This window comes from Pseudomonas palleroniana (genome assembly GCF_003031675.1).
Classification (GTDB): Bacteria; Pseudomonadota; Gammaproteobacteria; order Pseudomonadales; family Pseudomonadaceae; genus Aquipseudomonas; species Aquipseudomonas palleroniana.
Map to the genome: position 1 here is coordinate 1 of NZ_PYWX01000024.1, position 54,663 is coordinate 54,663.

At 58.3% G+C, this 54,663-nt stretch carries 62 protein-coding genes and 1 tRNA gene (1 of these 63 only partly in view); 23 read left to right on the plus strand and 40 right to left on the minus strand.

Annotated elements, in window-relative coordinates; genetic code table 11:
• Positions 1-254: 254 nt before the first annotated feature.
• Both C9383_RS07120 and C9383_RS07125 read right to left on the minus strand, forming a co-directional pair.
• Complete coding sequence (locus tag C9383_RS07120) at positions 255-944, minus strand: HAD-IA family hydrolase (protein ID WP_090369251.1); 690 nt, start codon at positions 942-944, stop codon at positions 255-257.
• Positions 945-1,094: 150 nt separating this feature from the next.
• The gene (locus C9383_RS07125; protein ID WP_090369250.1) at positions 1,095-2,063 is read right to left on the minus strand and encodes an NAD-dependent epimerase/dehydratase family protein; all 969 of its coding nucleotides are present in this window, start codon (positions 2,061-2,063) and stop codon (positions 1,095-1,097) included.
• A gap of 93 nt (positions 2,064-2,156) precedes the next feature.
• Here C9383_RS07125 and C9383_RS07130 point away from each other — a divergent pair, with 93 nt between their 5' ends.
• The 8 genes from C9383_RS07130 (at position 2,157) to C9383_RS07170 (ending at position 8,896) form a co-directional block, all read left to right on the plus strand.
• Positions 2,157-3,041, plus strand: coding sequence for a LysR family transcriptional regulator (locus C9383_RS07130; RefSeq protein ID WP_090369247.1), 885 nt, complete (start codon positions 2,157-2,159; stop codon positions 3,039-3,041).
• Between the two features lie 55 nt (positions 3,042-3,096).
• Positions 3,097-3,675 (plus strand): DUF4337 domain-containing protein, encoded by a 579-nt coding sequence (locus tag C9383_RS07135; protein ID WP_060756253.1) that lies wholly within the window; start codon positions 3,097-3,099, stop codon positions 3,673-3,675.
• Positions 3,676-3,841: 166 nt separating this feature from the next.
• On the plus strand, positions 3,842-4,177 hold the full coding sequence (locus C9383_RS07140) for a hypothetical protein (protein ID WP_060756254.1): 336 nt from the start codon (positions 3,842-3,844) through the stop codon (positions 4,175-4,177).
• A 79-nt stretch (positions 4,178-4,256) separates the two neighbouring features.
• On the plus strand, positions 4,257-5,297 hold the full coding sequence (locus C9383_RS07145) for a DMT family transporter (RefSeq protein WP_090369245.1): 1,041 nt from the start codon (positions 4,257-4,259) through the stop codon (positions 5,295-5,297).
• A gap of 68 nt (positions 5,298-5,365) precedes the next feature.
• A complete protein-coding gene (locus C9383_RS28340; protein ID WP_413037834.1) occupies positions 5,366-5,620 on the plus strand; it encodes a short-chain dehydrogenase in 255 nt (84 codons plus the stop codon).
• A 658-nt stretch (positions 5,621-6,278) separates the two neighbouring features.
• On the plus strand, positions 6,279-6,494 hold the full coding sequence (locus C9383_RS07155) for a hypothetical protein (protein WP_090369243.1): 216 nt from the start codon (positions 6,279-6,281) through the stop codon (positions 6,492-6,494).
• Positions 6,495-7,266: 772 nt separating this feature from the next.
• Complete coding sequence (locus C9383_RS28345; RefSeq protein ID WP_090369238.1) at positions 7,267-7,563, plus strand: hypothetical protein; 297 nt, start codon at positions 7,267-7,269, stop codon at positions 7,561-7,563.
• Between the two features lie 73 nt (positions 7,564-7,636).
• Complete coding sequence (locus tag C9383_RS07170; RefSeq protein ID WP_143038196.1) at positions 7,637-8,896, plus strand: HNH endonuclease; 1,260 nt, start codon at positions 7,637-7,639, stop codon at positions 8,894-8,896.
• A gap of 79 nt (positions 8,897-8,975) precedes the next feature.
• On the opposite strand, the gene C9383_RS07175 is transcribed toward C9383_RS07170, so the two are convergent.
• From C9383_RS07175 to C9383_RS07285, 24 genes are all read right to left on the minus strand, one after another.
• Complete coding sequence (locus C9383_RS07175; RefSeq protein WP_090369233.1) at positions 8,976-9,947, minus strand: phage baseplate assembly protein V; 972 nt, start codon at positions 9,945-9,947, stop codon at positions 8,976-8,978.
• Complete coding sequence (locus C9383_RS07180) at positions 9,920-10,624, minus strand: hypothetical protein (RefSeq protein ID WP_090369231.1); 705 nt, start codon at positions 10,622-10,624, stop codon at positions 9,920-9,922. The genes C9383_RS07175 and C9383_RS07180 overlap by 28 nt, the downstream gene beginning before the upstream one ends.
• A complete protein-coding gene (locus tag C9383_RS07185; protein ID WP_090369229.1) occupies positions 10,621-11,184 on the minus strand; it encodes a baseplate complex protein in 564 nt (187 codons plus the stop codon). The genes C9383_RS07180 and C9383_RS07185 overlap by 4 nt, the downstream gene beginning before the upstream one ends.
• Positions 11,181-12,104: a hypothetical protein gene (locus C9383_RS07190; protein WP_090372326.1), complete on the minus strand. Its 924-nt coding sequence runs from the start codon at positions 12,102-12,104 to the stop codon at positions 11,181-11,183. Before C9383_RS07190 ends, C9383_RS07185 begins: the two co-directional genes overlap by 4 nt.
• A 1-nt stretch (position 12,105) precedes the next feature.
• Positions 12,106-12,744 carry a hypothetical protein gene (locus C9383_RS07195; protein WP_090369227.1) on the minus strand — a complete coding sequence of 213 codons (639 nt, stop codon included), beginning with the start codon at positions 12,742-12,744 and terminating at the stop codon, positions 12,106-12,108.
• 2 nt (positions 12,745-12,746) lie between these two features.
• Positions 12,747-15,326, minus strand: a complete 2,580-nt coding sequence (locus C9383_RS07200) for a phage tail protein (protein ID WP_090369225.1) — start codon at positions 15,324-15,326, stop codon at positions 12,747-12,749.
• 9 nt (positions 15,327-15,335) lie between these two features.
• A complete protein-coding gene (locus tag C9383_RS07205) occupies positions 15,336-15,860 on the minus strand; it encodes a phage tail protein (protein ID WP_032895744.1) in 525 nt (174 codons plus the stop codon).
• Positions 15,857-17,029: a baseplate J/gp47 family protein gene (locus tag C9383_RS07210; RefSeq protein WP_090369222.1), complete on the minus strand. Its 1,173-nt coding sequence runs from the start codon at positions 17,027-17,029 to the stop codon at positions 15,857-15,859. Before C9383_RS07210 ends, C9383_RS07205 begins: the two co-directional genes overlap by 4 nt.
• Positions 17,026-17,343, minus strand: a complete 318-nt coding sequence (locus C9383_RS07215) for a DUF2590 family protein (protein WP_090369221.1) — start codon at positions 17,341-17,343, stop codon at positions 17,026-17,028. Before C9383_RS07215 ends, C9383_RS07210 begins: the two co-directional genes overlap by 4 nt.
• The gene (locus C9383_RS07220; RefSeq protein WP_090369219.1) at positions 17,340-19,658 is read right to left on the minus strand and encodes a phage tail tape measure protein; all 2,319 of its coding nucleotides are present in this window, start codon (positions 19,656-19,658) and stop codon (positions 17,340-17,342) included. The genes C9383_RS07215 and C9383_RS07220 overlap by 4 nt, the downstream gene beginning before the upstream one ends.
• Positions 19,659-19,664: 6 nt before the next feature.
• Entirely contained in the window at positions 19,665-19,808 is a 144-nt protein-coding gene (locus tag C9383_RS28120; protein ID WP_032862709.1) for a DUF6890 family protein, read from the minus strand.
• Between the two features lie 20 nt (positions 19,809-19,828).
• A complete protein-coding gene (locus tag C9383_RS07225; RefSeq protein WP_090369217.1) occupies positions 19,829-20,116 on the minus strand; it encodes a putative phage tail assembly chaperone in 288 nt (95 codons plus the stop codon).
• 35 nt (positions 20,117-20,151) lie between these two features.
• Positions 20,152-20,601 (minus strand): lysis protein, encoded by a 450-nt coding sequence (locus C9383_RS07230; RefSeq protein WP_090369215.1) that lies wholly within the window; start codon positions 20,599-20,601, stop codon positions 20,152-20,154.
• Positions 20,601-21,134, minus strand: coding sequence for a lysozyme (locus C9383_RS07235; RefSeq protein WP_090369213.1), 534 nt, complete (start codon positions 21,132-21,134; stop codon positions 20,601-20,603). Before C9383_RS07235 ends, C9383_RS07230 begins: the two co-directional genes overlap by 1 nt.
• A complete protein-coding gene (locus C9383_RS07240) occupies positions 21,131-21,337 on the minus strand; it encodes a hypothetical protein (RefSeq protein WP_090369211.1) in 207 nt (68 codons plus the stop codon). The genes C9383_RS07235 and C9383_RS07240 overlap by 4 nt, the downstream gene beginning before the upstream one ends.
• Positions 21,334-21,552, minus strand: coding sequence for a TraR/DksA family transcriptional regulator (locus tag C9383_RS07245; protein ID WP_090369208.1), 219 nt, complete (start codon positions 21,550-21,552; stop codon positions 21,334-21,336). Before C9383_RS07245 ends, C9383_RS07240 begins: the two co-directional genes overlap by 4 nt.
• Positions 21,552-22,001, minus strand: coding sequence for a phage protein (locus C9383_RS07250; protein ID WP_090369206.1), 450 nt, complete (start codon positions 21,999-22,001; stop codon positions 21,552-21,554). The genes C9383_RS07245 and C9383_RS07250 overlap by 1 nt, the downstream gene beginning before the upstream one ends.
• A 6-nt stretch (positions 22,002-22,007) precedes the next feature.
• The gene (locus C9383_RS07255; RefSeq protein ID WP_090369204.1) at positions 22,008-23,129 is read right to left on the minus strand and encodes a DUF2586 domain-containing protein; all 1,122 of its coding nucleotides are present in this window, start codon (positions 23,127-23,129) and stop codon (positions 22,008-22,010) included.
• An 11-nt stretch (positions 23,130-23,140) separates the two neighbouring features.
• A complete protein-coding gene (locus C9383_RS07260) occupies positions 23,141-23,821 on the minus strand; it encodes a phage virion morphogenesis protein (RefSeq protein ID WP_090369202.1) in 681 nt (226 codons plus the stop codon).
• Complete coding sequence (locus tag C9383_RS07265) at positions 23,811-24,260, minus strand: phage tail protein (RefSeq protein WP_090369200.1); 450 nt, start codon at positions 24,258-24,260, stop codon at positions 23,811-23,813. Before C9383_RS07265 ends, C9383_RS07260 begins: the two co-directional genes overlap by 11 nt.
• Complete coding sequence (locus tag C9383_RS07270) at positions 24,257-24,727, minus strand: head completion/stabilization protein (RefSeq protein ID WP_090369197.1); 471 nt, start codon at positions 24,725-24,727, stop codon at positions 24,257-24,259. Before C9383_RS07270 ends, C9383_RS07265 begins: the two co-directional genes overlap by 4 nt.
• A 98-nt stretch (positions 24,728-24,825) precedes the next feature.
• On the minus strand, positions 24,826-25,551 hold the full coding sequence (gene gpM / locus C9383_RS07275; protein WP_090369195.1) for a phage terminase small subunit: 726 nt from the start codon (positions 25,549-25,551) through the stop codon (positions 24,826-24,828).
• Positions 25,548-26,567 carry a phage major capsid protein, P2 family gene (locus C9383_RS07280; RefSeq protein WP_090369193.1) on the minus strand — a complete coding sequence of 340 codons (1,020 nt, stop codon included), beginning with the start codon at positions 26,565-26,567 and terminating at the stop codon, positions 25,548-25,550. The genes gpM and C9383_RS07280 overlap by 4 nt, the downstream gene beginning before the upstream one ends.
• 1 nt (position 26,568) lies before the next feature.
• Complete coding sequence (locus tag C9383_RS07285; RefSeq protein ID WP_090369191.1) at positions 26,569-27,489, minus strand: GPO family capsid scaffolding protein; 921 nt, start codon at positions 27,487-27,489, stop codon at positions 26,569-26,571.
• Positions 27,490-27,650: 161 nt separating this feature from the next.
• On the opposite strand from C9383_RS07285, the gene C9383_RS07290 reads away from it, so the two are divergent.
• The 3 genes from C9383_RS07290 (at position 27,651) to C9383_RS07300 (ending at position 30,806) form a co-directional block, all read left to right on the plus strand.
• Positions 27,651-29,702 (plus strand): terminase large subunit domain-containing protein, encoded by a 2,052-nt coding sequence (locus tag C9383_RS07290; RefSeq protein ID WP_090369189.1) that lies wholly within the window; start codon positions 27,651-27,653, stop codon positions 29,700-29,702.
• On the plus strand, positions 29,614-30,480 hold the full coding sequence (locus C9383_RS07295) for a phage portal protein (RefSeq protein WP_162843551.1): 867 nt from the start codon (positions 29,614-29,616) through the stop codon (positions 30,478-30,480). The genes C9383_RS07290 and C9383_RS07295 overlap by 89 nt, the downstream gene beginning before the upstream one ends.
• A gap of 77 nt (positions 30,481-30,557) precedes the next feature.
• Positions 30,558-30,806: an ogr/Delta-like zinc finger family protein gene (locus C9383_RS07300; RefSeq protein ID WP_090369185.1), complete on the plus strand. Its 249-nt coding sequence runs from the start codon at positions 30,558-30,560 to the stop codon at positions 30,804-30,806.
• A gap of 137 nt (positions 30,807-30,943) precedes the next feature.
• On the opposite strand, the gene C9383_RS27995 is transcribed toward C9383_RS07300, so the two are convergent.
• Positions 30,944-31,489, minus strand: coding sequence for a zinc chelation protein SecC (locus C9383_RS27995; RefSeq protein ID WP_143038195.1), 546 nt, complete (start codon positions 31,487-31,489; stop codon positions 30,944-30,946).
• 83 nt (positions 31,490-31,572) lie between these two features.
• Positions 31,573-31,983 (minus strand): helix-turn-helix domain-containing protein, encoded by a 411-nt coding sequence (locus C9383_RS07310; protein ID WP_090369181.1) that lies wholly within the window; start codon positions 31,981-31,983, stop codon positions 31,573-31,575.
• Between the two features lie 397 nt (positions 31,984-32,380).
• Here C9383_RS07310 and C9383_RS07320 point away from each other — a divergent pair, with 397 nt between their 5' ends.
• The 8 genes from C9383_RS07320 (at position 32,381) to C9383_RS07350 (ending at position 38,260) form a co-directional block, all read left to right on the plus strand.
• Positions 32,381-32,860: a YmfL family putative regulatory protein gene (locus C9383_RS07320; RefSeq protein WP_282958447.1), complete on the plus strand. Its 480-nt coding sequence runs from the start codon at positions 32,381-32,383 to the stop codon at positions 32,858-32,860.
• On the plus strand, positions 32,857-33,093 hold the full coding sequence (locus tag C9383_RS07325; RefSeq protein WP_090369175.1) for a hypothetical protein: 237 nt from the start codon (positions 32,857-32,859) through the stop codon (positions 33,091-33,093). The genes C9383_RS07320 and C9383_RS07325 overlap by 4 nt, the downstream gene beginning before the upstream one ends.
• A 74-nt stretch (positions 33,094-33,167) precedes the next feature.
• Positions 33,168-33,401 (plus strand): hypothetical protein, encoded by a 234-nt coding sequence (locus tag C9383_RS07330; protein ID WP_038451200.1) that lies wholly within the window; start codon positions 33,168-33,170, stop codon positions 33,399-33,401.
• A 4-nt stretch (positions 33,402-33,405) separates the two neighbouring features.
• Complete coding sequence (locus tag C9383_RS07335) at positions 33,406-36,204, plus strand: toprim domain-containing protein (protein ID WP_090369173.1); 2,799 nt, start codon at positions 33,406-33,408, stop codon at positions 36,202-36,204.
• Positions 36,205-36,219: 15 nt separating this feature from the next.
• Entirely contained in the window at positions 36,220-36,513 is a 294-nt protein-coding gene (locus tag C9383_RS07340; RefSeq protein ID WP_090369171.1) for a hypothetical protein, read from the plus strand.
• Between the two features lie 65 nt (positions 36,514-36,578).
• Entirely contained in the window at positions 36,579-36,827 is a 249-nt protein-coding gene (locus C9383_RS07345) for a hypothetical protein (RefSeq protein ID WP_090369169.1), read from the plus strand.
• The gene (locus C9383_RS28125; RefSeq protein WP_162843521.1) at positions 36,820-36,990 is read left to right on the plus strand and encodes a hypothetical protein; all 171 of its coding nucleotides are present in this window, start codon (positions 36,820-36,822) and stop codon (positions 36,988-36,990) included. Before C9383_RS07345 ends, C9383_RS28125 begins: the two co-directional genes overlap by 8 nt.
• 106 nt (positions 36,991-37,096) lie before the next feature.
• Positions 37,097-38,260 carry an Arm DNA-binding domain-containing protein gene (locus tag C9383_RS07350; protein ID WP_090369167.1) on the plus strand — a complete coding sequence of 388 codons (1,164 nt, stop codon included), beginning with the start codon at positions 37,097-37,099 and terminating at the stop codon, positions 38,258-38,260.
• 409 nt (positions 38,261-38,669) lie between these two features.
• Here C9383_RS07350 and C9383_RS07360 read toward each other — a convergent pair whose 3' ends face one another.
• The 3 genes from C9383_RS07360 to C9383_RS07370 form a co-directional block, all read right to left on the minus strand.
• Positions 38,670-38,957 carry a hypothetical protein gene (locus C9383_RS07360; RefSeq protein WP_090369164.1) on the minus strand — a complete coding sequence of 96 codons (288 nt, stop codon included), beginning with the start codon at positions 38,955-38,957 and terminating at the stop codon, positions 38,670-38,672.
• Between the two features lie 184 nt (positions 38,958-39,141).
• The gene (locus C9383_RS07365; protein ID WP_159438931.1) at positions 39,142-40,335 is read right to left on the minus strand and encodes a GAF domain-containing sensor histidine kinase; all 1,194 of its coding nucleotides are present in this window, start codon (positions 40,333-40,335) and stop codon (positions 39,142-39,144) included.
• Positions 40,336-40,678: 343 nt separating this feature from the next.
• Positions 40,679-40,768 (minus strand) — tRNA-Ser (locus C9383_RS07370).
• A 336-nt stretch (positions 40,769-41,104) separates the two neighbouring features.
• On the opposite strand from C9383_RS07370, the gene C9383_RS07375 reads away from it, so the two are divergent.
• From C9383_RS07375 to C9383_RS07385, 3 genes are all read left to right on the plus strand, one after another.
• On the plus strand, positions 41,105-41,797 hold the full coding sequence (locus tag C9383_RS07375; protein WP_090369162.1) for a crotonase/enoyl-CoA hydratase family protein: 693 nt from the start codon (positions 41,105-41,107) through the stop codon (positions 41,795-41,797).
• Positions 41,798-42,009: 212 nt separating this feature from the next.
• Positions 42,010-42,732, plus strand: coding sequence for a 1-acylglycerol-3-phosphate O-acyltransferase (locus C9383_RS07380; RefSeq protein ID WP_090369161.1), 723 nt, complete (start codon positions 42,010-42,012; stop codon positions 42,730-42,732).
• Between the two features lie 141 nt (positions 42,733-42,873).
• Positions 42,874-43,845, plus strand: coding sequence for a magnesium and cobalt transport protein CorA (locus C9383_RS07385; RefSeq protein WP_060756258.1), 972 nt, complete (start codon positions 42,874-42,876; stop codon positions 43,843-43,845).
• Here the strand turns inward: C9383_RS07385 and C9383_RS07390 are convergent.
• The 3 genes from C9383_RS07390 to C9383_RS07400 form a co-directional block, all read right to left on the minus strand.
• The gene (locus C9383_RS07390; protein ID WP_090369159.1) at positions 43,842-44,567 is read right to left on the minus strand and encodes an amidotransferase; all 726 of its coding nucleotides are present in this window, start codon (positions 44,565-44,567) and stop codon (positions 43,842-43,844) included. The genes C9383_RS07385 and C9383_RS07390 overlap by 4 nt on opposite strands.
• Positions 44,568-44,738: 171 nt before the next feature.
• Positions 44,739-46,886 (minus strand): 3-hydroxyacyl-CoA dehydrogenase NAD-binding domain-containing protein, encoded by a 2,148-nt coding sequence (locus C9383_RS07395; RefSeq protein WP_090369157.1) that lies wholly within the window; start codon positions 46,884-46,886, stop codon positions 44,739-44,741.
• 16 nt (positions 46,887-46,902) lie between these two features.
• Positions 46,903-48,111, minus strand: a complete 1,209-nt coding sequence (locus tag C9383_RS07400; RefSeq protein WP_090369155.1) for an acetyl-CoA C-acetyltransferase — start codon at positions 48,109-48,111, stop codon at positions 46,903-46,905.
• Between the two features lie 646 nt (positions 48,112-48,757).
• Here C9383_RS07400 and C9383_RS07405 point away from each other — a divergent pair.
• Entirely contained in the window at positions 48,758-49,564 is an 807-nt protein-coding gene (locus tag C9383_RS07405) for a c-type cytochrome (protein WP_090369153.1), read from the plus strand.
• A gap of 111 nt (positions 49,565-49,675) precedes the next feature.
• Here the strand turns inward: C9383_RS07405 and C9383_RS07410 are convergent, their stop codons facing one another.
• The 6 genes from C9383_RS07410 to C9383_RS07435 form a co-directional block, all read right to left on the minus strand.
• Positions 49,676-50,482: a transglutaminase family protein gene (locus tag C9383_RS07410; protein WP_060756263.1), complete on the minus strand. Its 807-nt coding sequence runs from the start codon at positions 50,480-50,482 to the stop codon at positions 49,676-49,678.
• Complete coding sequence (locus tag C9383_RS07415; RefSeq protein ID WP_060756264.1) at positions 50,479-51,429, minus strand: alpha-E domain-containing protein; 951 nt, start codon at positions 51,427-51,429, stop codon at positions 50,479-50,481. Before C9383_RS07415 ends, C9383_RS07410 begins: the two co-directional genes overlap by 4 nt.
• A gap of 4 nt (positions 51,430-51,433) precedes the next feature.
• Positions 51,434-52,843, minus strand: coding sequence for a circularly permuted type 2 ATP-grasp protein (locus tag C9383_RS07420; RefSeq protein ID WP_060756265.1), 1,410 nt, complete (start codon positions 52,841-52,843; stop codon positions 51,434-51,436).
• A gap of 394 nt (positions 52,844-53,237) precedes the next feature.
• Positions 53,238-53,579, minus strand: coding sequence for a ribonuclease E inhibitor RraB (locus C9383_RS07425; RefSeq protein ID WP_060756266.1), 342 nt, complete (start codon positions 53,577-53,579; stop codon positions 53,238-53,240).
• Positions 53,580-53,792: 213 nt separating this feature from the next.
• Positions 53,793-54,029, minus strand: a complete 237-nt coding sequence (locus C9383_RS07430) for a hypothetical protein (RefSeq protein ID WP_060756338.1) — start codon at positions 54,027-54,029, stop codon at positions 53,793-53,795.
• 102 nt (positions 54,030-54,131) lie between these two features.
• On the minus strand, positions 54,132-54,663 hold the 3' portion of the coding sequence (locus C9383_RS07435) for an START domain-containing protein (RefSeq protein WP_060756267.1). 74 nt of this gene lie beyond the right edge of the window; 532 of the gene's 606 nt are visible here — the last part of the coding sequence; its start codon lies beyond the right edge, outside the window; its stop codon occupies positions 54,132-54,134.

Here is a 54,663-nt window from a genome sequence, read left to right on the forward strand (position 1 = left end):
TTCAAATGTGTAAACGATGTCCCCGGTTTCAGATGTAAACGATGTCTACGGTTCTACACCCGCGCTGGGTGGCGCAGCCGCCCCAACAAAGACGCCGCGGTATTTCAGGAGGACCGAGGTGCCTGAGTTTGGGGCGGCTGCGCCACCCAGCGCGGGGCAAGCCCGCTCACTACAGATGATGTGTTCTACAGCCCCACCCTTTAACTGACTGGTATTAGGGCAAGCCCCGACCCACACTATTTGATCGTGTTTGTTCAGGACATCGGCGGCAGGCCATAGGCGGCGAGATCGAAGTCTGCAAGTTTGCGAATGATCTGGTCAGCATGCTGGTACTTGCTGTCAGCCATGGCTTCATCCGGCACGGCGATGGCGGTCATATGTGCGGCTTTCGCGGCGGTAACGCCGAACGGCGAATCTTCGAAGACCAGGCAATCCTCGGGCGCGACGCCCAGGCGGCGGGCGGCGGTGAGGAAGATGTCGGGAGCCGGTTTGGCGGCGCCGACTTCCGGGTCATCGGCCGTGACGATGGTGTCGAACAGAGCAAACCACTCGCGGTGCAGCGTGGTCTTGTGGCCAAACGAATTGCGCGACGAACTGGTGCCCACGGCAATCGGAATATGGTGTGCTTTCAAATGCCGCACCAGCGCTTCGGCACCGGGCATGCCCAAAGCCTTGGGGAAACGCTCGCTCATCAGCGGTTCGCGGATGGTCAGGAACTGCGCCGGTGTGATCGGCAGGTCCAGCGCTTTGACCACATAATCGGCCAGGTCCTGGGCACCGCGGCCAATGATGTGCTGCTTGATACCCCAGTCATAGGTTCGGCCGTAGCGTTCGGCGATGATCTGCGTCACTTCGGTGTAGATGCCCTCAGTGTCCAGCAACAACCCGTCCATATCGAATATCACGGCCTTGATCGGACCGACAGCGCTAAGCGGTGCATTCATCACAACAGAACCTGGAGGAAGGACTAAAAGGATTCAGCACAATAACGGCCACGCTTGTCGGCAGGCAACCCTTTGCCATGACCGCCCGCACTGCAACGGCGCAGGGAACGGCAGTGGAGTTGTTCAACCTCGCGGTGTAGATGCGCTTGATCAGGCGGGCTCAGACAGGCAGCCCAAACCGTCCAATGTGGCCTCCACCGCCTGGTCCAGCGGCGTATGAGGTTCCCTGCCCAACACCGCGACCAGGCGTTCGTTGCCCATGCGCAATGGGATGCGCCAGAGGTAACGCATCTCCTGCATCTCACGGAACGTGACGACAAAGGGCGCCGCCAACCTCAACAGCCACCAAGGGAACCGGCCTACGCGAGGTTGCTGACCCGTCCTGCGCAAAACCACGCGCTGGATGGCCTCGCTCATCTGTGTGCCATCGGCATCGACGAAACCCTCCATGTGAAAACGGGCGAACGCCGCAAGGGTGGCACGGCGCTCAAGCAACTCGAGCATCGTGCGCGCCACATCCGGCAAATAGGCCCACTGATGCAGCACGCCACGCGCGCCCGGATAACTCACTTTGGCGACCGGTTTTCCAGGCTTGATCAGCCCCATGGAAAACCAGTTATTGGACGCACGGGCGCCGAAAAAATCCCCGGCGCGTACGATCAAGACCCGCGCGCCCTGGCGGGAGGCGTCGAGCAAGCGTTGCTCCAGTTGCACACGGATCGCCCCTTTGCGCGTCTGCGGGTGCTGGGGCGAATCCTCATGCGGCAGCGCAAACGCATCCGGCCCGAAGTTATACACCGTGCCCGGCAACACGATAGTCGCGCCCTCGGCAACCGCCGCCGCAATGGTGTTGTCGATCATCGGCAGTACCAGCCCGGCCCAGTTGCGATAGCCCGGCGGGTTGACCGCATGGACGATCACTTCGCAACCACGCGCTGCCGCCAGTACTTGCTGCCGATCGAGTGCGTCGCCCTTGAGCCAGGTGAGGCCAGGGTTTCGCCGGCGCGCTTTGTCGACATCCCGGGTCAACGCCAGCACGTCCCAACCCGCCGCTGCCAGTTGCTGCGCGACCTCGCCACCAATGCCACCGGTTGCACCCAATACCAGAACCTTGCTCATCACACTCTCCCACGTTGGTTGGTGAGCGCATTCTGTTCCGGACCCGGCTATAGAGGAATTGCCTAAGACCCACCAGTCGCTATACATTTATGCATGGCATCGAATATTGGTTGGGAGCTTTACCGGTCGTTCCTGGGTGTACTCAAGGAAGGATCGTTGTCGGGAGCCGCGCGGCTGCTCGGCATCACGCAGCCTACGGTGGGCCGGCATATCGCTGCGCTGGAAACGGCGTTGGACGTGGTGCTGTTCACACGTTCACCGACAGGGCTGCTGCCGACGGCGGTGGCGCATACCTTGCGCGCCCACGCTGAAACCATGGAACGCACCGCCGCCGCCCTCGAGCGCGCCGCCTCCTCCCACGGTGACGAGGTGCGCGGTGTGGTGCGGGTTTCCGCGAGTGAAGTCGTCGGCGTGGAATTGCTGCCACCGATCATCACTCAATTACGCCGTGAGCATCCGCACCTGCGGGTCGAACTGGTGCTGACCAACCGCCTCAGCGATCTTTTGCAACTGGAAGCCGACATCGCCGTGCGCATGGTCCGGCCCAGCCAGGAACAACTGCTGGCGCGGCGCGTGGGCCTGATCGAAGTCGGCCTGCACGCCCGTGATGATTACCTGCAACAACGGGGCGTGCCCCTGCACATGCAAGACTTGGCCAACCATTCGGTGATCGGCTTCGACCAGGAAAACGCCTTCATCCGCAGCCTGGCCATCAAGGGCTTCGAACGCAGCGCCTTCGCCCTCTGCAGCGACAGCGACCTGGCACAACTGGCACTGATCCGCGCCGGTGCCGGCATCGGTGGCTGCCAAGTGCAACTGGCCAAGCGCGACCCACGCCTGCAGCGAGTGCTGCCGCAGTTTTTCGCGCTCAAACTGGACACCTGGGTGACCATGCACGAGGACCTGCGCAACAGCCCACGCTGTCGGGTGATGTTTGATGCATTGGTGGCCGGTTTGCAGCGTTACGTACAGCTTTGAGACAGCTTCACTGGTAAAGAATCAGGCTTCCCAGATTCCGTGTGCAGAAGCCCCCATGTCCGAAGCCTTCGAAGTCCCCAGCCCCCACGAAAAACACATCGAACACACCACCGAACATGCCCACGGCCGCGGTGACAATTTCGCCAGCCGCATTGCCGTGATGACCGCGCTGATGGCCACCCTCGGCGCCATGCTCAGCTACCAGGCCGGCTCCACCGAAAGCGAAGCGGCAATGGACAAGAACAACGCCGCCATCATCAAGACCGAAGCCGCCAACCAGTGGAATTACTACCAGGCCAAATCCAGCCGGCAAAACCTCGCCGAACTCGCCGCACACATCCCCGGCGTCGATGCGGCGCACTACAACGACGAAGTGCAGCGCTACAAAAGCCAGAAGGAAGAAGTGCGCAAACAAGCCGAAAAACTGGAGGCCACCTCCCGAGAGTGGGATCAGAAATCCGAAGAGGCACTGCACCAGCATCACCGCTGGGCTCAGGCGATGACGGCGATTCAGATCGCGATTTCGTTGGCGGCGATTACCTTGCTCACGCGGCGTGAATGGCTGAAGCGCATGTCCTATGCAGCGGCGGGTGTGGCGGTGGTGCTGGGCAGCCTGGCGTGGCTGCATATCTGACGCCAAGCACGTCCCGGTGCGCGGGTATCCGCGCCTGTCAGCCTGGGCGTAAGTGCGGGTATGAAAGTGAAACCTTTGGCTGGCGGATTTCAATCTGCCAGCTGAGCGATTAGAGTGTCGCGCCCCGGGAAATTGGATCCCGGGATTGAGTTCATGGAGTTATTCAGTGAAGTACGTCAGTAAAGTGGTTGCAGCAGCAGTTCTGGGTTTCACCCTTGCAGGTTGCACCGGTACCGCGATCAAATCCCCGCATTACGACAGCAGCCAATACACCGTTTTGGGTCACAGTGAAGCCAGCGCCACCGGCATCATGCTGTTCGGCTTGATCCCGATCGGCCAGAACAGCCGTTTCGTGCGCGCGCAGGACGCTGCCATCAAGGCCAAAGGCGGCGATGCGCTGATCAACACCCAAGTGCAAGAAAACTGGTTCTGGGCCTGGGTGCTCAGCGGTTACACCACCAAGATCTCGGGTGATGTGGTCAAGTTGAAAACTGCGCAATAAATGATTGTGAAATAGTCAAAATCGCCAGGGCTCAGGCCCGCGCGCGACGTATCATGGGCCATACCTTCGAGGATGGCCCATGAACCTCAGTATCCTTTACGCCCTCGCGGCCGCCGCCCTGTTCGGCGCCAGCACCCCACTTGCCAAAAGCCTGGGCCTTGGCCTCTCGCCCATACTCCTCGCCGGCCTGCTCTACCTTGGCAGCGGTATCGGTCTGGCCGGTGTGCGCTGCATACGTGATCGCGGCTGGAAACCTAGCGGATTGGCCCCCTCGGAATGGCCCTGGCTGCTCGGCGCCATCGTCTTCGGCGGCATCCTCGGGCCTGTTGCCCTGATGTTCGGCCTGACCCGCACCGCCGGGGCCACGGCTTCATTGATGCTCAACCTCGAGTCGGTGCTGACCGCGGTTATCGCCTGGCTGGTGTTCAGGGAAAACGCCGACCGCCGTATCGTCCTAGGCATGTTCGCCATTGTGCTGGGCGGCGTGGTGCTGTCCTGGTCCGACGGCGGCGCTACCAGCCAGGACTGGACGGGACCGTTTGCCGTTGCGCTGGCCTGCCTGTGCTGGGGGATCGACAACAACCTGACGCGCAAGGTATCCGCGTCTGACGCCCTGTTTATTGCAGGCGCCAAGGGCTTGATTGCCGGGTGGGTGAATTGCAGCTTGGCGCTTTATCTCGGCGCGCAGCTCCCGAGCGCCGTACAAATTGCCCCCGTGTTGCTGGTCGGGTTTCTTGGCTATGGCATCAGCCTGGTCCTGTTCGTACTGGCACTCCGCGGGCTGGGCAGTGCCCGCACCGGCGCCTACTTTTCGACAGCGCCCTTCCTCGGGGCTGCGGTTGCCTTATGGGTGATGGACGAGTCGGTCACCGCCGCGTTCTGGATCGCGTCGGCGTTGATGGCTATCGGCGTGTGGCTGCACCTGACAGAGCGGCATGCCCACGAGCATCTGCATGAAGCAACGGAACACGGGCATCGCCACGTGCATGATGAGCATCACCAGCATGAGCATGACTTTGAATGGGACCCGGCGGTGCCGCATAGCCACGTGCATGTGCACAGTGCGATGAAGCATAGCCATGCGCATTTTCCGGACGTGCATCATCGGCATAGGCATTGAGGGGTGGCGTTTTCAGGGAATGTTTCTAGGCCGCTCAGCGCGGCCCTAAAAGCAGCGTTCGTTCAAGCGTGGTCGCCGTTGTGAGCTTTACGCTCGTACTCCCAGCCTTTGCACGCCAATCGCCTCTGGAAATACTGCTAGACGCCGCGACCTATCGACTTCGCGCCGTGACCCAGGTCCTTGAGAATCTCGCACTCTGCTGCGAAATAAGCAGTGATGCCGTCGTGCTCAGTGACTTTGCCCTGCTCTGCTCAATTCCACTACGCGATGGTTGCGATCTGCTGGATGTCATTGGGCGTCGGCTGGACATGCCGTGTACGTGATCTAGAACGGGAAATTTCCAAGCCCAGAAAGCACAAAACCCCTGGTTTCTTTCGAAACCAGGGGTTTTGCTTATATCGAATTTGGCGGTGAAGGAGAGATTCGAAACTACCCGCAACCACACTATCAAAAGGTAAGTGTCCGGATTTAAAGGGCTGCAGAGGCGATGGCACCTCAAAAAATCGTCATTCTCAGTCCCATGGCGGTCCCATGAGTTTTGCACCAACTTAGTGCGCGCAGGGTTGAGAGGGGGTAAAAACGGCATCTCGACCGGTTTAGGTTGAGGCACGGGAAAAAGGTAATATTGGTAATACGCTCAAAAAATCATAATAAAACCCTTTAATTTCAATAGCTTGAAGGATATTTAGAAAGGTAATAATTTGGTAATTTATAGGTTAGGTCATTACCTTTTTATCAAGTAATTCCTGGTGCTCTTCATCCCCAGCAAAACCGGGCACTTGGCCGAATATTACCTTTGTCATTACCAAATATTACCCCTTCAGGTAATGCGCTCAGCCCAAGGAATACTAGGGCTACAGCGAAGTTAATACCCTTCCTAACCAAAATTACCTTTTTCCCGGCCCTGGTTCCAAAATAGCCATCCGTTGGGCAAGTCTTCCCGCTGAGGTCTAGTCTGTGGGCCTACGACTGGAGACTCATATGGAACATGAATATTCGCTCTCAGATGTGCTTGAGAGAATGTATGAAAATCAGCTGGCCCTTGAAGCAGCCTTGATGGAGCTGACGCTCAGCGTCGAAGAACAAGGCTCAATAGAGGCAGGTAAAAATGTGCGTGGTGCCTTGGAGACGATTGGTGCGAACGCAGGCCATATCAAGCAAGGGTTGGCCCGTCTCAAGCGTCAAGAAGCCAAATAGACCCGAGACAGGTTTTGAAATGCCCTTCTTTCGCTGAAGCCCATACGTCTTGCGGCCTATAGCAGCTTTCCGTCCAAACCGAGGGCCATCATGAAAGGTGAAGAAATAGATCTATCACGTCTTGGAAAATGCCCGTATCCCTGGATTTTTTCCTTTTTCGATCAATGAATCCGGGGAAGCTTTCTCCCCTCCCCCGGAATGATCGCTTCTCACAAATTTGGAAGCACACTGCATTTTTTCGCAAAACTTTGCATTTCGTGAAATCGCCATTCACACCGGCGAGCCCTTAGCGGGCCTGGTCTGTCGAGGCGATTGCACCTCCCTTGACCTTTGCACAAAAAACACAGGTAAAGCCCGTCGGCGGGAGGGGGATAAGTGCTTTTTCTTCGTTTTTTTTCTCACAGAACTGATTTTAGGATATCCGCCCTACTCGCACTTCGTCGGATCACCGACAACCCAGTCACAGGTCGAAATATACTGTCTGCATATACAGTATCTAGGTAGGCAGAGGTGAGGCAATGACGGGCGCAAGTGACTTCACACCGTGGGGAGTGATCGCCTCCTGGCATCAGTTGCTACGTGATGAGGTGGCGTTGCTGCGCCAACCAGGGGAGCACTATAAAAAGCTACTTGATGGGGCGCACGCATTGCATAGGGCGGAGCTGATTGATCGTGATGTTCTGGCTGATCTCCTTGAGCAAGCGGATGGGGCACTGGCATACGCCGTCGAAGCGCTCCTGGATGAACCAAACGGCCCAAGCGGGGACTTCTCATGCACATGCTGATCACCCCCATGCGCTGCAAGGGTTTAGCTTTGGAATCGCAAGAGAGAAGGCGTTATCCAGCGATCCGGGGGGACGTCCTTGTTACACCTGAAAAGAGCGACGAACTGGGGCGAAGCTCAAATGTAGCGAGGATCAATAGAGGATGGCCGAAGGAGCATGAACCTCTGCCCCGATTGCTGGACGCTACCTTATCAGGCATGGCGCCGACGGGATTTGTTTTGAGCGGGATAGAGTACGTCGACGGATGTGCTTACGCACAGTCGTGGTGGTGTAGGTTGGAATAAAACATGTTCCCGTAGAAGGTGTGGTATATACAGTGAAACGATTGTGTGAACCACGTCTTAATGGAATTTTGAAATGGACAAACAACAAAAATGTGTTTACTGCGGTAACTTTGGCCCATTCTCCGAAGAGCATGTATTTCCTGCTGGCATGGGCGGCGATGACAAAAACTATACTCTTATCGATTTAGTATGCGCTAATTGCAATACAAAGTTTTTTTCAAAGCTTGAACTATCACTTATGCGAAGATCACCAACAGCACTTGGTAGAGCATTTATGCAGTCAAGATCAAGAGAGCGAGGTGGACGTACTACCAAACCAACGATTGAAACCAGAAATCGCTACGTTATAGATAAATCCGGAAGACTACTTGAATCTGAAGAAGATAATCATGGAGTAGAAACCATATTGGCCCAGTGCCATATTGAAGGCGAAAAAATATACTATACAGCCCAAGACTCACCGCATCTTCAGAAATTTTATAACGATCTTGAGAGCTTGCTCAATAAGACCACAATTAATATCATCAAAAAAAATGACTCTACTTCTTTTGAGGTTATTGTGTATGAGTGGACGGAAGACAAGTACGAGTTTCTAAAACAGGAGAACTTGGTCAGGCCTCCTGCTACGGGAATATGGATAGATTCCCCGTCAGAAAAAACTCTCAATTTTATGCCTCGATTTTTTCAGAAACTCAAGGGGCAGCTCGTCCTAAAAACGGAAAATGAAGAAAGCCACACTGCTCTTTTAAGAAGCATGCGAAGAACTGTTCCGTCCATTCGACATAAGCTTGCTGATGCCCAAAATAACACCATAAACAACCCATTAGTGCATGTTGAGATGGTTGTGGATATGGCAGAAACCGAGCGAGCGATAGCTAAAATCGGCTTCAATTTCTTCATCCATACATTCGGTGAAGATGCAGCAAGACAAGTGGAATACGATAGTATTAAAGCCTCAATATTGACTGGCGTTCCAGAGTTGCCATATTCTTCGCTTGGCGAAGATTCCAAAGAAGTAATTTCGGACCTGTTCGGTAAGCCTCCAGAGAAATGTCACTGTGTGATGTTGATAGCCGCTCCTTCGGGGCATCACACTAGAGATATCTACTTTTACGCAAAGCTTTACGGGACAGGCGTGCACCAAGTGCTGATATCAAAAAATTCTGAATTTGGCGAGCTGCGAGATCCTATTTACTTCATAATAAATTATGAGACCAACAAAATAGAAAAGCTTTCGATGCTGGAGTACCAGCTAAAGCATGGCACATTGATCGATAGTTTTAATGTAAAGTTGGGGCGACCAACGGCTGACTACCTCCCCAAAGCTAGATAAACTTCGCGACGTGTCTAATACCCGAAACGAAAAACTTTTCACAAAGCCGTCGAGTGGCGGCTTTAGAAGACCTTTAGTTTCACAGGGTGACTTGCTTCAACTTCGCCGCCATTTTCTCTACCTCTACTCCCGAACTGGTAAAAGCGCCCGAGTTACTCGGAACGGGCGTTGGCCCGTGAACATGCTCAGCTAATTGCACGTTCATCCGTTGCACCAGGTCGAGCAAATCACAAAGCACCTGCAGCACGTTTACGCCTTCGGACCCCAACCAGGTCTTAGGCGCCACCAGCCGCTGGCTGACCTCTGCCACACTCCTACGCAGTCCCTGAATCCTTTCCTCCATATCGCCCCCCACCGTGGCGTTGTACTTCTGCCCCACCACCAGGTTCAAGTCGCGCCCGGTCGCTTGGTGCAGATCATCCACCGCCGCCAGGCTGGCAGATCCGCCCGACAGTAGCTTGAGCGCGCCCAGGGCCTCGATCGTCTTGATCCCGCCCACTGACTCGGTTGAATGATCGTCCACCGTCCTGGTGTGGCTCTGGAACCGTTCGGTGTTGCCCATCGCCTCCACTTCCCGCTCGATCGCCTTGTCGCGGATCTTGCCGTCAGTCTGGCGCAGCCAATTGCCATCGGCGTCTACACGCTGCTGACAGGCTTCGCTGTGCTGCCAAACCTGATCACCTTTAGGCACGCTGGGCATGCTCAGACCGTGGGGCAGAATGGTTTGGATATACGGCTTGTGCGGCAGGCCGTAGGCAAAGCCCACCACCACTTGGGTGCCTTCCTCGGGGAACGCATAGATGCCCATTTCCTCGCCACCGGTGGGCAGCGGCAAAGGCACACCGGCCAGGATCGGCAGCGTGGTATCTGGCTCGCCGTCAGGCCCCATCACCTCAATGTCGACCGCATAGCGCGGCCGGAAGTCATCACAGATGCCGGCGCCGACCGGGGCGTCGGCCACGGCCACAACCCGGGCAAAGCGTGGCAGGTGATAACCGCCGGTGAGTTCAGGGAATTGTCGTTCTACGCTGCGGCGGATTGCGTCGTCCATCGGATGGCCATCTGGTTGTCGATGAGCGCCACACTGGTGATGCGCTCGCCGTGGTTGATTGTTGCACCTGGTCGCAGCCCGGGAAGGGCCGCAATCATTGCGCTCTGGTTGCCCTGGTAGTCGTCAAACAGCTCCACCGGCAGCTGCAGCGGCGAGCGAACGCCAAAAAAGCTGTCGGCCCAACTGCCCACGAATACCTCGCCGTCACCCTGCTGCTGCCAGATGAAGTCGGGGATGTTGAAAACCCGGGCTAGGCTGTCCATGGCTTGGTAGCCAGCGGCCAGGCTGTAGAAGAACGGCGCCTTAACGCCGGCGTAGGGCCGGTCCGGGACACGAAAGCGCAACCCGGTGTGCTGACTGATCTCGACCAGGACCGCACGCAGGTCGACGTGGCGCAGGTTCAGCGGTAACGGGTTGGCCAGAATCGCGGCCAGCTCGCGGCAGAACAGCACCTGTTGGGTGCTGCTGGCAGTGGTGGAGCGCTCGACGTAGCCAATGAAGTGGCGCTGCAGCGTGTTGCCGTTGTAACCGATATCGAGCGTGACCAGCCCCTTGACCGGCTTTGTGGCCTGAATGGTGAATGTCGCCCGGCCTGGACTTTTCGCATCCAGCCGCACTTCGTTTTTGACCAAGACGTAGGGCTGGCCGTTGATGGCCAATTCCTTATGCAGCTTCATTGCTTGTCACTCCCACCCAACCAGGTGTCGACCTTTTTCAAGGTCGCTTCAAAACCGGTCAGTTCTTCGGGCCCACCAGGTGAGTCGCTGCCGGCGCCGCCGACCGCACCGACCGCACCGACCGCGCCGCCTGGGCCCGACTGCGCGGTGACCGCGTTGCCCGATCGCCGGCCCTCGACTTTCTCAGGGTTCGACAGTTTTTCAGTCAGGGTGAACTGGATCAGCCAGCCGCGCAGATTGTCGTCTTCCCGGGCGCTGACGCCTTCGGTGAACGTCACCTGGCGCATGCCGAACGCGGCGGCGGTGTCATTGACGATTCGGTAGGTTCTGAGCTGGCCACCGCCTTCGGTGGCTTCCACCAGGCGCATCAGGTCGCGCAGTTGCACCTGGTCAACGAAAGGAATCATCAGGCTGACGGTCAGGGTCTTCGGCTTAAAGCCCTTGTGCCCCTTGTCGGTGTTGCTGGTCTGGCCTGATAAGTCGTCGCTCTCAATGCGCAGATTGCCGGTGACCTTGATGTTTTTCCCGCGTACCTCTTGCCCATCCAGTAACAGCGTCATAGGCCCACCAGCTCGCGAACAAAGCTCAATCCCTGCTTAGATCCCACCAGCAGCGCGCCGGCGCACAGCACCCATTCATGCCCCGGGGGATCGCCGGCCAACAACGCCTTGCGTAGCTCCGTGGCATTACCAGGGCCTATCAAACGGGCGCGCATGCTGCTATCGGGGTTGCCATCAGCCAGCAGGGCTTTGAGGTCGGCCAGTTGCTGATCACGACCCTCTTGTTGAGCGGCTTTGCGGGTAGCAAGGGCGGCAAGGTCAGCCATGGGCGAGCTGTCGGCGGCGTAGCTCTCCAGGACGGCGAGTTGGCCGGCCATGGATTGCTGCGCCGCCTTGACCACCGTGCAGCGCTCCAAGGGCAGCGACTGCCAACGCGGCAAGGTGCCGGCGGCGGGGATCTCCCATTTTTCTGTCTCCAGCTTGGACAGGTGCCGCGCGCGCCGTTCGGCTCGCACCAGGTCGGGCATGGGCAACAAGGCGTTGAACCGTGCCAGGCTCGCGGCCAACTGATCGAAGCGCGTGGACAGGAACATCAGACACAGCGCGAACTGGGGACCGACTGGCCGGCCGGTGTCGCTCACGTCCACCAGTTTGCCGGCCAGCTGCTGCAGCAAGTTCGGTGCAGACAGGAAGCGTTGGTAGCCACGTCCCTGGCCAATGCCACTTTGAAACGGCGTCACCACCAAGCATGCAGGGGCTTCTCCCATCTGATCAGTCAGTGCTGCACGGCCTGCAGCGATCACTCCCTGGGCAGCGTCACCCACGGGCCCGGGACTGGTGGTGGTTTTGCCATTGAGGTCTGCCAGGCGTTTCGCGGTGCTGGCCAGCTCGCCGCTGGCCATCCCTTGGGCCGCTGACAGTTGCCCCATCCATTCGGTGGCTTGGGCAGGCCAGCGCATTGTCACCGGTGACCAGGTCATGTCAGGCATTCGGTAGCACCAGAACAGGCAGTTCGGCCACCAGATCAGAGCTGCTCGGTGTTTTGCGCTTACCCTGCTCGATCGCCGTCAACTGGTCGTAGCAATAGGACCAGCACAACGAGCGCCACGTACGAAACGCTACCCCGTCAGCCTGGAATTTTGGCACTGCAGGTTCATCTGCGTAGCTGATCGCGTCCTTGACGTCGGAGTAACCGGCCTTCTTGGCTGTTTGGTCCAGGAACAGCTGTACGCTGGTTACGTGTCCCGCTCTGACCTGCTCCCAGGTCAGAGGTGGCGGGTCCAGAGCCACGGGGCAGCCTTTCACCGCCTGAATAACTTTACCCAACGCTTGAGCGGCGAACAGCTCCTGGTAGTCGCCCATCGTAATTTCCAGCAGCTCGCCGGCAGGCGGGAGGTTGCACGCAGGATTGGGGATTTCTACCAGGGGCGGCGTGGCCTTTGGGTCTTTAACCTTGATGGTCGGCGCCTTTTCAGTCGAGCCCTCGGGCGCCATCCAGTTGGGGTCAGGAATGCTGATCGTGGGGTGTTTCCACTTTGGGTCAGCTACCAGCAAGGTGCGCTCGCCATGGGCGCGGGTGTCGTAGAAGCCAGCGGTAGGTGCATGAAAATAGAGAGTCATAATTAGTAGCCGGTGGCCTCCCAATAAATTTCATCTGGCGAATTGAATGGGCCAGAAATCACGGAAAACTGGGTGTTGCTGACGATCAGGGTGTTGGTACCGGTCAACACGTCGTCGTAGAAGACGCTGGTCCGAGACGCTACGAGAGACACACAGCGGTTGGGAAAAGCGATCGGAAAACTACGATGTGTCACCTTGTCCGAAGCCCCAAGGGTTAAGCCCCACTGGCGAATCAGCCCGGTCTGTGCGCACTTCCACCAACCGTTTGGGCTCAGGGAGGCGGTGTTTTTCAAGACAGCACCTGGCACATCGGCGGTCGCTTGGGGCAAATTGGTAAGCCGGCTTCCATCACCGCTGTAGGTGCCGACGATATTCAGGTTTCCACCCTCGCTGATGGTCAGCGCGTTGTTGGTATTTCCTACATGAAACACAACGTTGGCAGGCGTGTTTGAACCGCCGCCGGACCAAACGTCCATGGATGCCAGATGACGTTCGGCCCAGTTGGTAGCCTTCCAAATCAAATATGCGCTGCCATTGTTGGTGCTATTGATTTGCATAGCGGGCTCTCGGGCACGCCAGTCAACGAACCCGCCGGCCATTGAGGGAAAGTCATAGGTAACCGTTCCCGTCAAAAGCCCGCCACTGAGCGGTAATTTTGAGTTGTCAGCGATCGCGATGTTGGCGGTCCCATCGAACGCTACGCCGTTGATGAGACGAGGCGATGCCAGCTTTGTCGCTGTGGCGGCATTGCCCGACACAGCAATGTCATAGGTGCCACTCAAACGAGCCTTGGGCAGCGTGCCGAGTGTCAGCGCGTTGGCATTCAAGCCCGTCAGTTGCCCGCCATCACCAAAATACGACCCCTTGATGCTCAGGTGTCCAGAGCCGTCCAATATAAAGGCGGCGACAGTTCCCCCCACATGCATGACCACCGAAGGCACAGAATTGGACGTACCACCGGCGTAGACCTCCATGGCAGCCAAGTGCCGCTCGCTCCAATTGGTACCCTTCCATACGGAATACGCGGCGCCGTTAGCGGGACAATCAATCTGTATGGCTGTTTGGCGCTCCTGCCAACTGACAAAAGAGCCGCCAATCATTGGCACGTTGAACCGTACGCCGCCGGTCAGCATGCCGCCGCTAAGTGGCAACTTAGAGCCGTCACCGATCGCGATGTTTTGAGTACCGTCAAACGGCACACCGTTGATCAAACGCGGCGTTTCCAATCGTGTGGCCGAACCAGCGTTACCAGTCACTTGGATATCGTAGGCACCATACAATCTCGCTCGGGGAACGCTACCTGCAGTGAGGGCATTAGCGTTGAGATTGACCAGTCCTCCGCCGTTACCATGAAGCAAACCCGTGATTGCCACGCCATCGACAGATACCCGAACGCCGTTACCTGTCGCATAACCATCGGCTCCCAACCCCATGAACAGCGTTTGAAAGCCAGCGGACGTGCCAAACCCGCCAATGCTGCCGACGGCCTTCCCACCAGACGTAAACAACAGCCCACGCGCCCAGCCGCTTCCGAAGTAATTTTCAGCGGCAAATTCCACATCGCCAATCATCGTGCCACCAGTCAGCGGCAGCTTGGTGGCGTCACGGACGGTAATGTCTTGCGTGCCATCGAAGGCCACACCGTTGATAGAGCGGGCATTGGCCAGCTTTGTGGCAGACCCCGACCGCAAGTCAGGGTAATGACCCACCTTGGCGGCGAAGTGATCCACCAGCGGGCCATCGATTGGGGCGACTGTTCGCAGATCGTTGATCTGGTTGGCGCTTACCAGGTGCGCCAGAGGAATGCAGTAGTGCCAGCGGCCGTCGCTGTCCAGGAAGTCGACCTGGTTAGGGTCAAATACCACTTTCCAGCTGGCCAGCACGTCGTTCAGCTCACGGCGCAGCGTGACATGCAGCCACACCGGTGCCGGCACCGCCGGCGGCGCGATCGGCAAGGCGCTGGCCAGCTCAACGCGGATACCCTCGATGTACGCCAGTCCTGGTTTGAGCTGGTATCCGGCCGCGACCTTTTCCACCTGCAGGCCGCTACGATAGAAGCACGCCCGGCCAAACATGTCGCGGTTGCTCAGGCGCTCGCGCTCATCAATACCTTTGAGGCGCACGGTAAAGTCATGTTGCCAGGTGCTGGCATCAATCGTGATGCCGGTCAGTGCCTGGGCACCGTCGAACATCACCAGGATGTTACGGGTCACGTTGTTGCCGATCTGCTGCGGCGGGATATTCTTGCGCTTCTGCTGCAGTGGTACATAAGCCACGGCCAGCAACACGTTCTCGGCGGTTTCAAGGCCGATCCAGTTCCAGTCAAAGTCCCCGATATCGCTGCCCAGCATTGAGCTGTACACCACCTGGTTGGGGTTCACGAAGCCGATGTTCTGCGCTGGGATCGTGTAGGTGTGGACGATCTGCGCCGCCGGCGGCTTCGGCGCGGCACGATTGACCGGGCTGTTCGGGTTTAGCCCGGGCACGTTGGCAAAGATAAAGCGCACAACATCGAGACGCTGTTGCGCACCCAGTTTTTGGGAAATCAGGCTTTCACCTGCAAGGGTAATACTGGCTCCCACAAGAGGCTCCTACAGGCTGGCAATCAGCGTTTGCTGATCGTCGTTAAAGTCAGCCGCGACGAGGCGCAGCGATACGGGGGTGAGGGTCACGAAGTCATAGCGCCGGCAGGTGCGGCCGTATTGCTGAATCAGCACGCGCAACAGCTCCGGGTTCTGCGATAACTGGGAGTCGGAAAGGCGCAACATCACCACGTCCCAGTCCCGATCGGGCATACGCTCGTCAATCTCGACATAGCCCACGCCCAGGCGCTGCAGGATGCGTTTGAGCCCAGCCGTGCTGCCGGCGTCGACCGCGTTGATGAAGGCGAACTTGACGCGCAGGCGGTACAGGCTTTCCGGCTCATCCTTGAAGCGACTGATATCGCGCTGCCAAGCCAGCAGGTCCAGGACGGTCAGGTGGCAGGTGTCTGCATCCATCTGCAGCAGCGGCCATTGCAGCCAGCCTTCGACCTTTTCCCACCAGGACTGCGCAGCAGCTTTCAACTTGGCCAACTGCGGGCCATCGAGCCAGAACGGCAAATTGAGTTTGATCATGCCGGCACCACCTGCAGGCTTTTGATCCTGGGAATGCTCAGCTCTGACACGATGTCGGCATTGTCGAAATGCAGTGACTCAATGCCGGCGAACTGCTGGTGTAGCTCTTCGCCCAGGCGGCTAAACGAGAACCGCGATTGGGGATAGGTCAGTGTCGGCTGATAGTCGCCGGTGCCGCTCTCGCGGAACGCTGCACGAATGAACTGTTCCACTTCCGCCTGCAGCTTGGTGCGCTGCTCGACGGTCAAGAGTGGCCGTGGCCACAGGGTCAGGCTCAGCGCGTGCTGGGTTTCTGGCATGACCATCACCAGCAGGTCATCACCGTGGCCATGATTGCCCTGGTCGCGAATATGCGCGTTGATTTGCTCCAGGTACGTCGCGGCCGGCACGTCAGCATCAAACAACACGTAGGCATTGGCGCTGCCCGGACCACGTGGGGCCCCATGCAGGAAATACACGCCGTCCGGCCGCACACCTGGGAAAGCGGAAATCATGGCGCGGTATACCGAGTCGGTGTGCCACTGGTTGACCGCCGAGAATTGGTTGCGCGTACGCAAACGCAACTGATCGTCCGGCTCAGGATCTGCACCTGGTGCAATCAACCAGCCGTCCGCGTTGACCACTTGAACGATGCCGGCAATGGGCACGGGAAGGATCGCGTAGTAACCCGGGGCCAGGTTGTAGCCGCTGCCCACGTCCTCGGCTTCTATAGGGACTTCCAGCTGCAGCACGCCGTCCGCAAAGGTCACGGCCTGGGTAGTGATCAACTGGTAGATATGCCCGTTGATCGCCGCGGACTGCACCCTCAGGCCGGCGGGCAATTCCAAAGCACCGCCCGGTACATCGCGGGTAAACAGCAGCACGCCTTTGGCCTTGGTTGCGCCTTTACGCTCGACGTTGACCGCCCAGGCCAGCATGTCCAACCACTTGCCAACGGCGGTTTTCACAAAGAAGTTGGGCAGGATCGTGCCGCTGACAAAGTTGATCAGCCACAGCACCGGCTTGGTCACCAGGGCGGTAATCACCCGCCAAAAGGGAGAATAGGCGCTGGTGTTGCTCATCTTGCTGCCCTGGGCCGCGACTTCCTTTTCCCAAGCCTGGCGTAAGCCTTCCTCGGTGACCGGGATGCCGCCATCTGCCAGGGCCTGCTTAAAATCTACGTCGCTCACAGGGTCACCTCGATATCGCCAAATTTCAGCGTTTTCGCCGTAACCAGGTACTGGCCAGACTCCACTTGTTTAATCAGCGCCGTGCCCGGTACCAGGCGCTCGTCGGCCTCTACCAGCAGCTCTAATTGCTGGATGCAGTCGCGCTGACGCAGGCGACTGCGCTCGGCCACCAACGTCACCAGCAAACCGCTCTCGCGGATCATGTGCGCGATGTCCTGGGCGATGCTGGCCCGGTCCTCGATCAGCAGCGGCTGACGCGAAGGGTCCAGCATCAGATCGTTGTCCATGATCATGAGATCGATGTATTCGCTCATCCACCCACCGCCATGGCCAACATGCCTTCCAGCTCCAGCGGGTTCATCGGTTTGCCGGTGTGAATGTTGACGTTCTCCACATGCGTGCCCTTGTTTTGGGTTTGGTTGTTGTTCTGGATGCTGGCCAGGAAGCCGCCCCGCGGCACAGCGTCCGGCCGTTTGGGTGAAAGGTTGGTCACCGCGCTATTGATACGCTGCTGGCTTTGTTCGGCCTTCTCGGTCGGCTTCGACGCCGTGACCAGGGCCGGCGGCTGTACAGGCTGCGGGACGTTGAGCTGCGGCCCGATCGGCGCCGGCGTTTTCAATGCCGGCGCGGTCACCAGTGCCGGCACCGTGCGTGGGACTTCGGGAGCGCTCAGCGGCTGGGCGATCGGCGCGGGGGCTTTTGGCACCGGTGCGAGCACCAGGGCGGGGGCTTGGGCTTGGGCTTGCGGTTGCAGTGCGTTGAGTGTTGGCATGGCCGGCGCCGGTGCTTTCGGCGTAGCAGCCATGACGAGGGGCGGCGCCTGGATGGCTTGCTGGGGAGCGCTCACCAACTGCGGCAGCAACGGTGCCTCGACCTGGGGCGCGCTGATGGTCGGTAATTCCGGCGTTGCCGGCATGTCACCAAACGCCGCCTCAATGTTCACACCGGGGATCTTGTTCAGCATCTCGATCAAGCCATTGATGGCCGATTTAAAGATGTTGACGATCCCGTCCCACGCGGCGCTGGCCATTCCCGACCAGCCGCCCATCGAATCGAACCAGTCAGACAGCGCGGTCAGTTGCCCGCTGACCCACTGGAACGCCTCGCTATTGAGTAGTGCGCTGGTCCAATCGTCCCAGTAGATGATCGCTGCTGCCACGGCGGCAACCAGGGCAATAATGCCGACCACAATCCAAGTCACCGGGTTGGCCAACAATGCGGTGTTAACCAGCCAGATCGCGCCCTGCCACAGCAACATCGCGCCTTTAACCAGGCCCATCCAGGCGACCATCAGCACCAGGCCGGCCACGAACCCGACCACCATCACGGTGTGGTAGAGGAACATCGCGATACTGCGATAACCCGACCAGGTGAGCGCGTTCCATACGACGACGGCACCCAACCAAGCCATCTTCGACAGACCCACTGTCAGCGTGAGTAGCGACATAGCGGCGGTGACGGCCAGAAACGACAGAGTGACGATCCCTATCAGGCGTGTGATGTTGGGGAACAGTTGGGTCCAACGGGTCAGCGTGCTGGCAATGCCCACCAGGCGATCCATTAACGGTGTCAGGATGGGAATCAACGACTGGCCAAAGGCAATGCGCAGGGCCTGCACGGCGGCGCTGAACTGCTGCCACGGATCCACCATGTTTTTGGCCATACGCTCGGCATTTTCTAGGCCGCGCACATTGCCCAGCTGTTCCATACCGTTCTTCAACCGCTCGGTGTCGCCCATCAAAGTAGTGATCAACCGCGCCGCTTCTCCGCCAAAGGCGTCACGCAGCTTCTTGCCGTTGGCTTCGATTGTCAGATCCCCGAACTTGCCTTTGAGCTTGTCCAGGACGTCCATGATCGGCAGTAACTTGCCCTTTTGGTCCACAAAGGACATGCCCAGCTTTTCCGATGCACCGCTGACGTTCTCAAAGAACGATTTGTAGAGCCCGCCCGCCTCCCCGCCGTCCATGGTGTTACCAAGGGCGCCCAGCACGGCCATTTGTTCGGCCAGGCTCACACCGGCGGTGCTGGCCAAGCCGCCTGCAGCTTTGAACGCCTCGCCAATCTGCTCGCCACTGGTGCGAAACAGCTGCACAGCCGTGGCCGTTTGGCCTGTCAGGGTTTCGACCCACTGGCCTTTGCCCATGGCGTCAGCTTGGCCCTTGAACAGGTTGTACATGGTGCCAACGTAGGTGCCCATGGTGCCGGCGTCGGACTTGGTGGCCTTGGCCAACAGGTTGCTGGCATTGGTGAAGGTGGCCAGCTGACTGCCCGTCAGCCCCTTGATAGCACCCTCGATGTGATACGCCGAGGCAACAAAGTCCTTAGCGTTCTCGCCGTAGGCCACGGAAAACTCCAGGGACTTGCGATTCAGTGCATTCAGCGCGTCTTCGGCCACGTTCAGCGATCGGACTTCGCCCAGGGCGCGGTTCATCTCCAGCGCCGGCTCCATTGATTGAGTGATACCGACATACGCGCCCGTAATGCCCGCCAGGCCGAACCCCATGGTCTTAATGTGCTTTTCGCTCTGTTCAGCCAGGTCAGAAAAGCCCATTTTTACCTTGCCCATAGGGGCGGTGACCTTATCGGTCAGGCTCAAAATGAAGGCCAGGCGGGCACTTTTGTCAGCCATCAATGTTCATCCGTTCAGTGCGTAGGCGATGCCGTTGGCAATGGCGATTTCCATACGGCGCCAGTGCTCGTCCTCCAACCACTTGGCCGTGCCCATCACCTCGGCGGTGGGCTCGGCACCAGGTAGCCAGCGGCTGGCCAAGGCCACCAGTTGGCCAAGGCCGTTTTCGGTCAGTCGTTCGGCGTGGTCGAGGGCTTTTTTACGGTGATTTCGACGTCCGGGCCGTACTCTTCCAGCAGCGCACCTGCCAGTTGCATGACCAGCACTGGGTTGCCCAACTGGGCCTTAAGCGTGGCGCGTTGTTCCTGCTTGACGGTGGTCACCAGAAGGTTGTTGGCCGGCGACACCTTGTTGGCCTGGGTCACGGCGTTGAAGTACTTGGTCACGTCTTGCGGGGTCAGTGCGAAGGTGAATTCGTTATCGCCTACTTCCAGGGTGATATCTCGTGTATCGGTCATGGTGTTTCTCCGTTCAGGGTTCAAAGTGGGATGAATCAGCGCAGGCAAACGCGGCGTACGTGGTCCTGCAGGCCCAGGATCATTTGCCGACTGAGGGCAAGCTGATCTCTGAGGGTGAAATAATCCTGTCGAGCGTCTGCTGTGAGTTCGGCGGTGCCTGCATCAGCCACGCCGCCGGTGCCGGCCGCTGGGTTGGCTGGGGCGCTGCAGGTGGCGTTGAGGTGCAGCCGCCTAAGGCCAGCGTCAACAGCACGGCGCAAGCCTTGGTTCTCGATGCGTTCATCGTTGAGTTCCTGGGTTCGTTGAAGATCGATGGCGTCACGCTCGGCCAGCATCTCGCCGCTGATACGCGCCGCTTCACGCAGGCCGCTGGCTTCGAATAGCGCGGCGTCACGCTCGGTACGTGCGGTGTCGCGCTGCTGCAGCAGGTCGAAGCCGAAAAAGGCCACCAGGCACAGCACCAGGACAAAAATGCCTTCTCGCATCACAGGCCCGCCTCACACAGCGCGGCTTCTGCCAGGCGACGAGCGTGCAGCCCCGGGACAAACACCTTCTTGCCCTGGGCGGTAGTGACGAAGGCCCATACAGGCGTCTTGCCATCCGGCGCCCAGGCCAGGGCCTGGCAGCCGTCTGTGATGTGGCCGGCATTGATCAGGCCCACTGCGCGACTCGCGCAGGTGCTGGGCATGCCGAAGTTGTGGCCATGGCTGCTCAGGGCGTCGAAGGTGTTCTGGCCCACGTCCTGGTTGGTGATGCAGTCGGCCAGCTGCAGTTGGCCTTTGCTGATCACCAGCTGCTCCACCTCGTTGCAGCGGGCGTCTGACCAGTAGTCCCCTACAACCACCGGGTAGGGGCTGGAATGGCGGGTGATGCCCTTGCACACGGTTGGCAACCCACGGGCCAGCTTGTCGGCGTAGACGGTGTTCTGGCCGTTGCCTTCCCAGGTGCCCAGGAACACCACCAGCGTGGAGCTGCAGAGCGCGATAGCGCCGGCAGCAATCTTGCCGCGCAGGCTCATGGCTTCACCTTCCAGTCGCGCAACATCTGGCGATACTTGGGCACCAACAGCAGGATCTGCAGCACCATGTAGAGGGCTGTCAGCATGTAGGCGACAGCCGACCAGTCGACGGCGCCTGTCGCTCCAGTGGCCGCTACACCGATCGCAGGCGACGCCTTTGCAAGTGCGATGGCGGTGTCCTGGGCCGCCTGATTCGTGCTCATCGCTGCATTCCTTTTTCGAAAAAAGACTGGCACGGGACGCAACGGGTCTTGCCGCCCAGCGCCTGGCGCGCAGCGGGAATCTCGTTATCACAGTCCTGGCAGTGGGTAAGGCTTGGGCCCGCTGACTCACGCCGGGCCTGGGCCAACTGGGCGTTGATAGCCTGGTCCCGCTGACGTTGTTCCAAGGCTTGGGCGCGATCGAACGGGCAAACCATCAGCTGATACCCTCGATCTCGGTGGCATCCAGGTAAGGCACGCCATTGATGCGGATAAAGTCCGGGCTGGTGACCTCGAAAGGCACCTTGTGCTTGGTCTTCTCGCCGCCCTTGGGATCGATACTCAGCAGGCTGGACACCTTCAACTTGCAGCCGAAGGCTTCAATGCGCAGCTCGTCGTCGCCAGCCTTGGCGAAGAACACTACGTCGAATGCCGCCAGCTTGCGAAAGCTACCGGCAGTTCGCGCCGCCTCAACGACCAGGTTGAAGTTGGTGGCGTCCAACTCCATTTCACCGGCGCCGGCCACATCGCCGTCGACGTAACCGTCAGGCACGCCCCGGGTTTGCGCGGTCTTGCTGTTGTCGGTGATATCCAGGGTGCAGCTCTCGACGTGGACCTGCAGGTCGCCCAGGTTCACGTCAAAGTTCTTGCCGCCAATACGTGACATGGGGGGTTACTCCGAAGCGTCGTTGGAAAGGTCCAGGGCGATGTTCGCCGTGAGGTCTTTCGGGCAGTTGTGGGGCTTGAGCTTGATGTACGCCTCAACGGCGGTTTTGCTCTTCCAGACCAGGACGATGTCGCCGTCCTTGGGCGTTTCGATCTCGCCCGGGAATACCTCGCCGGCGAACTTGACCGACTTGGCCATGCGGCGCAGGGGCGCCATCAGCGCATTGGTGTTTACAGCCATGCTGTTGGGGGTGCTGTTCAAGCGGCGATCGGCCACGCGGCGGATCAACAATGGCCGCACCTGGCGCGCTGCCTTGTCGGCAAGGCGTAGGTATTCAATGACCTGGTAGTCGCTACCTGGTGCATCCAGCATGTTGCCGTCGCCCCAGTACACGCCCGGGTAATCGGAATAGGTCTGCGAAACCGAGAAGCGTGCCTTGTCCAATTCCGAGCGGATCGAGGACGGCAACGGCACACCTTCGGAGTCGACAGGTACGGGGCCAAGTCCCAGCAGCGCACCGGTGGCCACACGCATGGGGCTGTCAGCGATGCTGACCGCCGCGTTGGCCAGCCTTCCGCCCAGCACGCCCAGGTCGTTACCGTGCAACTGCGGCACCACCAGGACACGCGGCGCGGATACGCCGGCGGTGATCGCTTTTTGGGCCACCAGGTACTCGGCCCAGCTTTGGAACGGACTCAGCGACAGGCCGGCCGTGGCGGCCATGACAAAGGCGCGGCGGCCGTAGGTGTCATTCATCGACACGGCCGCGTCGTGCATGGCCGACAGTTCAGCACCGGTGGCCACCGGTTTGGTGATCACCACCGCCTCGACGGAAAAGCCCTGCTGCTGGGACATTTCCAGCGCTTTGCTCCAGTCGCCATCCGCCGCGATCGGCGCCGCAAGGCACGCCCAGCGATCACCACCGTTCAAGCGCGCTGCAGTGATCTGAGTTTTCAGGTCGCTGACGGTGACGCCCAGTTGGGCGTCCAGATCGCTGTCGGTGTTGAGGGCGATCAATTTGCCGGTGTTTTTCGGGCCGGGACCGATGAAGAGAAAATAGCGCTCGATCTCAGTCACGGCGCCTTGGCCCAGATTGAGATTGTTAACGCTGACTTTGCCAAGTGCCATGCTGTGCCTCGTTAGCGGGGTGAGTTAAGGATTTGTTGGAACACCTGGTTAATCAGGTCGCGGGTTTCGTTGCCGCTTTCTACGCCGAGGAATTGGCGTTTAGGCAGGGTGATGTCCCAGCTCTGTGCGCCGGTCGTCTCCGTGCGTTCGTCGTTCAAAATGCGGATCAGCAAGCCGGCCTTGGCGTAGTTCACATGCTCTTGAATCCATGCCACTGACGGCCTGGTCAGCGCTCTTTTGCCTTTTTGCCGGATACGGAAACCCAGCCGGCGTAGGCGCTTGGCCTGCTTGTCGGTGCATGCAATACCTGGCGGGACTTTGTTCCAGCGCCGCATCTGCGCAGCGGTACGTCGCTCGCTGACGCCGTTGTGCTGCTGGGCAGCGACCCAACGGGTCAGGGCGTTTTTCCAACCCAATTCAGCTTCATCCGAACTGACGCGGGTCACCTGCAGCAGCTTGGCCAGGCCGGCTTCCATCTTCTTTTTGCCCTTGGCGCTGCCCTTGCGCTCAGCGAAGGGGGTGCCGTCGGTGTTCCGCTGCTCACGTACGCGTTTGCGGCTCATCGTCCGCACACGTGTGGTCACTCTGTTCAGCAACCGCCGGCGCAGTTGGGGCGGTAGCTCAAGCAACGCCAACTGGGCATCGACATCGAGCAAGCCCCGGATATCGAGGTCGAGCGGGTTAGCGGCCATTGCTGCCCACCTCGCCATGCTCGGCAACCCACAAATCGAAAGGGACGAACGCCCAGGTCTTGCCGAACGCCTCTATCTCGCCGCCTGGGTCTTCGGCCAGGTATTGCGGCTCGACGAATTCAAGCGACAGCTCCACGTCGAAGCTGTCCTGGTCGAGCGGATCTACGGTAAACAGCGGCTCCGGCAGCTCGTGGCGATCGCGGTTGGTGTCGTGGGTCTCCAACCAACTGCCCACCAGGGCCATCAGTCGCGCCGGGTGGTCGGTGAAACGCTCCAGGGAGAGCACAGCGCGGTAGCGCATATCGGCCATATGTAGGCCGTCGCGGTCGGGCTTCCAAATCAGTTGAAGGCTGACCTGCTCGGTCCAGCTGTCGAACTGCTCAGGCGCCACCAGGTTGCGGGCCATCAGGTAGGCGGTCAGCGCCTGCAGCTGGATCATTGCAGCGACGCCGTGATGCGGCCACGGCCCTGCAAAGCACGGACGGCCTGTTGGCTGAAAGCCAGGAAAGTTTCGGCGCGCTCGGGCGCGTCCTTGCCGGTGTTTTCGGCGCTCTCGCGACGGGTAACAGTGGCGAACTGGGGCAGCGAATTACCCTTGGCTCGGCTGTAAACAGCGCGTTTGTAGAGCGTGATTTTATGGGAGTAGGCCCATTCGGCCGGGGTGGCCAAGCCTGCCGCTGCCTGCAGGTTCGATACACCTGCCTCCTGCAGCTTGATCTTCACACGGGCCAGGTCGATGTTCACATCGAACATGGCGCTTATCAGTGTGTCGGCCAGCAGCTCCACCAGGTACTCCGCCGGCAGGCGTTGCTCCTTTTGAAACTCAGACAGAGAGAGGTCAGGCCAGAAGCCGTCATTCTCGATCGTCAGTTCCACAAAGGTGGTGGGTTTCCCGGAAAAGCTCATTGCTGGCCGCTCAAATAGGGCGGGAAGCCTGTTTTCAGTGGGACGATCCATAAATGGGCGGCTCACTTCCACAGGTTCCCGCTGGGGGGGGTAGTCGGTTATTCGGAAGCCGCGTTCGCAGCCGCTTGTTTTGCCAGGGCCTTGCGGACCTTATCGATGCGCGTGTCATTGCCGGCTTTCGGATACAGCTCTGTGGAGCGCTCCAAATGCTTGAGCGCGGTTCCCCACTGCTCAGCCTCCATGGCGCGCATGCCGATCAACTTGTGGTACTTGCTGGGGATCTGCTCCGTCAGTTGCCATTGGCCATCTACACGGGGCAGCAGGTCGGACAAATACGGCTCAGGACTGCGGCCGGCGTTGTACTCGGCATAAGCCCACTCGCACACGGCGTCGGCCACAAAGGTCTGGATGTCGCGGCGCTTGAAGCGCTCCGGCATCTGCTGGCCCTGCTCCATCAGGAAGTCGGCCAGCTCCAGGGCGTCTTCGAACTGGACGGTATCGAACAGCCAGACCATGACCTGCACAGCAACGCGGTTGGGGAAGTTCAGGCCCGAATCGCAGTAGCGCTGCACGTATTCCTGATATTTGGGCAGCAGCTCGTCGCGCTTGAGAGCCTGACGTCCTGCCAAGCCATTGATGGCGCTGATTCGCTCCAAGTCCTGGTCCAACGCCGCTTCCTGCAACAGCAAGTGCTTGCGGGCATTCGCGGGGCTACTCAGAGCCTCGGCCGGGGAGTACGGCAGGGATGCAGCAGATGCCGCCGCCACTACCGCTGCACCACCCAGCGCCAAGGTACGGCGCTTATGCGCGAGGGCCAGGCTCACTTCACCAGCTCCACATTTTCAGTCATGGCGAACTTTTCCAGCTGCTCGATCACGTAACCTTCGTTGCGGCTGTTGTAGTCCTCAACACGGGAGCGCTTCGGGTTGTCGATGGTCTGTTTGCGCCAGCTGGAGTCCTGGTAGTAGATCGACAGGTTGTCGAAGCTGGTAACCACCACGCCGTTGACTGGGAAGAAAGGCACGCTGAACGCTGGCAGGCCACCGTAGGTCGCGATCACCTGGGCGTCTTCGATACGCTCTTTCTCGGTCGGCACGTCGCCCTGCTTCGCGTACAGCTTCGCTTTGTCAGCGGCCAACAGGTCGGTGCCGATGATTGCGATCAGGTCGCCGGCATCACGCAGGCGTTCGTCTACCAGTTGCTTGGTGTCGTGCACTAGGGCATCAAGATTGGCGTAGTCGCCGCCGGCACCGAGGGTGACTTTGCCGGCAACCTTGCCTTCCTTGAGTACCTGGGCCGGGATCTGCTCACGCGCCTGTTGCAGCCAGCCCTTGTTCACGTCCTGCAGCATTGGGTACTTGGTGATGTCGGTCTGCTGGGCAGCGTGGGTGCCGTGGAAACCCACCATGATGCGGTCCAGGGCGATCTGCTTTTGAACGGCTGCCGAATAGCGCTGATGGAAGTCCGGGAACTTGGCCCAGGCATCGATCTTGGCGTATGGCATGCCTACATCGGATTCGGTCGACGACAGTTCGTAGGTCGACTGATCCAGCGCGGAGGCGTCTTTGGCTTCACGATCGGTGGTTTTGGTGTTGGTTCGGCCGGTGACTGGACCCGACACGCCAATGAAGACTTTCTGGCCCTTGATCTCGCTGACCGGAATGATGTTGATCCGCTCCAGGAAATCGGCCTTCGCGGTAATCGCGTCGTTCAGTTCCTGGGCAATGGTCGGATCGACGCTAAAGTGCTTGCTGGCCAGCTCCACGCCATAGCTTTCGGCGATGGCCAGTTGCAGTTCGGCGTACATCTTGGCGCCGTAGGCGCTCAGTGAATGGGCCATGTCAGAGTACCCGCTTCTTGTCAGGGGCTACTGGGCCGGTATTGCGCGGAAGGTGGCGACCGGCCGATTTGTTTTGCAGCGCGCTGAATTGCTTCTGCAGATCCGTCAGTGCCGCGAGAACGGCCTTGTTTGAACCACCATTACGGCGGAACTCACGTTCTTCCTCGGCTGTAGTGACGATGTCGTCTACGGCCGCGCTCACATCGTCGATGGGTGCCTGGTCGGGTTCTGGTGCATCTGCGGCGGCGGGTTCAATCACAGCCTGAATGCCGGCAGCGACGACAAGCAGCTGCTCCAGCAGGGCTTTGAGGGCCGTTGCGGTAGCTTCATCCATTGGGGGTTTGCTCTCTGTTTGGGGTGGAGTGGTTTCGGCGGGTAACGCATCAGCGGCGAAACGCTTGAAGAAGCTGGTCAAGGCATGAATCAGCCCCGTTTCGGCGGTGCTGGGGCTGTCGTCCTGCAGGCGGCCGAGTTCGACCGAGGCGGCGTAGTAGGAGGCGCGGTTGTTCTTGTGCGAAAAGTAGAGTTCCTGGGTGCCCACGCTGGCGGGCTGGTCGGTAACGCCCAAACCAGTCAGGTAGGCTTTGCCACTGCCACGGAAGTCGGGGGTGATTTCGATGCTGCTGAACAACTTCTGGCCCTGATCATTCAGGTACAGCAAGCGATCGTTGGGTTTCAGTTGGGCTTCCAGCGCCACTTCGCCCTGCTCCAGGTCTTCGGCTTCTTCAACCAGGCGTACGGCGTAGACGGTGCCGTGGGAACCTGGCCAGCGCTCGTGATCGCACCAGATCACCGCCGTGTAAAAAGACGGCTTGTAGGTTTCAGCGATATCGCGCAGTTCCTGGGGAAGGATCACGCGCCCATCAACGGTGGCTCCGCTGGTGGCGACACGTTTCCAGAACGAAACAAGGGAACGGGGCATGGGTTTGACTGCGCTCAATCACTGAATGAGCCGCCACGATAGGGAGCCGCCAAGCCCCAAACAAACGGTTCACATGCGCGCTTCTCCTATATTCGAGATATAGGTGGATCACGGAATTTAACCACGCGTTCCAAGCGTTTTCGCCGCATAGACTGCGGCCCATGTACTACTCAACCGAAGTTAAAGAAGCCGCCAAACGCCTGTTTCTGCGCCGCTGTAAGGCCAAGGAAATTCAGGCGCAGCTCAACCTGCCGAACATCCGCATCGTGTACTACTGGATACGCCAGGGCGGATGGGAAGACATGTTGTCGGACGAGGAACCGCTGACTGCTGTCGGCCGGCGAATCACCCTGCTCCTGGACAAAGCCAGCAGCCTGACCAAGGACGAACTCAACGAGCTGGACCGGCTGACGACTGTGCGCGAACGCCTGTTAAAGCAAGCGATCAAACCGTCGCCGGCCATTGCCGGAGAATCAGCCGGCGAGCCCCAGGAGCGCCGCCAGGGCGGGCGCAGCGAACGTTCGGGCCGTGGGGAAAGCGGAGGCAAGAAACGCGAGAAGAAAGCCAAGAACGACATCAGCGGGCTAACCGAAGTCGACTTCCTGGATAAGTTCATCAGCAAGATGTACCGCTATCAGCAAGAGTTATTCGCGGCCAAGCAAAACCCGCTGACGTGCCGAATCCGCAACATCCTGAAAAGCCGCCAGGTGGGCCTGACGTACTACTTCGCCGGCGAAGCGTTCATGGATGCGGTGCTGACTGGCGACAACCAGGTGTTCCTGTCCGCCAGTCGCTCGCAGTCGGAGATTTTCCGCAGCTACATCATCCAGTTTGCGAAGCAGTGGTTCGACATCGAGCTGACCGGCAACCCGATCACGCTCAGCAACGGCGCCGAGCTGCGCTTTCTCAGCACCAACAGCAGCACCGCTCAGGGCTACCACGGCCACGTCTATGTCGATGAGTACTTCTGGATACGTGACTTCGAAAAACTCAGCACCGTGGCCAGCGCCATGGGCACCCATAAGAAGTGGCGCAAAACCTACTTCTCGACGCCCAGCGCGGTGTCACACCAGGCGTACCCGTTCTGGTCGGGCGAGGAATTCCGCAACAGCAAACGCGGCAAGAAAGCCGGCGGCGTTTGGCCTACCGAGGCGTCCTACACCCAGGGCGCGCTATGCCCCGACGGTCAATGGCGCAAGACAATCACCCTGGACGACGCCATCGCCGGCGGCTGCGATCTGTTCGACCTGGAACAGCTGCAACTGGAGTACGACGAAGACAAATTCCAGCAGCTGTTCTACTGCAAGTTCATCGACAGCAGCCAGAGCGCGTTCGGCCTCAAGGATCTGGAGCGGTGCTATTCCGACCTGTCATTGTGGGAGGATTACAACCCGGAACTGGATCGACCGTTCGGCAACAGTCCGGTATGGCTTGGCTACGATCCGAGCCGTACCCGCGACGACGCCACCTGTGTGGTGGTCGCCCCGCCACTAGAACCCGGGGCGAAATTCCGCATCCTGGAGAAGCACAGCTGGCGTGGGCATTCGTTCACCTTCCAAGCAGCCCAGGTCAAAAAGCTTACCGAACGATTCAACGTGCAACATATCGGCATCGATATTACCGGTGTGGGCTATGGCGTATTCGACCTGGTGCGCGACTTCTACGCGAAAGCCACGCCGATCCATTACAGCCTGGAGACCAAAAACACATTGGTGCTCAAGGCCCAGGACACGATCCAGGGCAGTCGCATCGAGTGGGACGCCGGCTGGACCGATATCGCCCAGGCATTCCTGACCATCAAGCGCGGCACCACTACCAGCGGCCAGGTGACTTACAGCGCTTCGCGCACCGATGCCACCGGCCACGCCGACATCGCCTGGGCGGTCATGCACGCCCTGGCCAATGAACCCCTCAACACCAACAAGCGGCGCCGTAGCCGCTACGTCACGAGCGGAAACAATGCCCAAGCCACGACACAGAAAGCCCCAAGCCAACCAGCAGGCGCGACAGCAGCAGCCCATGCGAGCGTTCACCTTCGGGGAGCCGGAACAGGTGCTGTCCGGCAACATCGGCGAGTACCTGGGGGTATTTCTCAGCGACGACGGCGAAATCTACAAGCCTCCAGTGTCGCGGGCGGGCCTGGCCAAGTTGTTACGCGCCAACGCGCACCACGGCGCTATTCCCAAGTTCAAACGCAACCTGCTGTTGCGTGAGTTCATTCCGTCCGAAGGCTGCAGCACGCAGACAATGGGCCGGGCGAGTCTGGATTACATGGTGTTTGGCGAGGCGTATTTCTATCGCGATACCAATGCCTTTGGCGAAGTGCTCGAGATGCAGCACCTCCCCGCTATCAACATGCGTGTGAAGGTCGACGGCGGGTTCAGGATGCTGCTGCCAGACAGTAAGTACATGGACTTTCACCAGGACGAAATCGAACACGTCCTGGACTACGACGTGGAACAGAACATCTACGGCGTGCCCGACTACCTGGGCGGCCTGCAAGCGCTGTTGCTCAACGAAGCCGCCACCCTCTTCCGCCGCCGCTACTACAGCAACGGCGCGCATGCGGGTTACATCTTCTACACCAACGACCCAGACCTGACTGAGGAAGACGAAGAGAACCTACGTGCACAAATCAGCGCCAGCAAAGGCGTGGGTAACTTCCGATCGATGTTCGTCAACATCCCTAACGGGAAGGAAAACGCGATTCAGATCATTCCCGTGGGGGACTTTCAGGCCAAGGACGAACTGGAGAAGGTGAAGAACATCACGCGCAATGACGTAATCGCGGCGTGGCGTATGAACCCAGCCCTAGCCGGGATCATCCCGGAAAACAACGGCGGGTTTGGGGATATCGAGAAGATCGACCGCGTTTACACAAGCAACGAGATTCGGCCGATTTGTCAGCTGTTCGATCAACTGAATGCAACGCTTCGAAGCGACAGGAAAATAAACTGGTTAAAGGCAAAAGGCACAGCAGATAACACTTAGATAAAAAGCTAAAGCAGCTATTACCACTGAAAAATATGGCAAAATAATGGCTATTGGCTGCCCTGGGGAGGGACACAATGAGAGTTGTATGCAAATGCGGAAATAAGGGCCGGATTGCTTCTCGAGAAGAGTTATCGCGGGATTTCGCAAAGCTTTATTGCCAGTGCCTCGACGCAACGTGCGGGCACACTTGGGTAGCGAATTTGACGTTTTCGCACACGCTCAGCCCATCCGCTCAATCCTACGAAAAAATGCTGTTTGATCGTTTGAGGGATATGCCTAGGGCGAAACAGAGGGAGCTATTCGACCAACTGGGCGCGGCGTGATCGAGACTAAACCCCCAGCAGCAAACTGGCGGTTCGTAGAGTCTCGATCATTGTTGAGTTATGGGGAAAAAGACGACTCAAGGAATACGCAGACTATGAAAATTTTGATCCATAAAAACCGCTCTATTGGCCTTGCATCAGAACTTAGAAAGCCTAAGTTGCAACTTCATCACCTCCTTTTCGAGCTCCCGGTATTCCCGCTCGACGGCCGGGGGAAGCTGGATCTCATACTGGTCGGCCAAATCACCCTCGTTCAATATTTCAAATCGTCTTTCCATCAATTTGATAAGACGCTTCACGTTGAAACTGTCCCGCAACGGCTTTCGGATGTTATCGATCTGTCTGCCGGTGTATTCACGGCTAGGGTCTTCCAAGAAGAGGATGTTGACCAAAGCCATTTCCGGCGGGCGGGGTGTCAGATCGACGATACGTCCCTCAGGATCCTGCCAGACAGCGTGGAACTCGGCTTCGATGATATGGGTACCCTCCCAAATGGCCCAGCCCGTAAGCTGTTTTCCGCCGTGGCGGGCCACATGCTCTGGGACGATAGTGAGACATTCCAGCAATGGCTTGTTAGCCAGAGGTTCATGCGGGACCAAAATGGGAAGTTGACCTGGAACAACGGCGTTGCAGAACTCTAAAACATGGAGTGACTCAATATTTCCTGGTTGAGGAATCTTCACAACAACATCCTTATCGAGTGAGAGCTGAAAGTCAGAGCTAATAAATTTTGGGAAGCGTAAATAACCACTAAAATTCCAGTTATTCAGGCGTGTTTTTTTACCTCGGCAAGAGCAACCGTAAGATCCTCGACACGCTGCTCAATTTCCCTTATGCGTTTCTTTTCCTCAGCAGCGCTTTGTATATCTCGCTGGTCTGACTCTCCTAAGGATCGATACAGCGCGAGAATTGCCCTTTCTTGAGGGTTGATGGTCACATCATCGATTTTCGAAGTCGACTGGGCGCCACGAAGCATCGGACCTTCCCCGGTCAACAGCCAGTCGATCGAGATGCCCAAATGGGAACCCAAGGCGATTAGTGCCTCAGGGCGAGGCTCACGAATTCCGCCAACCCAGTTTTGCAGGGAGCTGTAAGACAGGCCACAGGCTTTAGCAGCATCTTTAAGTGATAGCTCGCGGGCTTCAATAGCCAGTCTGATCCTATCGTTGATTCCCATTTGGGAGTTTTCCCCTTGACATGATCTCAATCGGGAACATAACCTGCACCCAGTTGAGAACATCTTAACCAAATAGGAACACACGAACCATCCACCGCTGGGACTCCTCAATGGAAAAGCGACAGATTCAAGCTCGATTGATTGAACACGGGAGTAACTTTCGTCAGTTCGCGATGAACCACGGATACGGTACACGGACTGTGACACAGGCCGTCCAACGATGGGCAGGCCATAACTCACTTCCTCAGGGAAGACTTACTTTCTGCATTTTGCGCGACTTATCAAAATTCATTGGGGAGGAAATTCTGCCGGGAATACTCACTGAAAGCATCGAACAACCGGCGAATGACAGCGCGAGCGCACAGTAATGACCAGTGCTCAGGGAGACCAGCAGAAGATGAAAAGTCGAATTCTAAAAACGCGCCGGGAAGTCGTCAGTGCAATCATTCGAACCTTTGAAGGTGGCCGCGAACGCGCCGCTGTTCACATCGGCCTGCCACTCAAAAAGTTTGATAACCACGCTTACGAGAACAACAACTGCCGCCCGCTGACGGACCTGCAGATTTTCAACCTGGAACAAGTCACGGGCACGCAGCACCTGGCCAATTACGTTGCCGCAATGTATGGCGGCATGTTCGTGCCAATCGTCCATCCGGAAAACTTGGACAACGTTGAGATGTATACCCGAGCAGTGCAGACCTCAGCCAAGCGGGGCACAGTGGATCAGATCATTGCCCAGGCGCTTGATGACGGCGTAATCACCGAGGATGAAGCCGAACTGATCCTGAACGCTCATATCTCGCACATGGCCGCACGCACTACCGAAGTCCACGCCGCTATCGACCTGTACTGCGCCAAATCAGGGAAAGGCCAATGAACACTCAATCCAACACCCTGGACTACCAACAATGCGTACAGAACGCTGCACTGGCATTTCTTGAGCGCCATCAAGCCGAACACCTGGGTTACACACGGGTACTACACCGCCGTGCGGTCGATCACTTGATTAACCGCTTCAACGTGTCCGAACCAGTAGCAGACAAACTGACCGCCCTCGCCCACACCGAGCTGGTGGACATCGCACGCCGTAAGCGCCCCGCCAATCCGTAACACCTAACCCGACCAATCGCCGCCCCCACGTGCCGTGGGTTTGGGTGAGCTGCGCCCGAAATTGAGGTTTAACGATGACAAACGCCGTAATTGTCACCACACAACTGCCCCCAGCCGAGGCCGAAGCGTTGCTGGCCAACCTGCGTGAACAGTATCGCTTGAGCCTCAACGAACACTGGTACGACGACCAATTCCGCCTCGTGGCAGCCGGTCTGCGCCACGGCGCGATTCTCGCTCACATTCCGGTTATGGCTGCGCAAAAACGCCTTATGGCAGCCCTGTCCCACAGCCTCAAAGCAGTGAAGTAACCCCATGAAAGAAGATCTTCGTCACGACGTGCTGCAACGCCTGCAGGCCGACTTCGGGCTCAAGCACCGCACGGGCACCGACTACATGCGCGGCGGCACCTGCCCGAGGTGCAAAAAGAAGGAGCTGTATTCACGGTTTGATACGCCATGGATGGTGATTTGTGGTCGCCCTGAAAAGTGTGGCCATACCCTGCACGTCAAAGAGCTTTACGACGACCTTTTCGAAGACTGGAGCAAGCGAGCGCCGGCGACAGACCAGCATCCCAACGCAACAGCACGCGCCTATCTAGAGTTCGCCCGAGGCTTTCGGTTTGAGCTGATCCAGGGTTGGTTCACCCAGGAAACGTTCTATTCCGTTGAACACAACGCCGGCAGTGCCACTGTTCGCTTCGCCCTGGAAAAAGGTGGCTGGTGGGAACGCCTGATTGATCAGCCTCACCGCTTTGGAAAGATGAAAGCCCGCTTCAAGTCCAAGGACAGCTATCGCGGCGTTTGGTGGTGCCCGCCCTGCGTCGACCTGCTTGAAGCCAAGGAAATCTGGATTGTTGAAGGTATCTTCGACGCCATCGCCCTGGTGCACAACGACATCGCCGCCGTGTCGGCCATGTCTTCCAATGCATTCCCCAGTGACTCGCTCGAAGCACTGGTCAAGCTCCGCGAAGGAGGAAAGTTACCCAAGCTGGTTTGGGCTCTTGATAACGAGCCAAGCGCCAACGCCTACACCCGGCGCTGGGTACGCGACGCCCGCGCCCTGGGCTTTGTGTGTGAGTCTGCGCAGATCCCGCAACGCGACGGCCGCAAAGCGGACTGGAACGACCTTCACCAGCGCTGGAGCTTCATTCAGGACGACACTAAACGCGCTGATCAAATCGCCACCGACCTCAAACAAGCCCGACACCTGGGCGCCCTGCTGCTGGCTGAGAGCGCTGCGGAAAAAGCACTGCTCATGTACGACTGGAACAAGCGCGGGGAATTTCACCTGGGCTTTGGGAACCGCCTGTACTGGTTCAAATTGGACATGGAGAAATTCAACCGGGCCATGTCCGACATCGAGGACAGCGAAAACCACGACGACCAACTGCTTAACCAGGCACAACAGCGCGAAAAGGCGCTGCAGCAGTCCGGCAGTGTCGTGGAGATTGCCAACTGCTACCCACAAGCCCTGTATTTCCAGCGTAACGAGGTAACAGACGAGTCCTGGTACTACCTGCGCGTGGACTTCCCGCACGACTCTGAGAGCGTGAAAAACACCTTCACCAGCGGCCAGCTGTCGGCCGCCAGCGAATTTAAAAAGCGCCTGCTCGGCATGGCAGCGGGCGCGATGTTTACCGGCAGCGGCCAGCAGCTCGACAAGCTTATGAAAGACCAGCTGTTCGGCATCAAAACCGTGTCGACCATCGACTACGTAGGCTACAGCAAGGAATACGCTTGCTATGTCTACGGCGATATCGCGATCAAGGACGGCACCACCTATAAGGTCAACAGTGAGGACTATTTCGAGTTTGGCAAGCTGCGCCTAAAAACTCTCCAGAAAGGCGTCCCTATCAAACTGCAGCGCGACGCAAAGGGCTTTGATGAAAAGTGGGTGCAGTTGCTGTGGACTTGCTCCGGCGCCCAAGGCTTTGTCGCCCTGGTGTTCTTCTTCGGTTCGCTGTTCTGCGAGCAGATCCGTGCTCGCTATCAGTCCTTCCCGTTCTTGGAAGCTACCGGTGAAGCCGGCGCCGGCAAAACAACCCTGCTGAACCTCCTATGGAAACTCCTCGGCCGCGAAGGCTATGAAGGCTTCGACCCGATGAAATCGACCAAGGCCGGTCGCTCTCGACTAATGGGCCAGGTATCGGGCATGCCGGTTGTATTCCTGGAAGCCGATCGCCACAGCGATGATCGAGCACACGCTAAAACCTTTGAATGGGACGAGCTGAAAGACTTCTACGGCGGCGGAACCTTGGCGACGAAGGGCGTCAAGACAGCCGGTAACGAGACGTACGAACCGCCGTTCCGGGGAACGATCGCTATCAGCCAAAACGCAGCCGTAGTCGCCCACGAAGCGATCATGACGCGCATTGTAAAACTGCACTTTGTACGCCCGACCGTGACGCTAGAAAGCCGTGCTGCAGCTGACCAGTTGAACGCACTGGATGGCGGCACTCTTAGCCATTTCCTGTTGCGGGCCGTCGGCAAAGAATCCGCGGTGCTTGAGCTGTTCGCTCAGCGTATGCCAGAACACGAAGCCAAGCTGCGCCGCCTGCATACCCATTGCTTCGCCTGTGGTACCGCCTATACCAGCGACGCGGGTATCTGCAGCAGCTGCGGCTATGACTTGCGTGGCTATATCCGCGTCGAGCGCATCAGCAAGAACCACGCGCAACTGCTCTCGCTGCTGGATTGCCTGCGCCTGGTGCTGAAACTGAGTGATCCCCAAGTCGCTGCCACCCAGCGCCAGATTGTGCGGATGGCTATCGAGCGTCAGACCTCAATCAGTTCCGACCATTCAGCCGTGGCAGAGTTTTGGGAGGTCTACGACTACCTCGAATCGTTAAGCGAAGACCCGGTGGTCGACCACAGCAGCGACCCCACCGTGATCGCTATCAATCTCAACGAATTCTGCGAGCGCGCCGCCGAACACAAACAGAAGTTGGCGGACGTGGCCACGTTACGCGATCTACTCAAGGAGTCCCGTTCCCGCAAGTTTCTGGACAGCAACAAGGCGGTGCACAGCGCGGTTCGTGCTGCTTTCAACAACCGAAATCCGTGTTCACAACCCCGGCCGACCACAGTTAAGTGCTGGACATTCAAGGCGTAAAGGAGGGCAAGACCGATGCAAATCCAAGTATTTATGGGCAGTGCCAGCGAAGGCAAAACCAGCAAGCTCCAGTCAGTTCAGGACCGTCTGGACTTTACGGGAGAAAGCGCGCCGATCATCCAGGCTGAGGCTTATGGGGAAGATGGCTTGCTGGAGATTTTGGAGGTCCGCGCAGCCGGTGGTCAGCGCGAAATACTGGTGGACGACTGCAGCCGGCAACAGATTTTGAGGGTGTTGGAATGGCAATCATGTGTCGAGCATGAGCCAAATCTTGATGACCTGGTGATCCACCTGGCTCGCAAGGACTGACCTTAAAAAAATAGTGCCGAGGAGTTGCAGCTCCTCGACACCCAACCGCAACAGAGGGCTATACCATGCAAGCACAGAACCTAAGCAGCAGCGCCGCGAAGGCTACCACACCGGCGCGGCACCTGGTGGCCACCGCGATTATCGGCGCGGCCGTTATCGGCTACTTGGTGCACAAAACCCCTGAATCACGCACCCGCCTTGAAAGCCTGAGCCAGATGGCCAACACCCTGGGCGAACTGAGCGAAACGGATGCGGCAGTTGTCGCTCAACTGCTCGCCAACAACGCATCCCGGGGGGCGGCGCGCCATGCCTAAGCAGCCCCCGTCGACCCGCGTAAGACGTTTCCCCTGGAACATCGACTACACCAGCATGTGCGACCTGTGCGATCGGTGGCGTGCGCAGGGCAACCACGAGCAATGCAGCCGGCAACGCCAACGGCTGAATGCCCATCTACGCAATCACAAGCCTAAGCGTTAAGCCGCGTCCACCAGAAGACGCGCTTCTAAATACTTGGCCCGGAAACGGGCCTTTTTGTTTCCGATCGTCAGACTGTCGCTATACGAGTACAGCGTTAGGGGTTTACATGAGTGGGGTCGAAGCTCGCGGTAATTCCGTGAGAATCTATTTTCAATACGACGGCGAAAAATGCCGCGAATCGTTACCTGGAGGAAACACACCGGCGAACGTTGCCCAGGCCAAGCGCTTGCTCGCCATCATCGAATACGAAATCCAAGCAGGCATCTTTGACTACGCACGCCACTTTCCCAATTCAACCAGGCTGGTAGAAAACACCTTCGGTCATTACCTGGACATCTGGTTGCGGATCAAAGCCAACAGCGTCGCGGCATCGAGTTACCGAGGTTATGCCAACAAGGCCGAAGTACATGTACGGCCGCGCTGGGGCAAAGTGCAGATCAACGCGATCGATCACCTGGACCTGCAGGAGTGGATACAGGGGACGCTGTCCAAAACCCTAAAAAACAAGACCATTCGCGACATTATCAGCAACGTGCGCCAAGTGTTCAGGCTCTACCGTACGCGCATGAAAGTCGCGCACGATCCTACCGAAGGCTTGATGGTGCGCCTGCCCGATCCCGAAGCACCGGACCCGTTCACTCGTGCGGAAATCAAACAGATCCTCGACACACCGACCACTCGTACGCTTGAGTTACTGATGGTGCAGTTCATGATTTGGGCTGGTCCTCGGGTGTCTGAAACCATCGCCCTGGCATGGGAAGACGTCGACCTGGAACAAGGGATGGTGACCTTTCGTCGATCGAAGGTACGCGGCGCCTATCGAGTGACGAAGACCCGGCGCTCGATGCGCAAGGTTCGCCTGTTGACGCCGGCGTGGGAGGCGTTGCGGCAGGTCGATGCACTGACCCGCAAAAGAACAGCCGAAACCGTTGAAATCGTAGAACGGGACAATAAAACCATACGCCGGCACACACTGCATTTTGTGTTCTTGAACACCAAAAGCGGTTTGCCGCACGCTAACGATTTTGTTGTGCGTGACCGTTTTTTCAAAGCCCACTTGCTCACGGCCGGGGTCCGCTATCGTGGTCCTGGGCAGTGCCGGCACACGTACGCCAGTCAGTTGCTCACGACGGGTATTGCCTCAATCGATTGGATCGCTGAACAGATGGGGCACACCAACGGCAACATGATTCGCCAGCACTACGGAACGTGGATCAATGAGGACGGGCCAGATGTGGTCGGGATGTTGCAGCTAGCGTTAAGGCTCTAGCCTTCAGAGTTCAACGCTAAAGCCTTTAAGACCGATGCTGTCCGCAAAACGACCAATGGCAGTCAGGCTGGTCCAAACACGTACTGGCTCACGCCTGGAACGCACAACCATTAAACGCGATGCGGGGCCCCCCAAACGAATTGAGAGGGTCCACATCGCGTTATTACCTTTAACTCGACCGACGATGACGTCCCGTATCGCGTGGTGGCTGACCAAGGCTTTCAGTGTGTCGGATTGGATCGCTCCAGCGCTCACGTTTCTAAGCCTAGAAAACGCACTGCGGGTGCGCCATCGGTGACCAAGCGGGTTACCAATAAATTTTTAGCTCTAACGAACAGCACAGTTAGCTCGCTGGTGAGCGAACAAATTACGTTTGGTAGGCTGGGCCTAACCGGTGATTCCAAAATGCTCATTTTGACTTGCTACTTAGTTCCGCATGCATCATCAATTCTGCCTTGCTGATTAACGCTGTCATCGCTTGGTATCCCCGAGTGGTGATTATCTCGCCGGCCAGCAAGCCTAGTGCAAAGCCATGCGCGACGCTGGCAGTATGCACTAACATCTTTTGATTAGGCGCACGTTCAATTGCCTGCAGCACCTTTTTCCACTCTCGGCGTAGCAATGTCGTAGCCAATTCGACTTGCAGCACCGCGACGTGGTTCGCGTTATCTACCGGTTCGGAGTCATCAAAAGACACGATAATATTTTCCGATTGTGGGAGGAAGAAGCCCAGCGTCGTACCACACAGCCGGGCTAAGGCATACCAGTCTATGGGGGTCTGGTTTCCATAGGCAAATAGAAAAGCCCCCGCACCTAGTCAAAGTGTGGGGGCCTTTTGAACATAAGCGGCGTTATTAGAAATAGAGGTACGCCTAACCGTATTAGCCTATCTCTAGTTTGGCAGGTAGGCGTGCGATGAAACACGTGCCACTTTCAATATTAGATACGACACTCAAACGTCCGTTATGGGCTGCCGCAATCTCGGAGGCGATGTAAAGTCCAAGACCTAAACCCTCTCCCCTAGCTCCAGTTTCAGAGCGCGTGAACGGCTGAAACAGTAGAGGCATCAACGCCTCGTCAATAGGAGGCCCAAGATTCGTCACAGAAATAACGATCTCAGGCCCATCTGAAAAAGCTAGCACTGTGATTGGTGCGGAGATAGAGCCATGAGTAACAGCGTTACCTACAAGATTTGAAAGCAACTGGTTGATACGAAGAGCATCGCAATAGACACCGGAAGGGACGGCCAACGATGTGACTAGTTTGGCGCGGGGATGTGAAGCTCGAATCTCATCAAGTGTCATCTCCAAAGTGCAGTTCAGATCATCTACAAGTGTGCGACGAATCGGTATACCGCCACCCAGTCTTCCCCTACTCATGTCGAGGACATTTTCGATCAGCAGACTCATTTTCACTGAGCTGGAGCGTATAGCAGCGATCAACCTCAAGAGCCCCACATCGTTGGTTTTGCTTTCCAGCAAATCAACACTCATCCTGATGGCACTCAACGGAACCCGCAGATCGTGGCCCAGAACTGCAACGAACTGCTCATGTAGTGTGTTATCGATTCGGGCGTCTGTCAGATTTGCATTTGAATTTTCCAGCAAGCGCTGCGTATCAAGGCTCGCTGCAATCAACTTTGCGAACAAGGTTAAAGTGTGTGTGATCGCAGGGTTATCAAGGTCCGCCGGAATAGAGTCAATAGCGCAAAGCGTCCCAAAAAATTCACCGTCCGAAGTAATAATCGGGATCGAGACGTAGCTCTCCAACCCGTAAATCCTGGGCGTATGGTGCACAGACCAAATTGAATGAGTGCTTGCCCTGCCGAAAATGACAGGTTTTCTGTGCTGTCTGATCTCATGGCAAATCGTGGAATCTAGTACCAGTTCTCCACCAGGCTTTAGGCCGAAGTCGATAGAGTCATCTACGGCGCAAGCTACCCACTTTTTATCTGTGACCCTGGCAACAGCCGCAAATCGCATGCCGGTCAAATTCTTCACCATGCTCAGGATCATGGGAACGGCCTCAATGCGCAGGACAGCTTCAACTGTGGAGGTATGTTCGATATTGGTCATGACGCTGCCTGTAACCAAGGTTAGTAAGTAACAAGCTGGTGAGTTGTGCAGTGACAATGTGAAGCTATTGCCTTCTATTAAACGCCAGCTACATCCGTGGCGGTGGGTGTATTTCGCTCAAAGTGCCTTTTCGCCTATGCCCTGTTCACCGCGGACGACTACTCGTGGCTAAGTCGTCGGCAAATGAATTTCCTCGATAATAATCCTCATTCTTCAGAGACTGTTTATGCACCAAATTGGCGCACCAGTCCCATGGTGGTCCCATGAGGCTATTTTTTGAACGCCAAAAACCACAAACCCCCGACTTTCTCTAGGAAAATCAGGGGCTTGCGTTTTCTCAATTTGGCGGTGAAGGAGAGATTCGAACTCTCGATACAATTTCTTGTATACACACTTTCCAGGCGTGCTCCTTAAGCCACTCGGACACTTCACCGTATCTCGTCAAACCAGTTCAGTCTGTCGAGGCGCGCTAATGTAGTCGAAAGCCTTTCCGATGGCAAAGGTTTTTTTCAGAATTTTCATGCGGTTAGACGGTTATGTCATAACCCGCCTGGTCAGGGACGGTGATTCTGCCATTCTTGGGCATGGATAGCGTGAGCCTGGGACGCTCGGTGCGCCCTGCTCCGGGCCGTCTAAGCTTGGGTGTGGCGTAAAAGCCTGACTGGGTAGTCAGTCACGGCGCTTTACCGGGGCGGGCGTGGTGGGTAACGTTTGCGTATGCATTTCTATCCATAGCTTCTCTATAACAAGTCTTACAAGGAACCGCGTCATGAGTGAGTTGATTGCCTACCACCTCGAAGACGGTATCGCGACCCTGACCTTGAGCAACGGCAAGGTGAATGCCATTTCTCCGGCGGTGGTCAGTGAGTTCAATGCGGCGCTGGATCAGGCCGAGAAAGACCGGGCCGTGGTGGTGATCACCGGGACGCCGGGGATACTGTCGGGGGGTTATGATCTGAAGGTGATGACCGCCGGCCCCAAAGAGGCGATCAGCCTGGTGACGTCGGGCTCGACGTTGGCGCGTCGTCTGTTGTCCCACCCGTTTCCGGTGATCGTCGCTTGCCCTGGGCATGCGGTGGCCAAGGGCGCGTTCCTGTTGTTGTCGGCCGATTATCGGATTGGTGTGGAAGGCCCGTTCAGCATCGGCCTGAATGAAGTGGCGATCGGCATGACCATGCACCACGCCGGTATCGAATTGGCGCGGGATCGCCTGCGTAAGTCGGCGTTCCAGCGTTCAGTGATCAACGCCGAGATGTTCGACCCACAGGGCGCCTTGCATGCCGGCTTCCTGGATAAGGTCGTCGCCCCCGAAGAGTTGCACGCGGCGGCCCTGGAAGCGGCGCGTCAGTTGAAGAAGATCAATATGAACGCCCACAAGCACACAAAGCTGAAAGTGCGCAAAGCACTGCTGGAGGCGTTGGATGACGCAATCATTCAGGATCAGGGGCATGTCCTGAGCTAAGTCCTCACAACTGCAGCATCAGAGCCCGACCTTGAGTCGGGCTTTTTCTTACAGATAAATCAGAATCATCTATAGGCGCTCTAGTCGGGCGATGTCGGCGCATATTGAAACATGTGCTTAAACATCGCCTATCTCCCACGTCTGCAGGGGCAATTGCCGAACCCAGTGCACACCCGTACACTGCGCCACCCTTGTACCGATGGACCGTGTCGATGCTTTTTCTGCTACGTATGCTGTTGATGGGCCTGCACTTTATCGTCGCCGGTGTGCTGGGCGTAGTGTTGGGCCTTTGCCGTCCGTTCAACCCGGACAACAGCCGCCTGTGCGCCCGCCTCTATGCGCTGCCGGCCATGTGGCTCTTGGGGCTGAACGTGAAAGCGCAGGTCGACTCGCTGCGCAACAAGCCCGGCACCTGCGTGATCATCGCCAACCACCAGTCCAACTATGACCTGTTTGTGTTCGGCACCGTGGTGCCTCACCGCACGGTGTGCATCGCCAAGAAGAGCCTGAAATGGGTGCCGCTGTTCGGCCAGTTGTTCTGGCTGGCAGGCAATGTGCTGATCGACCGAGGCAATGCCTACAAGGCACGCCGGGCAATGCTTACCACCACCCATACGTTGCAACATGAGAACACCTCGATCTGGGTGTTCCCGGAGGGCACACGCAACCTGGGCAAAGGCCTGTTGCCGTTCAAGAAAGGCGCATTCCATATGGCGATTGCGGCCGGAGTGCCGATCGTGCAGGTGTGCGTCAGCAACTACATCACCCATATGCAGCTCAATCGCTGGAACAGTGGGGATGTGCTCATACGGTCGTTGCCGCCGATTCCTACGGTTGGGCTGACTTCGGATGACATCCCCCGGTTGATGCAAAGTTGCCAGGTGCAGATGGATGAATGCATCGCGCAGATGGATCGTGAGTTGCGGGCTGCTTGAACACCGCCCGGGGGTGCTTCGCCCCCTAGCGCGAGCAAGCTCGCTCGCCACAAAAAGCTTGTCGCAATGACGGCTACGACGGAACGTCATTCAGGCTAAGCTGCCCAACATCTGTCATCCCAATAAGAAGCGATCAGCACCATGGGTAGAGTTGTTGCGGCTGCCGTCTACAGCGCCGGCAAGAAAGTCACCGATATCACCCTCGACGAAGGCGCCGCCTGGGCCGCCAAACCTGACCACTTTGTATGGATCGGCCTGGAAGCACCCAACGCTCAAGAGCTGGCCAACCTGCAACGCCAGTTCAACCTGCATGAACTGGCCATCGAAGATGCCCTGGAAAAGCACAGCCGCCCGAAGCTGGAAACCTTCGGCGATGCACTGTTTATCGTCACCTACTCACCGGTGCGCGAGAACGGCAAGCTGGTGTTTATCGAAACCCACATCTTCGCCGGCAATGGCTACATCATCACTGCACGCAATGGCCACTCGGCATCCTACGGGCTTGTGCGCCAGCGCTGTGAGGCGCGGCCACTGTTGCTGGAGCATGGGGAAGATTTCGTACTCTATGCGCTGCTGGATTTCGTCACCGAGAATTACCAACCGGTGAGCGAGGCGATCCATGCCGAGATCGATGAACTGGAACGCAACGTATTGTGCAGCTCGCTGAATGAGCGTGATATCCAGAACTTGCACGGCTTGCGCCGCGATGTGCTGCGGCTCAAGCGCTACGTCGCGCCGATGGTGGAGATCAGCCAGGAGCTGCAGAAGCTGAGCTTCCCGTTCATCGACAAGAACATGCGCCCGTATTTCCGCGATGTGCAGATCCATGTGACACGGCAAATGGAAGACCTCACCACCCTGCGCGATATCGCCAGCCAGACCATCGAGATCGGTGTATTGCTGGAGGCTTCACGTCAAAGCGTGGTGCAGCGCAAGTTCGCCGCATGGGCGGCGATCCTCGCCTTCCCCACAGCGGTGGCGGGGATCTACGGGATGAACTTCCAGAATATGCCCGAGCTGCAATGGCACTACGGCTATTTTGCAGTGCTCGGGTTTATCGCGGTGGGCTGTACCGGTTTGTGGGCCAGCTTCAAGCGTTCGGGCTGGCTTTAACGCTTGGCCTCGGATTTGTGGGCCACGAAACGCATCATCCATTCCGCCACGGTGACGCCGTGGTGGTCGCGCTCCAGGCTGGCGACGCCATGGTTGTAGACCTTCTCGCCCAAGGTCGTCTGAAGAATCTCCAACAGCTCGCGGGAATAGTCATGGACAAATTCCGGATGGCCTTGGAAGCACAGCACCTGATCGCCAATGTGGTACGCCGCAAACGGGCAAAACGCGCTGGAAGCAATCACCGTGGCGTTTTTCGGCAGCGTGGTGACCTGGTCCTGATGGCTGATCAATAAAGTCAGTTCTTCCACTTCAGGGCTCATCCACGGCGCCTTGGCATCGAGCTTGTAATCGTGGATGCCCATGCCCCAACCCTGGCCCGCGCGCTCGGTCTTGCCGCCCAGCAGCAGTGCCAGCAATTGGTGGCCGAAGCAGATCCCCAGCAGTTTGTCGCCGCGCTCGTAACGCTCGAGCAGATAAGTCTTGAGAGTCTGGATCCAAGGGTCGGTGCCAAAGGAATCGGCCTTGCTGCCAGTGACCAGGTAGGCATCAAACACTTCATCTTCCGGCGGGTATTCGCCCTGCACAACGTTGTAGACAACGAATTCGGCGGCAATCGGCTGCTTGGAGAACAGGCGCTTGAACATCTGCCCGTACCCTTGGTATTGATCGATCAAGCCTGGACGCAGGATATCGGTTTCCAGGATACAGACGCGTAGCGACATAAAAAATACCTGACACGGTGATGGGAATAATGCACACCCCAGAGCCTGCCTTGAAACACCCTCCAAGGCAAGCCCTTGTGGGAGGGGGCTTGCTCCCGATAGCGGTGGCACAGTTACTGACTCGTCAGCTGATACATCGCCATCGGGAGCAAGTCACCTCCCACATTCAGATCACCGAAATATTTCGCCTTGTGCAGCCTTTTCCAGCAACAACGCCGGAGGAGAGAACCTTTCCCCATATTGCTCCGCCAGGTAGCGCGCCCGGGCGATGAAGTCGTTCAACCCGTACTGGTTGATAAACTGCAACGCACCGCCACTCCACGCGGCAAAGCCAATGCCGAAGATCGAGCCCACATTGGCATCCGCCGTGGACATCAACACCCCCTCCTCCACACACCGCACGGTTTCGATGGCCTGGATAAACAGCAGGCGGTCACGTACATCCTGTGGCGAAATCTGTTTACCCGGCTGTTCGAAACGGGCTTTCAGCTCCGGCCACAGGTGTTTCTGCCCGCCTGCCGGATAGTCATAGAACCCACCACCCGCTGCCTTGCCGGCGCGTTTGTACTCATTCACCAGCAGGTCGATCACCCGCGTTGCCGGATGCGTCGGCATCTCCTTACCTTCGGCCTGCAGATCCTTGGCCGTTTGCTGTCGGATATGGCTCATCAAGCTGAGCGATACCTCATCGGACACCGCCAACGGCCCCACCGGCATGCCGGCCTTGCGCGCTTCGGTCTCGATCATCGGTGCGGCCACGCCTTCACCGAGCATAGCGATGCCTTCATTGGTGAAGGTGCCGAACACCCGCGAGGTGAAGAAGCCACGACTGTCGTTGACCACAATCGGGGTTTTCTTGATCTGCAGCACGAAATCAAAACCTCGGGCCAGGGTTTCGTCGCTGGTGTGCGTGCCCTTGATGATTTCCACCAATGGCATTTTGTCCACCGGGCTGAAGAAATGCAGGCCCAGGAACTTGCCTGGATCGGGCACGGCGTTGGCCAGGCCGCTGATGGGCAAGGTGGAGGTATTGGAGGCGATCACCGCGTCGGCGCCGACGACGCTTTGGGCGGCGGCCGAAACCTGGGCCTTGAGCTCGCGGTTTTCAAATACGGCCTCGATGATCAGGTCAGAACCGGCCAGATCGGCATCAGAGGCCGTAGGATGAATGCGCGCCAGGGTGGTATCGCGCTGCTCGGCGGTCAATTGCCCACGCCCCACCTTCTTGTCCAATAGCGCGGCTGAGTGCGCCTTGCCTTTCTCGGCGGCGGCGAGGTTGATGTCCTTGAGCACCACGTCGATGCCCGCACTGGCACTGACATAAGCGATCCCCGCGCCCATCATCCCGGCACCCAGCACGCCGACTTTGCGTGTCACGTAAGGGGCAAAGCCTTGGGGGCGCGAGCCGCCGGCGTTGATTTCGTTGAGCTGGAACCAGAAGGTGCCGATCATGTTCTTCGCCACCTGGCCGGTGACCAGTTCGGTGAAGTAACGGGTTTCGATCAGGTGGGCCGTGTCGAAATCCACCTGCGCGCCTTCCACGGCGGCGCAAAGGATCTTTTCCGGAGCCGGAAAGCAGCCGTTGGTTTTGCTGCGCAACATCGACGGTGCAATCGCCAGCATCTGTGCAACCTTGGGGTTCGACGGCGTACCGCCGGGGATTTGATACGCCTTGTTGTCCCAAGGCTGCCTGGCCTCGGGGTTGGCGAGAATCCAGGCGCGAGACTTGGCCAACAGTTCATCACGGCTCAAGGCCAGCTCATTGATCAAGCCGGCTTGCAGCGCCTGTTGCGGCCGCAGTTTTTTACCTTCCAACAAATACGGCAGGGCCTTTTCCAGCCCCAGCAGGCGCACCATGCGCACGACCCCACCACCGCCCGGCAACAGGCCCAGGGTGACTTCCGGCAAGCCGAGCTGGGTGGATTTATCGTCCAGTGCGACGCGGTAATGACAGGCCAGGCAAATCTCCCAGCCACCGCCCAGGGCCGCGCCATTGATCGCGGCCACGACCGGTTTGCCGAGGGTTTCCAGGCGGCGCAACTGGGCCTTGAGCACGCGCACACCGTCGTAGAAATCCTTGGCGTGGTGCTTGTCGACCTGGATCAGCTCATTGAGGTCGCCACCGGCAAAAAACGTCTTCTTGGCCGAGGTGATGATCACACCGGCAAGGCTGTCCTTTTCCGCTTCCAGGCGCGTGACGGTGGCCGCCATGGCCTCGCGGTACGCGGCGTTCATGGTGTTGGCACTCTGGCCGGGCATGTCGAGGGTCAGTACCACAATCTGGTCCTGGCCTTTTTCGTAACGAATAGCGTCGCTCATGACGGGTTCCTTCGGCTCAGAGACGTTCGATGATGGTCGCGATGCCCATGCCACCGCCGACACACAGGGTGGCCAGGCCGTAGCGCTGGCGGCGTACTTCCAGCTCGTCGAGCAAGGTGCCGAGGATCGCGCAGCCCGTGGCGCCCAACGGATGGCCCATGGCGATGGAGCCGCCGTTGACGTTGACCCGAGCGGGGTCGATGCGCATGTCCTTGATGAACTTGAGCACCACGGAGGCGAAAGCTTCGTTAACCTCGAACAGGTCAATGTCTTCTACGCGCAGCCCGGCCTTGGCCAGGGCCTTGCGTGTGGCCGGGGCCGGGCCGGTAAGCATGATGGTCGGGTCGGTGCTGGTGACGGCGGTGGCGACGATACGGGCCCGAGGTTGCAGCCCCAGTTCGCGGCCTTTGGCCTCGGAGCCGATCAACATCAAGGCGGCCCCATCGACGATACCCGAGCTGTTGCCCGGCGTGTGCACATGGTGGATGCGCTCCACATGGCTGTAGACCCGCAGCGCAGTGGCATCGAAGCCCATTTGCCCGATCATTTCGAAGCTGGGTTTGAGTTTGCCCAGGCCATCTAAGGTGGAGTCGCCGCGGATGAACTCGTCATGGTCCAGCAGCACGATGCCATTCTGGTCCTGCACTGAAATCAACGATTTGCTGAAGGAACCGTCTGCACGCGCCCTCGCCGCTTTCTGCTGGGACTGCAGGGCGAAGGTATCGACGTCCTCGCGACTGAAGCCTTCCAGGGTTGCGATCAAATCTGCACCGATGCCCTGGGGCGTGAAATGACTGTGCATATTGGTTTGCGGATCGAGTACCCAGGCTCCCCCATCGCTGCCCATCGGCACCCGCGACATGGACTCGACGCCGCCGACCACCACCAGGTCTTCGAAGCCTGAGCGCACTTTCATCGCGCCCAGGTTCACCGCTTCCAGGCCCGAGGCGCAGAAGCGGTTGATCTGTACGCCGGCCACGCTGATGTCCCAGTCCGCCACCAGCGCGGCAGTCTTGGCGATGTCGGCGCCCTGGTCGCCCACCGGGGTGACGCAGCCGAGGACGATATCATCCACCTGGTGCGTATCAAGATCGGCGCGTTGCGCCAGCGCCGTAAGCAAGCCGGCCACCAGGTTTACCGGCTTGATGCTGTGCAGGGCACCCTCGGCTTTGCCTTTGCCTCGGGGCGTGCGTATCGCATCAAAGATCAAAGCTTGTTGGGTCATGACGTCCTCGAACCGCTGTGCGTGTTTGCCTACCTTAGGCCCGATTGACACGGTTTCAATGACGGATGCGCTCATTGCTTTTGACCCCCTCGCTCGGACGAACGGTAGGTACCTAAGGGAAACCGCTGATTAATCGTTTTAGCGGTCTAGCCCTAGGGCTGGCGCCAAGATGGCGATTGGCCTCATGCCGTTTTAAGCTCAAATACTGCTTAGCTGATATGAAATGGATCTAAGCCGCGCAGAACAGGGGCTCTAAGGTTGAATCTGTAAGAGGCTGCTGCCGGGTTTTGCTGGAGCAGCTGTAAGAAAAGCGACACGTCATATCGGCATAGTGAAATTTTCCGGCACGCATTTGACGCTCAGGAATAACAACAAAAGGCAGTCAGCCATGTTCAAACATTCGAAAGTACGTCAGGCGGGACTCATTCTTTTCGCCACCACACTGATTCTGATCTTGCCCAATCTCACCAAGATTATCGGGTGACGGCTCAACCCTCGCATTCAGTGCACACGCAGCATCACGACTGCAGTTTTTGGCGGCACCTGCCGGGACATTGCGTATAGCGGTCCTGTGCAGGCGCTGCCGTTTTGCGTGCGATTTTCCGCTATTGTTGGGTGTCTTTGCCCATCACATCGAGCCCATATCGTGAAAACGATCGTCGCCCTGTTCATTGCATTACTGACTCTGCCCGTCTCTGCAGCGCAATTGACCATCGAACTGGACCACACCAGCAAGACTTGGCAGACAGCCGACTTGCTCAAGCGGCCGGATGTACAGACGGTGCAGATCGTCGATGACGTTTCCTACAAGCGCAATATGACCTATCGCGCAGTGCCACTAGCCGCCCTCCTACCGGGACTGAAAGCGGAAAACCATCTGCAAGCCGTCGCCCTCGATGGCTTCGCTGCCGAACTTGCCGCCGCGCCGCTTCTGCAAAACCACGGCGCCCGCGCCTGGCTCGCCATTGAGGACCCCGCCCACCCTTGGCCGGCGCTGGCGCAAGATAAACCGAGTGCCGGGCCGTTTTATCTGGTGTGGACCGATCCGCAAGCCGGCTCTATCAGCCCTGAGCAGTGGCCATTCCAGATCTCCGGGATCAAGCAATTGAAGACCGTCGCCGAACGCTTTCCCGCCTTGCTGCCCGATCCGCAGCTGGCGGCGAATGACCCCGTGAACCGAGGCTTTGCGTTGTTCCAGAAAAACTGCATGGCCTGTCACCGGCTCAATGGCGCCGGCGACGCCCAAGTGGGGCCGGATCTGAATATTCCCTACAACCCCACCGAATATTTCAGCGGGGATTTCCTCAAGCGCTATATCCGCGATCCCCAGAGCTTGCGGCATTGGCCACAGGCGAAGATGCCGGCTTTTGCAGCCAGTGTATTGCCCGATACTGAGCTGGATTTGCTGGTGGGGTATTTGAGGCATATGGCGGGGCGTAAACAACAGCCCTGAACTTCGCGACAATGCCTATGTGGGAGGGGGCTTGCTCCCGATAGCGGTGGGTCAGCTAACAATAACTGACTGGCAACCGCCTATCGGGAGCAAGCCCCCTCCCACATTGCATTATTGCTGCTGGACAGCGATCACCGGGGCCGGCGCCATGCATAACACCTTGGCATGCATCTGTTCATGCCCGCCGCCCCGACGCATGCCACGTACCGGGCAGGCATCCAGGTAATCCAGGCCCACGGCCAGTTTCAAATGCCGCTCCGGCCGCGCCAGTTGGTTGGTCACGTCAAAGCTGTACCAGGCGTCATCCAGCCAGGCTTCAGCCCAGGCGTGGCTGGCCAGGTGCGTGCTGTCTTCGGTGTACAGATACCCCGACACATATCGCGCCGCAATCCCCAGGCTGCGTGCGCAGGCCAGGAACGCGTGGGTATGATCCTGGCATACGCCTGCCCGCCCGGCGAAAGCCTCGGCGGCACTGGTGTCGACTGCGGTTGCACCCGGCGTGTAGACCATCGACTGGTTGAGCGCGTGCATCAGGTCGATCAACGCGCTGCGGTCGCGACGTTGCCGGCAGTGCTGCTCGGCAAAGCTGCGCAACGCTTCGTCGGGTTCGGTCAGGCGCGTGCTGCGCAGGAACGGGAAAGCCGACTGGCTCTCGTGTTCAGCCTCGCGTAACTCATCGATATCCACCTGGCCACGGGCACCGATGATGACCGCGTCGTGGGGTTCGTCCAGCGTCAGCACATGCAGGATATTGCCGAACGGATCGACCTGCGCCCGCACCGGGCGTGGCAGGTCTAGCTGCCAGCTGATGACGTGCTGGCGCTCGCTGTCATGGGGCGTGAGGCGCAGGTACTGGATACTGGCGCGCACCGGGTCTTCATAGTGGTAGGTGGTTTCGTGGCTGAGGGAGAGTCTCATGCGGCCTCCAGGTAGGAGCTGTAGATGGCGTCGCCCAACTGGCGGACCAAAGGGATAAAGTCGGTCAGCCAGGCGTGCAGGCCTTCCTCAAGGATTTCGTCGATGGCGGTAAAGCGCAGGCGTGCGTCCATTTCGGCGGCCAGGCGCTGGGCCGGTCGCCCGTTGAGGCCGGGCAGGCTGGCGAGGATCTGGTCGATCTCTTCGCTGCAGGCGCGCAGCGAGCGTGGGACATCAGCGCGTAACAGCAACAACTCGGCCACTTGCCGGGCGCCGGGCGCGTCGCGATAGATCTCGGTGTAGGCCTCGAACGACGATAACGCGCGCAGCAAGGCGCTCCACTGGTAGTAGGCGTGGGCTGTGCCATCGCTGACGGCGGCGGCCTGGTCGCCGGCCATTTCATAACGTGCGTCCAGCAGGCGCAGGGTGTTGTCGGCACGCTCGATGAAGGTGCCCAGGCGGATAAAACGAAAGGCGTCGTTACGCATGATGGTGCCGTAAGTGGCGCCCCGGAACAGGTGCGAACGCTCCTTGACCCACTCGCAAAACCGGCTCATGCCGTAATGGCTCAAGCCTTGCTGGGCGATGTCGCGGATATCCAGCCAGGTGGCGTTGATGTTTTCCCACATGTCGGCGGTAATTCGCCCACGCACCGCATGGGCGCTGGCCCGCGCGGCGCCCAGACAACTGTAGATGCTGGCCGGGTTGGCCGCGTCCAGCGCAAAAAAGTGCAGCAGGTGTTCGGCATGCAGTTCGCCGTGGCGTTCACGGTAATCCTCCAGGGTGCCGGTGATCAGCAACGGCATGGCCAGTTCATGCAGACCGTCACCGTGCCCGTCTTGAGGCATCAGCGACAGCGAATAGCTGACGTCGAGCATGCGTGCGAGGTTTTCCGCACGTTCCAGATAGCGCGACATCCAGTACAAATCCGAGGCAGTTCTACTCAACATGGCATCAGTCCTCGACCACCCAGGTGTCTTTGGTGCCGCCGCCCTGGGACGAGTTGACCACCAGCGAACCTTCACGCAGCGCCACACGGGTCAAGCCGCCGGGCACCACGCGTGTTTCCTTGCCGGATAACACGAAGGGACGCAGGTCGATATGGCGCGGTGCGATACCGTTTTCGACAAAGGTCGGGCACGTGGATAAACACAGCGTTGGTTGGGCGATATAGGCATGGGGCTTGGCTTTGATGCGGGCGCGAAAGGCTTCGATTTCCGCCGCGGTAGACGCCGGGCCGACCAGCATGCCGTAGCCGCCGGAGCCTTGGGTTTCCTTCACCACCAAGTCCGGCAGGTTGGCCAGCACGTGGGATAGTTCGTCAGGCTTACGACACTGGTACGTCGGAACATTCTTCAGGATGGGTTCTTCATCCAGATAAAAACGGATCATCTCGGTGACGAAGGGGTACACCGACTTGTCATCCGCCACCCCCGTGCCGATGGCATTGGCCAGTACCACGTTACCCGAACGATAGGCGGCGAGCAGGCCGGGCACACCCAGCATGGACTCGGGGTTGAACGCCAACGGGTCGAGGAATGCGTCGTCGAGGCGGCGGTAGATCACATCCACCGCCTTGGGGCCGTCGGTGGTGCGCATGAACACGCGGTCATCGCGCACAAACAGGTCGGCCCCCTCCACCAGTTCCACGCCCATCTCGCGGGCCAGGAACGCATGTTCGAAGAATGCGCTGTTGAAACGCCCTGGCGTCAGCACCACCACGCTCGGGTTATCCAGCGGGCTTGAGCTTTTGAGGGTATCGAGCAGCAGGTTCGGATAATGATCGATCGGAGCAATGCGCTGGGCCGCGAACAGTTCGGGGAACAGGCGCATCATCATCTTGCGATCTTCGAGCATGTAGCTGACACCGCTCGGCGTACGCAGGTTGTCTTCCAACACGTAGTAAGTACCGTCGCCATCGCGTACAAGGTCGACGCCGGAGATGTGGGAATACAGATCGCGGTGCAGGTTCAGCCCCTGCATCGCCAGTTGGTATTGCTCGTTGGCCAATACCTGTTCAGCGGGAATGATCCCGGCCTTGATGATGCGTTGGTCGTGATACAGATCGGCGAGGAACATGTTCAACGCCTTGACTCGCTGAATGCAGCCACGCTCGACCGTGCGCCACTCGCTGGCCGGTATGCTGCGCGGGATTGTATCGAAGGGAATCAGGCGTTCGGTGCCCTGCTCATCCCCATACAGGGTGAACGTGATCCCGGCGCGGTGAAACAGCAAATCGGCCTCACGCCGGCGCTGGGCCAACAGCTCGGCGGGCGTTTCAGCCAACCAGCGGGCGAATTCGCGGTAATGGGGACGGACCTGCCCTGCCCCATCGTACATCTCGTCGTAATAAGTGCGGATCATGCCGTACTCCTTGTCCCCCGGACGCAAGAACCTTCGCAAGGCCCGTGCCATCGGCATAAACACTTATAAATCAGTGAGTTGGATAAGCAGCGGAATCTAACCGCACCGTCCTGGTGCGCAGAATGCCCGCCGCCTTGCGTCACGCTTCATCCCAATGCGGGCTTTGGCTATCAACAGCATAGCCAGAGTTGATTTCATTGCCCGGCTGCCCCCAGGGATAATCGCCCCATCTGCTGAACTGCCTTCAGCGCTCCGCTCTTCCCTTTAGGCCACCCTTGTCGGGTGGCTTTTTTTTGAGGCTGAGAAAGTACCGCGCAAGTTCCACACATTTTCAGACGGCACAAACAAAATCGGCCGACCCGAAGGTCAGCCGATACGCTGAGACTCTATGCAACTACATGGGTAATCCACGCACCTCCTGCTTCACGCCCCATCCCTCGATGATCCCGCCCAGCGGCTCGACCACCGCTTCAAAGTCTTGTTCGAAGTCTCCTATGCCGTCGTAGGTTGCGGACATGATTTTGCTCAGTTCCAAGTACCACGCGCCATCGTCGCGCGCGCTGACCTGGGCATTCAGCGATTCCCCACGAAATCGACCCGCAGCCCGGCGCGCCCGTTCCTCATCCGGGAAAATGGCGTAGAACTCGATGGGGTGAAAACGCGAGAAGTCAAAGCCGCCTTCTTTCATGCGGCGCAGAACATGGGTGCTGATATCTTCTTGATAGGCTGTGCTCATGAAACGTCCTCCTCAAACCGATGGATAGACTTTCCGTGCTTCCCGAAGCCTGCGCCCTACTGGCGCAGGTACTACGGCAATAACAACACCGCTGGAAAACAAGCATGTAGCTGACAAGACCAGACCTTAGCGATTCATTCGCTGATCTCGTTTGCAGAGTAGCGCGAAGCTATCACCTCTACCATAGGGGGTTGAATGAGTTACAGGGATTGTTCAGGCAGCCGGTGAGATGTCGAGGATCTGGATGCTGTTCTGGTCTTTGAGGATCTTGACCGTAGGCTCAGGCTGGCGTCCTTCAAGGTCATTGAGGTCGAGTTCGGCGGCTACCGGCACCAGCTTGCTGCGGATCATGTGCGCCGCCTCTTCGAGGCTGGGCTTTTGCGTGCAATCGAACTGCTCCACGGACTTCACGCCGTGGTCATCAACAAAGGTAATCTGCCACTTTTGCATCGGTGCTTCCTCGATAAAACCCAAGTGTGGGCTCACATCCATCTGGACCTTGAGGGCTTGGCAAATGTTCCACTCAAGGTCGCAGGCACCGATCGGCTGTGCTTATTTTTCAGCGTGTTCTTTCAAGGCTTTCAAGGTCTTGAACGGGGCGTCCACCACGAACTTGTTGGCCAGCCACGACGGCACACTGCCGCCAGGCTCGGTGTGCACCTGGTAGGTCACTTCGGTCTGGTTGTCGCCTTTGGGAACGAGCTTCCAGAAGCCATCGACCTGGGCGACTCGAACGTAGCCTTTTTCTTCAGGCTTGTAGGTTGGCACACCTTCCAGTTTACGCGTCAGCGTGCCGTCGGCCGCCTTGGTCGTCGTGATATGCAGGTAGGAATCGCGGTCAGTCACCGGGAACGGGGCCTTGAATTGGGTGTAGGTCCAGCTTTCGTCACCTTTCTTATCGACCAGCTTCTGCGATTTGCACTCATGGATCCATGAGCAGGCGCCCGCCACGTCTTCCTGCAGAGCCTGGATCTTGGCGACTGGGGCCTTGATCACGGTCACACCGCGATAAGCCTTGTACTTGGAGCCGGCAATTTCGCTCAAGGACACTTTGATACCGTCTTCGTCCTTGGCAACCTGCCAG

What these genes read in the sequence shown, in the direction of transcription:
- C9383_RS07120 (WP_090369251.1), bottom strand. Translation starts at nt 944, where the DNA reads ATGAATGCACCGCTTAGCGCTGTCGGTCCGATCAAGGCCGTGATATTC.
- C9383_RS07125 (WP_090369250.1), bottom strand. Translation starts at nt 2,063, where the DNA reads ATGAGCAAGGTTCTGGTATTGGGTGCAACCGGTGGCATTGGTGGCGAG.
- C9383_RS07130 (WP_090369247.1), top strand. Translation starts at nt 2,157, where the DNA reads ATGGCATCGAATATTGGTTGGGAGCTTTACCGGTCGTTCCTGGGTGTA.
- C9383_RS07135 (WP_060756253.1), top strand. Translation starts at nt 3,097, where the DNA reads ATGTCCGAAGCCTTCGAAGTCCCCAGCCCCCACGAAAAACACATCGAA.
- C9383_RS07145 (WP_090369245.1), top strand. Translation starts at nt 4,257, where the DNA reads ATGAACCTCAGTATCCTTTACGCCCTCGCGGCCGCCGCCCTGTTCGGC.
- C9383_RS07155 (WP_090369243.1), top strand. Translation starts at nt 6,279, where the DNA reads ATGGAACATGAATATTCGCTCTCAGATGTGCTTGAGAGAATGTATGAA.
- C9383_RS28345 (WP_090369238.1), top strand. Translation starts at nt 7,267, where the DNA reads ATGCACATGCTGATCACCCCCATGCGCTGCAAGGGTTTAGCTTTGGAA.
- C9383_RS07170 (WP_143038196.1), top strand. Translation starts at nt 7,637, where the DNA reads ATGGACAAACAACAAAAATGTGTTTACTGCGGTAACTTTGGCCCATTC.
- C9383_RS07175 (WP_090369233.1), bottom strand. Translation starts at nt 9,947, where the DNA reads ATGGACGACGCAATCCGCCGCAGCGTAGAACGACAATTCCCTGAACTC.
- C9383_RS07180 (WP_090369231.1), bottom strand. Translation starts at nt 10,624, where the DNA reads ATGAAGCTGCATAAGGAATTGGCCATCAACGGCCAGCCCTACGTCTTG.
- C9383_RS07185 (WP_090369229.1), bottom strand. Translation starts at nt 11,184, where the DNA reads ATGACGCTGTTACTGGATGGGCAAGAGGTACGCGGGAAAAACATCAAG.
- C9383_RS07190 (WP_090372326.1), bottom strand. Translation starts at nt 12,104, where the DNA reads ATGACCTGGTCACCGGTGACAATGCGCTGGCCTGCCCAAGCCACCGAA.
- C9383_RS07195 (WP_090369227.1), bottom strand. Translation starts at nt 12,744, where the DNA reads ATGACTCTCTATTTTCATGCACCTACCGCTGGCTTCTACGACACCCGC.
- C9383_RS07205 (WP_032895744.1), bottom strand. Translation starts at nt 15,860, where the DNA reads ATGATCAAACTCAATTTGCCGTTCTGGCTCGATGGCCCGCAGTTGGCC.
- C9383_RS07215 (WP_090369221.1), bottom strand. Translation starts at nt 17,343, where the DNA reads ATGAGCGAATACATCGATCTCATGATCATGGACAACGATCTGATGCTG.
- C9383_RS07220 (WP_090369219.1), bottom strand. Translation starts at nt 19,658, where the DNA reads ATGGCTGACAAAAGTGCCCGCCTGGCCTTCATTTTGAGCCTGACCGAT.
- C9383_RS07225 (WP_090369217.1), bottom strand. Translation starts at nt 20,116, where the DNA reads ATGACCGATACACGAGATATCACCCTGGAAGTAGGCGATAACGAATTC.
- C9383_RS07230 (WP_090369215.1), bottom strand. Translation starts at nt 20,601, where the DNA reads ATGCGAGAAGGCATTTTTGTCCTGGTGCTGTGCCTGGTGGCCTTTTTC.
- C9383_RS07235 (WP_090369213.1), bottom strand. Translation starts at nt 21,134, where the DNA reads ATGAGCCTGCGCGGCAAGATTGCTGCCGGCGCTATCGCGCTCTGCAGC.
- C9383_RS07240 (WP_090369211.1), bottom strand. Translation starts at nt 21,337, where the DNA reads ATGAGCACGAATCAGGCGGCCCAGGACACCGCCATCGCACTTGCAAAG.
- C9383_RS07245 (WP_090369208.1), bottom strand. Translation starts at nt 21,552, where the DNA reads ATGGTTTGCCCGTTCGATCGCGCCCAAGCCTTGGAACAACGTCAGCGG.
- C9383_RS07250 (WP_090369206.1), bottom strand. Translation starts at nt 22,001, where the DNA reads ATGTCACGTATTGGCGGCAAGAACTTTGACGTGAACCTGGGCGACCTG.
- C9383_RS07255 (WP_090369204.1), bottom strand. Translation starts at nt 23,129, where the DNA reads ATGGCACTTGGCAAAGTCAGCGTTAACAATCTCAATCTGGGCCAAGGC.
- C9383_RS07260 (WP_090369202.1), bottom strand. Translation starts at nt 23,821, where the DNA reads ATGGCCGCTAACCCGCTCGACCTCGATATCCGGGGCTTGCTCGATGTC.
- C9383_RS07265 (WP_090369200.1), bottom strand. Translation starts at nt 24,260, where the DNA reads ATGATCCAGCTGCAGGCGCTGACCGCCTACCTGATGGCCCGCAACCTG.
- C9383_RS07270 (WP_090369197.1), bottom strand. Translation starts at nt 24,727, where the DNA reads ATGAGCTTTTCCGGGAAACCCACCACCTTTGTGGAACTGACGATCGAG.
- C9383_RS07280 (WP_090369193.1), bottom strand. Translation starts at nt 26,567, where the DNA reads ATGGCCCATTCACTGAGCGCCTACGGCGCCAAGATGTACGCCGAACTG.
- C9383_RS07285 (WP_090369191.1), bottom strand. Translation starts at nt 27,489, where the DNA reads ATGCCCCGTTCCCTTGTTTCGTTCTGGAAACGTGTCGCCACCAGCGGA.
- C9383_RS07290 (WP_090369189.1), top strand. Translation starts at nt 27,651, where the DNA reads ATGTACTACTCAACCGAAGTTAAAGAAGCCGCCAAACGCCTGTTTCTG.
- C9383_RS07300 (WP_090369185.1), top strand. Translation starts at nt 30,558, where the DNA reads ATGAGAGTTGTATGCAAATGCGGAAATAAGGGCCGGATTGCTTCTCGA.
- C9383_RS07310 (WP_090369181.1), bottom strand. Translation starts at nt 31,983, where the DNA reads ATGGGAATCAACGATAGGATCAGACTGGCTATTGAAGCCCGCGAGCTA.
- C9383_RS07320 (WP_282958447.1), top strand. Translation starts at nt 32,381, where the DNA reads ATGAAAAGTCGAATTCTAAAAACGCGCCGGGAAGTCGTCAGTGCAATC.
- C9383_RS07325 (WP_090369175.1), top strand. Translation starts at nt 32,857, where the DNA reads ATGAACACTCAATCCAACACCCTGGACTACCAACAATGCGTACAGAAC.
- C9383_RS07330 (WP_038451200.1), top strand. Translation starts at nt 33,168, where the DNA reads ATGACAAACGCCGTAATTGTCACCACACAACTGCCCCCAGCCGAGGCC.
- C9383_RS07335 (WP_090369173.1), top strand. Translation starts at nt 33,406, where the DNA reads ATGAAAGAAGATCTTCGTCACGACGTGCTGCAACGCCTGCAGGCCGAC.
- C9383_RS07340 (WP_090369171.1), top strand. Translation starts at nt 36,220, where the DNA reads ATGCAAATCCAAGTATTTATGGGCAGTGCCAGCGAAGGCAAAACCAGC.
- C9383_RS07345 (WP_090369169.1), top strand. Translation starts at nt 36,579, where the DNA reads ATGCAAGCACAGAACCTAAGCAGCAGCGCCGCGAAGGCTACCACACCG.
- C9383_RS28125 (WP_162843521.1), top strand. Translation starts at nt 36,820, where the DNA reads ATGCCTAAGCAGCCCCCGTCGACCCGCGTAAGACGTTTCCCCTGGAAC.
- C9383_RS07350 (WP_090369167.1), top strand. Translation starts at nt 37,097, where the DNA reads ATGAGTGGGGTCGAAGCTCGCGGTAATTCCGTGAGAATCTATTTTCAA.
- C9383_RS07365 (WP_159438931.1), bottom strand. Translation starts at nt 40,335, where the DNA reads ATGACCAATATCGAACATACCTCCACAGTTGAAGCTGTCCTGCGCATT.
- C9383_RS07375 (WP_090369162.1), top strand. Translation starts at nt 41,105, where the DNA reads ATGAGTGAGTTGATTGCCTACCACCTCGAAGACGGTATCGCGACCCTG.
- C9383_RS07380 (WP_090369161.1), top strand. Translation starts at nt 42,010, where the DNA reads ATGCTTTTTCTGCTACGTATGCTGTTGATGGGCCTGCACTTTATCGTC.
- C9383_RS07385 (WP_060756258.1), top strand. Translation starts at nt 42,874, where the DNA reads ATGGGTAGAGTTGTTGCGGCTGCCGTCTACAGCGCCGGCAAGAAAGTC.
- C9383_RS07390 (WP_090369159.1), bottom strand. Translation starts at nt 44,567, where the DNA reads ATGTCGCTACGCGTCTGTATCCTGGAAACCGATATCCTGCGTCCAGGC.
- C9383_RS07395 (WP_090369157.1), bottom strand. Translation starts at nt 46,886, where the DNA reads ATGAGCGACGCTATTCGTTACGAAAAAGGCCAGGACCAGATTGTGGTA.
- C9383_RS07400 (WP_090369155.1), bottom strand. Translation starts at nt 48,111, where the DNA reads ATGACCCAACAAGCTTTGATCTTTGATGCGATACGCACGCCCCGAGGC.
- C9383_RS07410 (WP_060756263.1), bottom strand. Translation starts at nt 50,482, where the DNA reads ATGAGACTCTCCCTCAGCCACGAAACCACCTACCACTATGAAGACCCG.
- C9383_RS07415 (WP_060756264.1), bottom strand. Translation starts at nt 51,429, where the DNA reads ATGTTGAGTAGAACTGCCTCGGATTTGTACTGGATGTCGCGCTATCTG.
- C9383_RS07420 (WP_060756265.1), bottom strand. Translation starts at nt 52,843, where the DNA reads ATGATCCGCACTTATTACGACGAGATGTACGATGGGGCAGGGCAGGTC.
- C9383_RS07425 (WP_060756266.1), bottom strand. Translation starts at nt 53,579, where the DNA reads ATGAGCACAGCCTATCAAGAAGATATCAGCACCCATGTTCTGCGCCGC.
- C9383_RS07430 (WP_060756338.1), bottom strand. Translation starts at nt 54,029, where the DNA reads ATGCAAAAGTGGCAGATTACCTTTGTTGATGACCACGGCGTGAAGTCC.